53 protein-coding genes, 1 tRNA gene and 1 pseudogene (1 of these 55 running past the window's edge) are annotated in these 57,671 nt (G+C 49.0%); 31 read left to right on the top strand and 24 right to left on the bottom strand.

Annotated features, from left to right (window positions below; translation table 11 throughout):
• Together HEN21_RS04100 and HEN21_RS04095 are read right to left on the bottom strand one after the other, a co-directional pair.
• Positions 1 to 92, bottom strand: the 5' end (the start) of a protein-coding gene (locus HEN21_RS04100; RefSeq protein WP_016231472.1) for a SanA/YdcF family protein. It extends 601 nt beyond the left edge of the window; the window shows 92 of its 693 coding nt (coding positions 1–92); the start codon lies at positions 90 to 92; its stop codon lies beyond the left edge, outside the window.
• A gap of 76 nt (positions 93 to 168) precedes the next feature.
• Positions 169 to 672: a M48 metallopeptidase family protein gene (locus tag HEN21_RS04095; protein WP_105492360.1), complete on the bottom strand. Its 504-nt coding sequence runs from the start codon at positions 670 to 672 to the stop codon at positions 169 to 171.
• 84 nt (positions 673 to 756) lie between these two features.
• On the opposite strand from HEN21_RS04095, the gene rlmG reads away from it, so the two are divergent.
• From rlmG to higA, 3 genes are all read left to right on the top strand, one after another.
• Positions 757 to 1,893, top strand: a complete 1,137-nt coding sequence (gene rlmG, locus HEN21_RS04090; protein ID WP_000018652.1) for a 23S rRNA (guanine(1835)-N(2))-methyltransferase RlmG — start codon at positions 757 to 759, stop codon at positions 1,891 to 1,893.
• Between the two features lie 217 nt (positions 1,894 to 2,110).
• Positions 2,111 to 2,425, top strand: coding sequence for a type II toxin-antitoxin system toxin HigB (gene higB, locus HEN21_RS04085; RefSeq protein ID WP_176251842.1), 315 nt, complete (start codon positions 2,111 to 2,113; stop codon positions 2,423 to 2,425).
• Positions 2,422 to 2,838 carry a type II toxin-antitoxin system antitoxin HigA gene (higA, locus tag HEN21_RS04080; RefSeq protein ID WP_000560254.1) on the top strand — a complete coding sequence of 139 codons (417 nt, stop codon included), beginning with the start codon at positions 2,422 to 2,424 and terminating at the stop codon, positions 2,836 to 2,838. The genes higB and higA overlap by 4 nt, the downstream gene beginning before the upstream one ends.
• 52 nt (positions 2,839 to 2,890) lie before the next feature.
• Here higA and fadH read toward each other — a convergent pair whose 3' ends face one another.
• The 7 genes from fadH to ebgR form a co-directional block, all read right to left on the bottom strand.
• Complete coding sequence (gene fadH, locus HEN21_RS04075) at positions 2,891 to 4,909, bottom strand: NADPH-dependent 2,4-dienoyl-CoA reductase (RefSeq protein ID WP_176251843.1); 2,019 nt, start codon at positions 4,907 to 4,909, stop codon at positions 2,891 to 2,893.
• Between the two features lie 225 nt (positions 4,910 to 5,134).
• The gene (gene ygjK / locus HEN21_RS04070) at positions 5,135 to 7,486 is read right to left on the bottom strand and encodes an alpha-glucosidase (protein WP_176251844.1); all 2,352 of its coding nucleotides are present in this window, start codon (positions 7,484 to 7,486) and stop codon (positions 5,135 to 5,137) included.
• A 16-nt stretch (positions 7,487 to 7,502) separates the two neighbouring features.
• Positions 7,503 to 8,573 carry a protein YgjJ gene (ygjJ, locus tag HEN21_RS04065; RefSeq protein ID WP_176251845.1) on the bottom strand — a complete coding sequence of 357 codons (1,071 nt, stop codon included), beginning with the start codon at positions 8,571 to 8,573 and terminating at the stop codon, positions 7,503 to 7,505.
• A gap of 133 nt (positions 8,574 to 8,706) precedes the next feature.
• A complete protein-coding gene (locus tag HEN21_RS04060) occupies positions 8,707 to 10,140 on the bottom strand; it encodes an amino acid permease (protein WP_001285444.1) in 1,434 nt (477 codons plus the stop codon).
• A 62-nt stretch (positions 10,141 to 10,202) separates the two neighbouring features.
• Positions 10,203 to 10,652 (bottom strand): beta-galactosidase subunit beta, encoded by a 450-nt coding sequence (locus HEN21_RS04055; protein WP_001219943.1) that lies wholly within the window; start codon positions 10,650 to 10,652, stop codon positions 10,203 to 10,205.
• Positions 10,649 to 13,741, bottom strand: a complete 3,093-nt coding sequence (gene ebgA, locus HEN21_RS04050; RefSeq protein WP_176251846.1) for a beta-galactosidase subunit alpha — start codon at positions 13,739 to 13,741, stop codon at positions 10,649 to 10,651. Before ebgA ends, HEN21_RS04055 begins: the two co-directional genes overlap by 4 nt.
• A gap of 183 nt (positions 13,742 to 13,924) precedes the next feature.
• Positions 13,925 to 14,908 (bottom strand): transcriptional regulator EbgR, encoded by a 984-nt coding sequence (ebgR, locus tag HEN21_RS04045; protein WP_000212439.1) that lies wholly within the window; start codon positions 14,906 to 14,908, stop codon positions 13,925 to 13,927.
• A 217-nt stretch (positions 14,909 to 15,125) separates the two neighbouring features.
• On the opposite strand from ebgR, the gene HEN21_RS04040 reads away from it, so the two are divergent.
• Positions 15,126 to 15,458, top strand: coding sequence for a tRNA-binding protein (locus HEN21_RS04040; protein WP_000450586.1), 333 nt, complete (start codon positions 15,126 to 15,128; stop codon positions 15,456 to 15,458).
• A 41-nt stretch (positions 15,459 to 15,499) separates the two neighbouring features.
• Here the strand turns inward: HEN21_RS04040 and ygjG are convergent, their stop codons facing one another.
• Positions 15,500 to 16,879 (bottom strand): putrescine aminotransferase, encoded by a 1,380-nt coding sequence (ygjG, locus tag HEN21_RS04035; RefSeq protein ID WP_001309772.1) that lies wholly within the window; start codon positions 16,877 to 16,879, stop codon positions 15,500 to 15,502.
• 418 nt (positions 16,880 to 17,297) lie between these two features.
• Here ygjG and aer point away from each other — a divergent pair, with 418 nt between their 5' ends.
• On the top strand, positions 17,298 to 18,818 hold the full coding sequence (aer, locus tag HEN21_RS04030) for an aerotaxis sensor receptor Aer (protein ID WP_016159749.1): 1,521 nt from the start codon (positions 17,298 to 17,300) through the stop codon (positions 18,816 to 18,818).
• Between the two features lie 208 nt (positions 18,819 to 19,026).
• Here aer and nfeR read toward each other — a convergent pair whose 3' ends face one another.
• Entirely contained in the window at positions 19,027 to 19,650 is a 624-nt protein-coding gene (nfeR, locus tag HEN21_RS04025) for a DNA-binding transcriptional regulator NfeR (RefSeq protein WP_000018005.1), read from the bottom strand.
• Positions 19,651 to 19,926: 276 nt separating this feature from the next.
• On the opposite strand from nfeR, the gene nfeF reads away from it, so the two are divergent.
• On the top strand, positions 19,927 to 20,691 hold the full coding sequence (gene nfeF / locus HEN21_RS04020; protein ID WP_105285400.1) for an NADPH-dependent ferric chelate reductase NfeF: 765 nt from the start codon (positions 19,927 to 19,929) through the stop codon (positions 20,689 to 20,691).
• A gap of 49 nt (positions 20,692 to 20,740) precedes the next feature.
• Here the strand turns inward: nfeF and HEN21_RS04015 are convergent.
• Positions 20,741 to 20,816 (bottom strand) — tRNA-Ile (locus HEN21_RS04015).
• A 125-nt stretch (positions 20,817 to 20,941) separates the two neighbouring features.
• Here HEN21_RS04015 and mug point away from each other — a divergent pair.
• Positions 20,942 to 21,448: a G/U mismatch-specific DNA glycosylase gene (gene mug, locus HEN21_RS04010; RefSeq protein WP_016159751.1), complete on the top strand. Its 507-nt coding sequence runs from the start codon at positions 20,942 to 20,944 to the stop codon at positions 21,446 to 21,448.
• Positions 21,449 to 21,524: 76 nt separating this feature from the next.
• On the opposite strand, the gene rpoD is transcribed toward mug, so the two are convergent.
• From rpoD to rpsU, 3 genes are all read right to left on the bottom strand, one after another.
• Positions 21,525 to 23,366, bottom strand: coding sequence for an RNA polymerase sigma factor RpoD (rpoD, locus tag HEN21_RS04005; protein ID WP_000437367.1), 1,842 nt, complete (start codon positions 23,364 to 23,366; stop codon positions 21,525 to 21,527).
• A gap of 194 nt (positions 23,367 to 23,560) precedes the next feature.
• The gene (gene dnaG, locus HEN21_RS04000; protein WP_000918842.1) at positions 23,561 to 25,306 is read right to left on the bottom strand and encodes a DNA primase; all 1,746 of its coding nucleotides are present in this window, start codon (positions 25,304 to 25,306) and stop codon (positions 23,561 to 23,563) included.
• Between the two features lie 110 nt (positions 25,307 to 25,416).
• On the bottom strand, positions 25,417 to 25,632 hold the full coding sequence (gene rpsU, locus HEN21_RS03995) for a 30S ribosomal protein S21 (RefSeq protein ID WP_001144069.1): 216 nt from the start codon (positions 25,630 to 25,632) through the stop codon (positions 25,417 to 25,419).
• Between the two features lie 237 nt (positions 25,633 to 25,869).
• Here rpsU and tsaD point away from each other — a divergent pair, with 237 nt between their 5' ends.
• Entirely contained in the window at positions 25,870 to 26,883 is a 1,014-nt protein-coding gene (tsaD, locus tag HEN21_RS03990; RefSeq protein WP_001264365.1) for a tRNA (adenosine(37)-N6)-threonylcarbamoyltransferase complex transferase subunit TsaD, read from the top strand.
• 42 nt (positions 26,884 to 26,925) lie between these two features.
• On the opposite strand, the gene ttdT is transcribed toward tsaD, so the two are convergent.
• From ttdT to ttdA, 3 genes are read right to left on the bottom strand one after another with little or no spacing between them, the layout of a single operon-like run.
• The gene (gene ttdT / locus HEN21_RS03985; RefSeq protein WP_000804985.1) at positions 26,926 to 28,389 is read right to left on the bottom strand and encodes an L-tartrate/succinate antiporter; all 1,464 of its coding nucleotides are present in this window, start codon (positions 28,387 to 28,389) and stop codon (positions 26,926 to 26,928) included.
• Positions 28,390 to 28,437: 48 nt separating this feature from the next.
• Complete coding sequence (gene ttdB / locus HEN21_RS03980; protein WP_000722957.1) at positions 28,438 to 29,043, bottom strand: L(+)-tartrate dehydratase subunit beta; 606 nt, start codon at positions 29,041 to 29,043, stop codon at positions 28,438 to 28,440.
• Positions 29,040 to 29,951 carry a L(+)-tartrate dehydratase subunit alpha gene (gene ttdA / locus HEN21_RS03975; RefSeq protein WP_105286387.1) on the bottom strand — a complete coding sequence of 304 codons (912 nt, stop codon included), beginning with the start codon at positions 29,949 to 29,951 and terminating at the stop codon, positions 29,040 to 29,042. The genes ttdB and ttdA overlap by 4 nt, the downstream gene beginning before the upstream one ends.
• Before the next feature lie 205 nt (positions 29,952 to 30,156).
• Here ttdA and ttdR point away from each other — a divergent pair, with 205 nt between their 5' ends.
• Positions 30,157 to 31,089 carry an L-tartrate utilization transcriptional activator TtdR gene (ttdR, locus tag HEN21_RS03970; RefSeq protein WP_000935208.1) on the top strand — a complete coding sequence of 311 codons (933 nt, stop codon included), beginning with the start codon at positions 30,157 to 30,159 and terminating at the stop codon, positions 31,087 to 31,089.
• Positions 31,090 to 31,101: 12 nt separating this feature from the next.
• Here the strand turns inward: ttdR and plsY are convergent, their stop codons facing one another.
• On the bottom strand, positions 31,102 to 31,719 hold the full coding sequence (gene plsY / locus HEN21_RS03965; RefSeq protein ID WP_174561420.1) for a glycerol-3-phosphate 1-O-acyltransferase PlsY: 618 nt from the start codon (positions 31,717 to 31,719) through the stop codon (positions 31,102 to 31,104).
• 104 nt (positions 31,720 to 31,823) lie between these two features.
• Here plsY and folB point away from each other — a divergent pair, with 104 nt between their 5' ends.
• Together folB and bacA are read left to right on the top strand one after the other, a co-directional pair.
• Positions 31,824 to 32,192: a bifunctional dihydroneopterin aldolase/7,8-dihydroneopterin epimerase gene (gene folB, locus HEN21_RS03960; RefSeq protein WP_001295541.1), complete on the top strand. Its 369-nt coding sequence runs from the start codon at positions 31,824 to 31,826 to the stop codon at positions 32,190 to 32,192.
• 90 nt (positions 32,193 to 32,282) lie between these two features.
• Complete coding sequence (bacA, locus tag HEN21_RS03955; protein WP_001305111.1) at positions 32,283 to 33,104, top strand: undecaprenyl-diphosphate phosphatase; 822 nt, start codon at positions 32,283 to 32,285, stop codon at positions 33,102 to 33,104.
• A 157-nt stretch (positions 33,105 to 33,261) separates the two neighbouring features.
• Here the strand turns inward: bacA and cca are convergent, their stop codons facing one another.
• Together cca and HEN21_RS03945 are read right to left on the bottom strand one after the other, a co-directional pair.
• Positions 33,262 to 34,500, bottom strand: a complete 1,239-nt coding sequence (gene cca / locus HEN21_RS03950; protein ID WP_105285403.1) for a fused tRNA nucleotidyltransferase/2',3'-cyclic phosphodiesterase/2' nucleotidase/phosphatase Cca — start codon at positions 34,498 to 34,500, stop codon at positions 33,262 to 33,264.
• Between the two features lie 63 nt (positions 34,501 to 34,563).
• Positions 34,564 to 35,184: a TIGR04211 family SH3 domain-containing protein gene (locus tag HEN21_RS03945; RefSeq protein WP_001125317.1), complete on the bottom strand. Its 621-nt coding sequence runs from the start codon at positions 35,182 to 35,184 to the stop codon at positions 34,564 to 34,566.
• A gap of 241 nt (positions 35,185 to 35,425) precedes the next feature.
• Between HEN21_RS03945 and ygiF the strand changes: the two genes are divergently transcribed.
• The 3 genes from ygiF to hldE are packed head-to-tail and all read left to right on the top strand — an operon-like array spanning position 35,426 to position 41,071.
• On the top strand, positions 35,426 to 36,727 hold the full coding sequence (ygiF, locus tag HEN21_RS03940; RefSeq protein WP_176251847.1) for an inorganic triphosphatase: 1,302 nt from the start codon (positions 35,426 to 35,428) through the stop codon (positions 36,725 to 36,727).
• Between the two features lie 22 nt (positions 36,728 to 36,749).
• Positions 36,750 to 39,590, top strand: coding sequence for a bifunctional [glutamate--ammonia ligase]-adenylyl-L-tyrosine phosphorylase/[glutamate--ammonia-ligase] adenylyltransferase (glnE, locus tag HEN21_RS03935; RefSeq protein WP_176251848.1), 2,841 nt, complete (start codon positions 36,750 to 36,752; stop codon positions 39,588 to 39,590).
• Between the two features lie 47 nt (positions 39,591 to 39,637).
• A complete protein-coding gene (hldE, locus tag HEN21_RS03930; protein ID WP_176251849.1) occupies positions 39,638 to 41,071 on the top strand; it encodes a bifunctional D-glycero-beta-D-manno-heptose-7-phosphate kinase/D-glycero-beta-D-manno-heptose 1-phosphate adenylyltransferase HldE in 1,434 nt (477 codons plus the stop codon).
• A 119-nt stretch (positions 41,072 to 41,190) separates the two neighbouring features.
• On the opposite strand, the gene ibsE is transcribed toward hldE, so the two are convergent.
• The gene (ibsE, locus tag HEN21_RS03925; protein ID WP_001387082.1) at positions 41,191 to 41,250 is read right to left on the bottom strand and encodes a type I toxin-antitoxin system Ibs family toxin; all 60 of its coding nucleotides are present in this window, start codon (positions 41,248 to 41,250) and stop codon (positions 41,191 to 41,193) included.
• A 263-nt stretch (positions 41,251 to 41,513) separates the two neighbouring features.
• Here ibsE and tnpA point away from each other — a divergent pair.
• A pseudogene (gene tnpA, locus HEN21_RS03920) lies at positions 41,514 to 42,136 on the top strand (IS66-like element accessory protein TnpA).
• A gap of 4 nt (positions 42,137 to 42,140) precedes the next feature.
• Here the strand turns inward: tnpA and HEN21_RS03915 are convergent.
• A complete protein-coding gene (locus HEN21_RS03915) occupies positions 42,141 to 42,434 on the bottom strand; it encodes a glycosyltransferase (protein WP_176251850.1) in 294 nt (97 codons plus the stop codon).
• A 118-nt stretch (positions 42,435 to 42,552) separates the two neighbouring features.
• Here HEN21_RS03915 and HEN21_RS03910 point away from each other — a divergent pair, with 118 nt between their 5' ends.
• From HEN21_RS03910 to HEN21_RS03900, 3 genes are all read left to right on the top strand, one after another.
• Complete coding sequence (locus tag HEN21_RS03910; protein WP_176251851.1) at positions 42,553 to 42,783, top strand: hypothetical protein; 231 nt, start codon at positions 42,553 to 42,555, stop codon at positions 42,781 to 42,783.
• Positions 42,783 to 43,028, top strand: a complete 246-nt coding sequence (locus tag HEN21_RS03905) for a hypothetical protein (protein WP_176251852.1) — start codon at positions 42,783 to 42,785, stop codon at positions 43,026 to 43,028. Before HEN21_RS03910 ends, HEN21_RS03905 begins: the two co-directional genes overlap by 1 nt.
• A gap of 94 nt (positions 43,029 to 43,122) precedes the next feature.
• Positions 43,123 to 44,163: an IS481 family transposase gene (locus tag HEN21_RS03900; protein ID WP_176251853.1), complete on the top strand. Its 1,041-nt coding sequence runs from the start codon at positions 43,123 to 43,125 to the stop codon at positions 44,161 to 44,163.
• Positions 44,164 to 44,383: 220 nt separating this feature from the next.
• Here the strand turns inward: HEN21_RS03900 and HEN21_RS03895 are convergent, their stop codons facing one another.
• A complete protein-coding gene (locus tag HEN21_RS03895; RefSeq protein ID WP_175119167.1) occupies positions 44,384 to 44,680 on the bottom strand; it encodes an IS4/Tn5 family transposase DNA-binding protein in 297 nt (98 codons plus the stop codon).
• Between the two features lie 580 nt (positions 44,681 to 45,260).
• Here HEN21_RS03895 and tssB point away from each other — a divergent pair.
• The 13 genes from tssB to HEN21_RS03830 form a co-directional block, all read left to right on the top strand.
• Positions 45,261 to 45,737 (top strand): type VI secretion system contractile sheath small subunit, encoded by a 477-nt coding sequence (tssB, locus tag HEN21_RS03890; protein WP_176251854.1) that lies wholly within the window; start codon positions 45,261 to 45,263, stop codon positions 45,735 to 45,737.
• Positions 45,738 to 45,739: 2 nt separating this feature from the next.
• Complete coding sequence (gene tssC / locus HEN21_RS03885) at positions 45,740 to 47,218, top strand: type VI secretion system contractile sheath large subunit (protein ID WP_105290044.1); 1,479 nt, start codon at positions 45,740 to 45,742, stop codon at positions 47,216 to 47,218.
• A gap of 9 nt (positions 47,219 to 47,227) precedes the next feature.
• Positions 47,228 to 47,746, top strand: coding sequence for a type VI secretion protein (locus HEN21_RS03880; protein ID WP_286181323.1), 519 nt, complete (start codon positions 47,228 to 47,230; stop codon positions 47,744 to 47,746).
• Positions 47,747 to 47,755: 9 nt separating this feature from the next.
• Positions 47,756 to 48,178, top strand: a complete 423-nt coding sequence (locus HEN21_RS03875; RefSeq protein ID WP_176251855.1) for a lysozyme family protein — start codon at positions 47,756 to 47,758, stop codon at positions 48,176 to 48,178.
• Entirely contained in the window at positions 48,171 to 49,973 is a 1,803-nt protein-coding gene (gene tssF / locus HEN21_RS03870; RefSeq protein WP_176251856.1) for a type VI secretion system baseplate subunit TssF, read from the top strand. Before HEN21_RS03875 ends, tssF begins: the two co-directional genes overlap by 8 nt.
• A complete protein-coding gene (gene tssG / locus HEN21_RS03865; protein WP_183082902.1) occupies positions 49,964 to 50,896 on the top strand; it encodes a type VI secretion system baseplate subunit TssG in 933 nt (310 codons plus the stop codon). Before tssF ends, tssG begins: the two co-directional genes overlap by 10 nt.
• Positions 50,897 to 50,908: 12 nt before the next feature.
• Positions 50,909 to 52,891: a type VI secretion system Vgr family protein gene (locus HEN21_RS03860; protein WP_176252134.1), complete on the top strand. Its 1,983-nt coding sequence runs from the start codon at positions 50,909 to 50,911 to the stop codon at positions 52,889 to 52,891.
• A 10-nt stretch (positions 52,892 to 52,901) separates the two neighbouring features.
• Positions 52,902 to 53,369 carry a DUF6931 family protein gene (locus HEN21_RS03855; RefSeq protein ID WP_176252135.1) on the top strand — a complete coding sequence of 156 codons (468 nt, stop codon included), beginning with the start codon at positions 52,902 to 52,904 and terminating at the stop codon, positions 53,367 to 53,369.
• A 9-nt stretch (positions 53,370 to 53,378) separates the two neighbouring features.
• A complete protein-coding gene (locus tag HEN21_RS03850) occupies positions 53,379 to 53,678 on the top strand; it encodes a PAAR domain-containing protein (RefSeq protein WP_175119173.1) in 300 nt (99 codons plus the stop codon).
• A gap of 3 nt (positions 53,679 to 53,681) precedes the next feature.
• Positions 53,682 to 54,758, top strand: coding sequence for a type VI secretion system protein TssA (gene tssA / locus HEN21_RS03845; protein WP_176252136.1), 1,077 nt, complete (start codon positions 53,682 to 53,684; stop codon positions 54,756 to 54,758).
• 7 nt (positions 54,759 to 54,765) lie between these two features.
• Positions 54,766 to 55,308, top strand: a complete 543-nt coding sequence (locus HEN21_RS03840) for a type VI secretion lipoprotein TssJ (RefSeq protein WP_176252137.1) — start codon at positions 54,766 to 54,768, stop codon at positions 55,306 to 55,308.
• An 18-nt stretch (positions 55,309 to 55,326) separates the two neighbouring features.
• Entirely contained in the window at positions 55,327 to 56,691 is a 1,365-nt protein-coding gene (tssK, locus tag HEN21_RS03835) for a type VI secretion system baseplate subunit TssK (protein ID WP_176252138.1), read from the top strand.
• A gap of 371 nt (positions 56,692 to 57,062) precedes the next feature.
• Positions 57,063 to 57,671 (top strand): DotU family type IV/VI secretion system protein (locus HEN21_RS03830; RefSeq protein ID WP_183082901.1); only part of this gene is annotated, 609 nt, incomplete at its 3' end.

Here is a 57,671-nt window from a genome sequence, read left to right as displayed (position 1 = left end):
GCTCCTGCCACAAGCAACAATAAACAGGCAATTTTAAGAGTCCGGCGAGAAAAACAAACGCGGCGAAGAAGGCGAGCAAATGCGCGCAGCATGGTCGTTATCCTTAACGAAAAGAGGGGCGTCGATTTTAGGCGTTAATGATTGAAAATATAACGCCTGACATCATTTTCAGATTTTGTCTTGCCCAAGCGACAACTGCGTTAGCCACAGCCGGGTGTCGAACTCAAGCTGGTGGTACTGTGGCTCCATATGGCAGCACAACTGGTAGAACGCTTTGTTATGCTCTTTCTCCTTCAGGTGCGCCAGTTCGTGCACCACTATCATGCGCAAAAACGGTTCCGGCGCATTGCGAAACACGGTAGCGACGCGGATCTCTGCCTTTGCTTTCAGCTTGCCGCCCTGCACACGCGAAACAGCGGTATGTAACCCGAGCGCGTTTTTCAGCACGTGGATCTTGTTGTCATACATCACTTTATTGATCGGCGGGGCGTTACGCAGAAACTGATTTTTCAGATCCTGGGTATATTGCCAGAGGGCTTTATCGGTGGTGTAGTCGTGCGTTCCCGGATAGCGTTTTGCCAGCACATCGCCCAGACGTTGTTCATTAATCAGCGTGCGCACCTGGGAAAGTAGCTGCTCGGGATAACCCTGAAGATAAGTAAGATTGCTCATAACCGCCCACGAAAAAGAGAAAAAGGGTATACTCACGCACCCTTTTCAGGGGCAACGTCGAAATTTTATCATTCAGGAGGGCCGATGAGCCACTTAGACAACGGTTTCCGTTCACTGACACTACAACGTTTCCCGGCGACGGATGACGTTAACCCGCTGCAGGCGTGGGAAGCGGCGGATGAGTATCTGCTGCAACAGTTGGACGATACAGAAATCTGCGGCCCGGTGTTGATCCTGAATGATGCCTTCGGCGCGTTAAGCTGTGCGTTGGCAGAACATAAGCCGTACAGCATTGGCGACTCATATATCAGCGAACTGGCTACGCGCGAGAATTTACGTCTCAACGGAATTGATGAGTCGAGCGTGAAGTTTCTCGACAGCACCGCTGACTATCCGCAACAGCCGGGCGTGGTGCTGATCAAAGTACCGAAAACGCTGGCATTGCTGGAACAACAACTGCGTGCGTTGCGCAAAGTGGTCACGCCGGATACACGTATTATTGCCGGTGCCAAAGCCCGTGACATCCATACATCCACGCTGGAACTGTTTGAAAAAGTGCTCGGCCCGACCACCACCACGCTGGCATGGAAAAAAGCGCGACTGATTAACTGTACATTCAACGAGCCGCCGCTGGCCGATGCGCCGCAGACTGTTAGCTGGAAGCTGGAAGGCACTGACTGGACTATCCACAATCACGCGAATGTCTTCTCCCGCACCGGGCTGGATATTGGCGCGCGCTTCTTTATGCAGCATCTGCCGGAGAATCTCGAAGGTGAGATTGTCGATCTCGGCTGTGGTAACGGCGTTATTGGCCTGACATTGCTCGATAAAAACCCGCAGGCGAAAGTGGTGTTTGTCGATGAATCGCCAATGGCGGTTGCTTCCAGCCGTTTGAACGTTGAAACCAACATGCCTGAGGCGCTGGATCGCTGCGAGTTTATGATCAACAACGCGCTCTCCGGCGTGGAGCCTTTTCGCTTTAATGCTGTGCTCTGCAACCCGCCGTTTCACCAGCAACATGCGCTGACCGATAACGTCGCCTGGGAGATGTTCCACCACGCCCGCCGCTGCCTGAAAATCAACGGTGAGCTGTATATCGTTGCCAACCGTCACCTGGATTACTTCCATAAACTGAAGAAAATTTTCGGCAACTGCACCACTATTGCCACGAATAATAAATTTGTGGTGCTGAAAGCGGTGAAATTGGGGCGTCGTCGTTAAGATTGGGAGCTACCTGCCGGATGCGGCGCATCCGGCAATGCTGTTCATTTCTGGAATCTCGCTTCCATAAAACAAAAAATCCCTGTCACCGCCCCCTGCATTCTCTTGTTTGGCATTTCTCAACGTTTATTCTTCCGTCATACAGATAAATTCATTCGTTGCCAATCTGTCAACGAATGTTATCATATTGCCAATTTGTCAACGGACATGATGAAGAATGCACCTGATCACTCAAAAAGCACTGAAAGATGCTGCGGAAAAATACCCGCAACACAAAACGGAGCTGGTGGCTTTGGGGAACACGATTGCTAAGGGATATTTCAAAAAACCTGAGTCATTAAAAGCAGTGTTCCCATCTCTGGATAACTTCAAATATCTGGATAAGCATTATGTTTTCAATGTCGGGGGCAATGAATTACGTGTTGTCGCAAAGGTCTTTTTTGAATTGCAAAAGTGCTACATACGCGAAGTTATGACTCACAAAGAATACGATTTCTTTACCGCCATTCATCGTACTAAGGGGAAAAAATGATTGCGATTGCCGACATCTTGCAGGCGGGAGAAAAGCTAACTGCTGTGGCACCTTTTCTGGCGGGTATCCAGAACGAAGAACAATACGCCCAGGCGCTGGAACTGGTCGATCATCTGCTGCTTAACGATCCTGAAAATCCCTTGCTGGATCTGGTGTGTGCCAAAATAACCGCGTGGGAAGAATCAGCGCCCGAATTTGCTGAATTTAATGCCATGGCTCAAGCCATGCCAGGTGGTGTTGCTGTGATTCGTACCCTGATGGATCAATACGGCTTAACCCTTTCCGATCTGCCGGAAATTGGTAGCAAATCGATGGTGTCACGCGTTTTGAACGGGAAGAGGAAATTAACGCTGGAACACGCTAAAAAACTGGCAGCGCGATTCGGTATTTCTCCCGCCTTGTTTATTGATTAATGCAACTGCCGGATGCGGCATGAACGCAGCATCCGGCACGTCAAATAACGGTTTAAATCTCCAGCGCAAGCCGTGTTCCCTGGGCAATCGCTCGGCGTGCGTCCAGCTCCATAGCCACGTCGCAGCCGCCAATCAAATGCACGGTTTTTCCTGTATCGATTAAGGGGTGTGCCAGCGCGCGGTTTGGCTCTTGCCCTGCGCAGATCACCACATGATCCACTGCTAATACCTGTGTTTCACCGTTGATCACCACATGCAGTCCGTCATCGTCGATCTTCTGATAACTTACGCCAGGGATCATTTTCACGCCTCGCGAGAGCAGGGTGGTGCGATGGATCCAGCCTGTGGTTTTACCCAGCCCCTGACCTGGTTTACTGGCTTTGCGTTGGAGCATCACAATCTGTCGTGGGCTACGGGGGATCTGCATACCTTGCGAACTTAAGCCACCAGCTTGTTGCAGGCTACTGTCGATGCCCCATTCTGTGCAGAACTCGGCAATATTCTGGCTGGTGGATTCACCAGGCTGACTGAGATACATCGCCGTATCAAAACCAATCCCGCCACAACCGATGATGGCGACTTTGTTGCCCACCGGCGCTTTGTCGCGCAGTACATCCAGATAACTCAACACCTTCGGATGATCGATCCCGTCGATGGGCGGAATGCGCGGCACGATCCCACTGGCGAGGATCGTTTCGTCGAACGCCTGTAACTGATCCGCCGTCACGGTGTGATTGAGTTTCAGCGTCACGCCCGTCACTTCGATCATCCGCCGGTAGTAGCGCAGCGTTTCGTAAAACTCCTCTTTGCCAGGGATCTGTTTGGCGATATTAAACTGACCGCCGATCTCACTGTGAGCGTCAAACAACGTTACCTGATGACCACGCGCCGCCGCGTTAATGGCAAACGCCAGCCCTGCCGGACCTGCGCCGACCACCGCCAGATTTTTTTTCTGCACGGCGGGAAGGATTGGCATTTTGGTTTCATGGCAGGCGCGAGGATTGACCAGGCACGAGGTGACTTTGCCAACGAAGATCTGATCCAGACAGGCCTGATTGCAGCCAATGCAGGTGTTGATCTCATCGGCTCGCCCTGATTGCGCTTTTGACAGCAGCTCGGCATCAGCAAGAAATGGTCGCGCCATCGATACCATATCGGCATCGCCGCGCGAGAGAATATCGTCGGCAACCTGCGGATCGTTAATCCGGTTGGTGGTCACCAGCGGCAGCGAGACGTGACCTTTCAGTTTGCGCGTGACCCAGCTAAATGCGCCGCGCGGCACGGGCGTGGCGATGGTCGGAATACGCGCTTCATGCCAGCCAATGCCAGTATTAATAAGGGTCGCGCCAGCCGCTTCGATGGCCTGCGCCAGCTCTACCGTTTCGGCAAAAGTACCGCCGCCTTCGACCAGGTCGAGCATCGACAGCCGGTAGATAATAATGAAGTCGTTGCCAACGCGTTCGCGCACCGCATGCACTACTTCTATGGCAAACCGCATCCGATTAGGGTAATCGCCGCCCCACTGGTCGCTACGTTGATTGGTGCGCAGGGTCAGAAATTCGTTGATCAAATATCCTTCGGAACCCATCACCTCTACGCCATCGTATCCGGCCTCCCGCGCCAGTTGCGCGCAGCGGGCGAAATTGTCGATCAGTTGCAGGATCTCTTCATGGCTTAACTCATGGGGAACGAAGCGGTTGATGGGAGCCTGCAATGCGGACGGAGCCACCAGATGCGGTTGGTAGCTGTAGCGCCCGGTATGCAAAATTTGCAGGGCGATTTTGCCGCCTTCCTGATGTACGGCTTCGGTAATGGTGCGATGGTGTGGGATCTGGTTGGCGTCATTGAGCATTGCACCGCCTTCCATGCCAACGCCTGTTAAATCTGGTGCGATACCGCCGCTGACAATCAACGCCACGCCGTGACGGGCGCGTTCGGCATAAAACGCAGCCAGCCGTTCAGCGCCGTCCGGGTATTCCTCCAGCCCGGTGTGCATTGAGCCCATCAACACGCGGTTTTTTAACGTGGTAAAACCTAAATCCAGCGGGGCGAACAGCGACGGGTAGCTCATAAAATTGTCCAGTATGTAAAATAATTGTTATGTGGTCGGATGAGTTCTAATTTAGCCGTCGCCGGGGAAAAGGGAAAAGGGGAATGCGGGGTTTGTGATGGGATTCAAAAAGAATACGCCCGGTGGTAACGCCGGATGCGACGCTTGACGCGCCTTATCCGACCTGAGGGAGCGTACAACCAGGGCGGATAAGGCGTTTACGCCGTATCCGCCAGCCGTTGCAAATTACTGCTTACGGAAAAAATCGTTATACAACATATACAAATGCGCGGCACTCCAGGAGAAATTTGGTGCCCCTTGCTGCGCGCCGGTCAGCGGATTGTAATTCTCCTGAATCGGACCATCGGCGGTTAATCCTTTGGCGTGCTGGAAGAACGTATCCGCCAGTTTCAGGGCATCATCGCGATAACCGTAACGCTCCATCCCTTTCAGTCCAAACCAGAACTGATCCACCCATACGCGCCCGCGCCAGTAAATATCCGCGCCAAAAGCCGGATTGGTTAACGCCGCCGTTCCCAGCGGGACAAAGGTGTTGAACTCTTTGGTGTCCAGCATCACCTTCACCACCGCGTCGGCATTGGCCTGCGTTGCCGCACCGTTAAACAGCGGCGACCAGCCTTCCGGCCCTTTACCGCGCTCGACAATCGGTTTGCCTGCGCAGCCGTTTGCCAGCGGTTTATCTTCAATGCGCACGTCATAGTAGAACTGCGTAGTCGGGTCGAACATACAGGTGTTGATGTAGTCCGCGAGCTGCTGCGCCAACTGGCGATAGCGTTTGGCCTCTTCTGGCTTACCGAGGATGGTTGCCATCTCCGCCAGATAATGGTTATCGCTGTACATATAGCTGGCCTGATCCACCGACTCCTGCAACAACGAGTAGCCCAGCAATGTTCCGTCCTGACTGCGGTTTTCGGCGAATTTCACCGTCCAGTCGCTACGTTTGCCGCCGTTAGCGACATATTTATCCAATTGTTCTTTGTCGATAAAACCAAAGACGGCGGCGTCATCACGCCCCGATTCCCACGACGCAGCAACCTGTGCCGGAATTTCCAGACTGTCGTACTGGCCTTTCTCCAGCACGCGGGCGTAGTTGTTCAGCCCAGACTGCGTCTCTTCTTTGTCACCTTTTTTAACCGTAAACAGCATCTCGCCGTTCTCAGTGTTGTGGGCTTTGTCGCGGGTCGCACCATATTCCGGCACGCCGTTGCCGTTGTGATCGCGGTTACGTAACCACCAGTCGTGATAGGCCACCAGTTTCGGGTACATCTCTGCCAGCCAGGCTTTATCCTGGGTGACGTTGTACACTTCCATCACCGACCAGGCGGCAAGGCTGGGTTTGGTGTTACGTTCGTTCCAGTTGCCGCCGTCACCGCCGCGCTCGGGGCTAAGGTTCCACGCAATCAGGTCGGGGACAAATCCCACATCCTGCGGACGCACGGCGTCGCCGGGCTGGATCTGCCAGGAGAAGACCGCGCGGATATTCTCTTTGGCGATGTCTGGATTGAAATGCGCCATCGCAAACGCCTGCTTCCAGGTATCCCACGGCCAGGTCTGATTGCCGGAGAACCAGCGCCCGGTTACCGACGGCGTAACGGTGTTGTATTTCACCGCACCGCCAGGCGAGCGCCAGTTACCGTTAAGCGTTTCGATTGCTTTCACCGCGACGCGCGTCTGTTCCGGCGTCGCATCCGGATTGGTTAACCCTTTCTTCAGATACTCTTCCCAGCGTTGCTGCGAGGCGGTGAAATAAAACGCCGGACGCGCCAGAATATCGCGGATCTGCATCTGCTCTTTGCTAACTTCCTGGGCGGTCAGCAGATGGGAATAGGTGGTATAGAGCGTCGTCGGACCGTTGATATGAGCCTTACTGGTAAAGCGATTGCCGCTGATTTCAGTCTGCACAGGCAGGGATTTATGCACCTGATATTCCGACTCGCCGGAGGTCAGCAGATCCCAGGTGGCGCGCACTTTGCCAAAGGTGACTTTCAGGCCATCACGGGTGGCGCTGATTTTGCGTTGATAATCAGGGTACTCGCCAGCAATGGTTTTATCGGAAAGCGGTTTCCCTTCCTTTGCTTCCAGTTTTTCCAGCAGCTCGCCATCCCACACCAGATCCAGCGGTTTATCGCTGGTGATTTTGGTTTCCAGTAGTGAGGTGCGCGGCGTGGCGAAGCGCAGGGTCATTTCAACCTGCACATCTTTTGCTGTCAGTTTTTGCACCAGCGCGCCGGGAATACTGTATGCCTCCAGCGTGAAGTCGACTTTCTTGCCGTCCTGCCAGACGGTCAGGCGGTCGAAATTGGTCGCCATAAAGTTGATGTACTCTTCTGTCAGCAGCGCAACGCCCGGAAAACCGCCCATGGTGTTCGGGCCGTCTGGCAACAAGTGACCATGCCAGGCGCCGAGATCGAAAAACGGATTAAAACGCTGGTGATCGTCGTAATCGTAATCCTTCATGTACTGCGGCGCGCCAGTACGGTTAATCACGTTTTTATAATTGTCGGCGTTAGCGGCATGGGCGGAAAAACTTATCAGCAGAGCGCAGGTTACTGGCGTTAAAATAGTTTTGATTTTCATGAAATTACAGTCCTTATTACCAGTAGAAATATTGCATCAGGAAGATTTGGTCGCTGGGATCGTTAGAGGCATTTTTCATGTAGAAGCGGCTATCAAAAGCCGTTGCGAAACGTCCGCCGCCGTATTCGTACCAGATACCAAACTGCATGAAAGAGGTGGTTTCATCGTCAGCGTGGTCAGGGCGATGTTTGGCGTAGGTGTAAGCGGTGGAGAGATAAACGCCTTTTAACGCTTCATACATGGCGCTCACCATCATCCCACTTTCACTTCCCGGTACGTCCAGCCCGTCGGCGCGTCCGGTCTGGTGCCAGGCGCGGGCAGCGAAGTTAGGGGTAAGCAGGCCAGTGAGATAGAGTTGTCCTGTGCCGTCGGTGATTTCCAGACCGTTCATCCAGGTGACGCCTTCGGCAAGGTCATACTGGATGTAACCGTTCATCATTGCCGGATAGGTGTATTTGTCGTCGTAGCGATCGTATTTGCCAAAATGCAGCCAGGCCTTGCTTTCGTCATGATGTCCGGCAGGCGTGGCGGTGACGCTATAACGAAAGTTGCCGCTTAAGTTCTGTACCTTCAGCGCGGTCATAATGTCGCGGGTATTGGGAATGACGTAGCCCAGATCGGGCGTGAAATCGCCCCACCATTGCAGGTCATCCAGCGAGGAATCCTGGCGCAGGCTGAGCATGATTTCGGTGCCATCGTTGGTGCGATAACCGCCATAAAAACGGTTAATCCCACCTTCAAAACCGCCCCAGCTATGGTCAGGCACCCAGGCATTGCCGTCGTGGTCGGCCTGCACGGTCCAGCCTTCGCCGTAAATCAGGCCGAACCAGGATCCATATTTCATCTCCAGACCGCCTTCGATATAAGTTCCGTCGCTGTATTTATGTTTATTCTCACCCTCTAAATCCATATACCCACCAACCCCTAATTCACCATAAAAACGAAATGAAGGAGAAGATGTTGAGGTAATGGCGGGTGTTTTTGTGTCGTCATGTTCTGCCGGACGCACTTCTTCAGCGGCCGCAGAAAACGCGTAGCAAAACGGCAGAGCAAGTAATGCTCTGCATGGTGCAGTGATTAATTTCATTGTGTTAATCCATGAGCTAAAGAAAAAATGCAGCCTTTTATCGTTGTAATTATAAAAATATTAAGGCAGAAACTATTTTCCCTCTCCCCATCCAGGAAGAGAGAAAATGCCTGCTCATTTTTTATTAGTCTGCTTAATCAACATTGTTGGCTGGCGTCGCTTCAATATGGCGCTCTTCAGCCGTGAGTCCCTTTATATATTTACTGTATTTCCACCACGCAAAGCCGAGGAAGATAACAATACCGCCGACGTTATAAAAAATGATGGTCAGAATATTCGCACCAGTCGGGAATGTCGAAGCGACAAATCCTACGGCAAATATCGCAATCAGCATTGAAACAACGATAATACCGGTGCGGCGGGAACCCATACGGAAATCGCGTGGCAGGTGATCTAATTTGGCGCGTAAATTCAGATACGCCAGCATGATGAATAACGGCGGAAGCATGGACGCTGCGGCAGTCATATTTATAATGGTATTCATCAGATCCTGCACGGTATTGGAGCCGAGCATCGGGATAATCATCAGTGGGATGACGATCAGGAACTGGATCCACGCTGCGCGCGCCGGAACGCCGTTTTCGTTCAGTTCGACGGTTTTCTTACCAAAGATGCCTTCCGGGATTTCGGAGAAGAAAATTTTCACCGGCGTTGCGGTCCACATCAGCAGGGAACCGAACATCGCAGTAAAGGAAACAAGGCCAACAAAGCGATTCATCAACGCTTCCGGCAGACCAAAATACGCCGCCATGCCGTGGAACACCTGTACCGATCCGCCAGTAAATTTCAACTCTTTGCTGCTGACGAAGACGTTAATCAGCACCGAGGAGACGGAATATAGTACGCCGATAAAAATCCCGGCGAGGATGATCACTTTAACGAACGATTTCGAACCGCCTTTGACGTCGTTAACGTACACCGCGACGGACTCCGCGCCGCCTGCGGCCATAAAGATCCAGGTGGTAACGCCGAGGAACGCCCAGTTGAAGTTCGGGATCATCGCGTCAACGGTGATCGGATCGGCAGGCTGTACGCCGCCAACCAGCGCCGTACCTGCCAGTAAGATGTAGGAGAGCGTTAACAGCAGCATCAGCGTTGAAGTGACGGAGGTGATTGGCCCCAGCATTTTCGCCCCGTTGGTAGAAACCCAGGTGGAGAAGGCGAACAGCACCATACTGATAATGGTGGTAGCAACCGGCGTCATAATATATTCGTAGCCGAGGAAGGCATATGAAGCGTAAGCAATAACGCGCGGCAACAGCGAGGTGAAAAAGAACAGGTTTACGAACCAGTAGGTATAGGCAGTAATAAATGCCCAACGTCCGCCCAGCGAGCTTTTTACCCACGCGTAGACACCGGCTTCCGAGTTTTTGTTTAACGAGACAAATTCTGCGATGATCAGACAGAAGGGAATAAAATAAAAAATCGTTGCGAGGAAAAACATCGGCGCCGAGGCCAGTCCAAGCTCAATATTATTATTGATAACGTTGTTAAAGCTGTAAACGGCGGCAAAAGTCAGCGAGAGCAAGCCGAATTTGCCGATTGTATTACGTTTGGTATCAGACATAACACATCTCCGAAAATGAGTAGGGTAGCGGTGGCGGCAAACTCCTTTTGCCGCCGTAGTTGTTATTTGTTATGGAAATAACCATCTTCGATGGTGACTTTGAGAACGACTTTTTTGACCGCGTTATTGCAGATAAAACGATATGCTTCATGGATATCGCAAATAACGATTTGCCCTTCGTGAACCTCGACGGTTTCTCCGCAGCCTTTTAAATATTCACGGTCAGTTTCATCACGATAATATTCCACGACCTGTAATGTCTCTTTCGGCGCATATTCAATTTTTTGCTGCCCTTGCAGGTAGTAATGCACTTCAAAATAGCGTCGATGCCCGGTAAATAGCGCATCGGTCGCGGAGTCATTTTCCACACGGTAGGTCAATGAGTCACCGATGGAGTGGGCGACGCCAGGCTGAATGTTGTCGATATTTTCAATCGCTTCAACGCAGCGTTGCCACTTCTTGCCAGAGGCGTAAATCTGGCGGAACTGTTCTAAGTTATCGATGATCCTCATTGCTTATTCTCGCTGTGCAAATTCGTGGAAAAGAACCCTGCGCCGAACTCATACGACGCCAGGCTTTGCGCGGTAGCTTCTCCGCCAGAAACCGGCAGCAACGTAAAGCCGTAGCTGAAGTCACGGAACCAGACGCGCCAGGAGTCCAGCACCTCGCTGCCCCAGGAGTTGGAGCCGAGGCCAAGCAGTTGGTGGTCAAGATTCAGGGTGATGTCATCACTGCGCCGAAGTTCGTTGCAGTGTTGCGCGGCGTGGATGTTCTCCTGGGTGTAGTGCCAGGCGCTGAAGTTAATTGGGCGCTGCGGAACCACCAGCAGTCCGTTGCCGTGGCGATTAGTTAGTGCCGTCCAGCGAACATGCTGACGGTTGCCGTTGTTCTGCGGGAAGGGATAGTTCTCGAACATGGCATCGACGTTGCTGCGCCAGATATCGATGATGTTAGCCTGCTGGCTGTCGGCGTAGTTTTCGCCCGGTCCACGTCCGTAATACGCCACCTGGTCGTATTCGCCGTTAATTCCCATGGTGAAACCGATGCATGGAATGATGTGCGGATAGTCGCCGTAACGCTCGCCGGAAAGCGCCACGTTAACCTGTCCATCGGCAGCGATGCGCCAGATGTAGGTGCAGCGCATCCCGAAGTCAAACACTGGCGGGGCAATAACTGTGCGGCTGATGATCAACACTTCGCCATCACTTTGCTCAACGGCAAAGTCGCGCAGATGTTCCTGCATGATCTGCAAATGATTCGGCTGCCACAGCCCTTCGTACTCCTGCTTGTGGTTGTCGATCATTGGTTTGAAGAAGTTGATCTTTGGCTCGCGAGTCAGCAGCGACTCGCCATTCACCTGCCAGGATGTCGGTTTGCCACTCATTTTTGAGAAGGTGATCGCGAAGTTGTAGCCGCGAACGGTGCAGCTCAAACGTTCGTCTTCCAGCGTCAGCGGACGAGCATTATTCGGCGCGAAAGGCACCGGCTGTGCGGTGTTTTCCTTCAGCGGGAACTGATAAGTGGCGATAGGGTGTCCGGCTTCGCTGTAGCGGGTACGGGAATCCTTGGTCACTGTAATGTTGAGGAACGCTTCGCGGGCGTCCAGTTGCGGCAGCGTAATGTGCAATGGCGCTTCGCTGTTTGGTGCAACGTCGCGCAGCTTAATCTGCTGCGTTGCGAGCGTTTCACCTTCGGCGCGCACCTCTGCGTGCAGGGTGTAGTCATCAAGCGTGGTAAACCACAGTTTATTTTCGACTTTCAGCTCGCCGCGAGTCAGATCCAACGCGTGGATTTTTACCGGCGCAATAACCTGTTTGTACTCTTTCAGACCTGGTCCCGGCGTTTGATCGGAATAGATCAAACCATCAAGACAGAAGTTATAGTTGTTGGGATAGTCGCCGTAGTCGCCGCCGAATTTATACCAGACGTTGCCGTTGTCATCCTGCGCCTGGATCCCGTGGTCGCACCATTCCCAGACATAATGTCCCTGAATGCAATCGTGCTTATAGAAGACGTTCTGATATTCCGTCAGCCCGCCAGGTCCATTCCCCATCGCATGAGCGTATTCGCAGATGATGCGCGGCTTCGGATGCGGGTATTCACCAAACTCATTCATCAGCGGTACGCGGGTGTACATGGTGGAAATAATATCGACCACTTCAGCATCGCGATCTTCTTCGTAATGCACCAGACGCGTGTCATCGAGCGCCTTCGCCGCGTGGTACATCGCGCGGATGTTACAGCCATAGCCGGATTCGTTGCCCAGCGACCAGATGATGATCGACGGATGGTTTTTCTGCGCGTGAATATGGCGAACGATGCGCTCGACGTAGACCTTTTCCCACTGCGGATCGTCGGTTATGCGGCTGATATCGCCGACGTTAGCAAAGCCGTGCGATTCGACGTCGGTTTCCGCCATCACAAACAGGCCGTAGATATCACACAGTTCGTAGAAACGCGGATCGTTCGGGTAGTGAGCGGTACGCACGGAGTTGATGTTGTGCTGTTTCATCAACTGAAGATCTTTCTCGACGCGATCCATCCCAACGGCGCGGCCTTTGCGATGATCGTTGTCGTGACGATTGACGCCGTGCAGCATCACATAACGGTTATTGATCCAGAACAGACCGTCGCGCACTTTGATATCACGGAAGCCGACGCGTTGTGGCACCACTTCCAGAACGTTGCCGTCGGCGTCTTTCAGCGTCATGACCAGATGGTAAAGATAAGGAGATTCTGCCGACCATTGCTGCGGCTGTTCGACAGTAAAAGCAAAGCTGGCGCTGGTTATTTTTTCAATTGCCAGATGAGGAATGGCGCTGCTGTGCACCACGCGTTCGCCATCAAACAGGGTATATTCCAGCGTCGTAACGACAGGGGCGGCGGCGAGATTTTCCAGCATCACTTCGCAGGAGAGCGTGGCATCGCAATAGGCTTCGTCAAAGTCGGTGCGCACGGTGAAATCGTTAATGTGCGTCGGTTGTTTACCGATCAGATAAACATCGCGGAAGATCCCTGCCGACCACCACATATCCTGGTCTTCCACGTAGGTGGAATCCGCCCACTGCATCACGCGCACACACAACAGGTTGTCGCCGGTTTTAACCATCGCACTGATGTCAAACTCTGCGGTCAGGCGACTGCCCTTGCTGAAACCCACATACTGACCGTTAACGTAAACTTCAAAATAGGTTTCGACGCCGTCAAATTTAATCAGTGTCTGCTTGCCCTGCCAGCCGTTGCTGAGGGTGAAAATACGTTGATAGGCACCGGTTGGGTTATCGCTGGGGACAAACGGCACATCGATGGGGAACGGAAAACCTTCGTCGGTATATTGCAGTTTGCCGTGACCTTCCATTTGCCACATGGCGGGGACGGTAATATGCCCCCAGTCAGCCATTAACTCAGAGGTGAAGGCTTCAGGCACTTGCAGCGGGTGGTCAAAAAAGTGGAAATTCCACTGGCCGCTTAAGGGCAGAAACAGGCTGCTGGTTTCGCGGGCAAAGGTACGCGCCTGCGTAACAGAATCATATGAAAAAAAGTACGCACGCGGCGCAAGTCGGTTTTCGTGGGTGAGCTGAATGTTTTCCCAGCGATTCATAGGGCCTCCCGGTAGAGAGAAATCGGAACCATTCGTGGTGATGGTAGTTTGTGTAATTGCTGGGGAGTTTAGTAAAATTTTTACTAAAAAGTAGCGGGTAAATGCATTTACTTTAACTGGATCACGAAAATAAACGGCAGCACTGTCCGGCAAAAACGATTGCCGGACAGTGTGTAAGGGGATTTAGCGGGTGGTGCCGCGCAGTTTTAATTTGCTGGGAACGAACACTAACAGCGGCAGCGCGCGACCATCGCGAGCCTTTTCATACAACAGGTTAACGCCCTGGCTTCCCATCATTTCGGAATGGATGCGCACGGTTGAGAGCGGCGGAAAGGTAAATCGCGCGGTGGGGATGTCGTTGACGCTGATAAGCGAAATATCCTGCGGGATGTTCAGGCCGCGTTCATGAATTGCCCGCAGTACGCCAATGGCAATGGAGTCGGAAGCAACAAACAACGCCTTCGGGTAGTCTTCCCGCGCCAGCATTTGCTTTGCCAGTTCATAGCCCGACGAACTGGAAAAACCGCCGCGCCAGATGTCCTCTTCGCGTACCACTTGCTTCAGTCGGCCATATTCCGCAAAGGCGACCTCACGAATATCCGCCTTGCCAGGCTCATCTTCGCCGCCAATAAAACCAATACGATTAACGCCCTGATCGATGTAGAAGTCGATGATTTCCTTACTGATGCGTGCCAGATCGATATCCACCGCATCGTAACCGCTGCCGGGTTCGTGAAAGTCGATAAAACAGATATTGTCGGTCAATGCGCTGGCGGCGGCGCGCAGGGCAGGCGTGGGTTTGCCGACAATCAAAATGCCGGTGACGTTTTTAATGTCCGGCAAGCCGTTGTGTTCATAACAGTTGGTCAGTTCGATCGCCAGCTTTTCGCACTGGGTTTCAATGCCGTGGCGGATCGCCAGATAGTAAGGATCGTTGATCTCCAGCTCCTGTTGGTAGCTGTAGATAGCCAGAATATGGTGTTGGTTGACTGCGCCTGTCTGTAGTTTTCGGGCGCTACTGGTCTTGTACTCCAGCTTTTCGGCGATCTCAAGAATGCGATGTTTCGTCTCTTCTTTCACATTCAACGTCGGATCGTCATTTAAGACCCTGGATACTGTCGCCAGGGATACGCCAGCTTCGATTGCGATGTCTTTTAGTGTTGCCATGTTTACCTTTTTTACTTTCCCTGATGTGCGTCTCCATTGTAGAGGAAGTGCTTATCGGGTCACCTGTTTTCAGTAAATAAAGCGCGTTTCTTTGACGCTGTAACGGTAACACAGCGGCTCACGAATGTGATCACGCCTGCATTCTCCATTTTTAGCCTACAGGATTGAGAAAAACCTTTGCTATAGTTTAGTAAAATTTTACTTGAAGGAGGGAACAATGGAAACCGTGGCTTACGCTGATTTTGCACGTCTGGAAATGCGCGTCGGGAAAATTGTGGATGTGAAACGCCATGAAAACGCCGACAAGCTGTACATCGTACAGGTTGATGTGGGGGAAAAAACGCTGCAAACCGTGACCAGCCTGGTGCCGTACTACAGCGAAGAAGAGCTGATGGGGAAAACGGTGGTGGTCTTGTGCAATCTGCAAAAAGCGAAAATGCGCGGTGAAACCTCGGAATGCATGCTGTTGTGTGCGGAAACCGATGACGGCAGTGAAAGCGTACTGTTAACGCCGGAACGGATGATGCCTGCGGGCGTGCGAATCGTATAAAGAGATCGGATGGCGACGTTGCATCGCCATCCGATTTGATATTACGCTTCTTCGACACTTACTCGCATGGCCGCCAGCGCCTTACGCGCCGCTTTGATCACCAGTTCACACTGTTCAATGGTCAGCGTCAGTGGCGGTTCAATGCGGATCGTTTTGGCGTTGTTGAGCGTGCCGGCAACCAGCACGCGCTGGCGGAACATCTCGCTGGCAAAGTTGTAGCCGATTTCGTTATCAACAAACTCAATCGCCATCAACATCCCTTTACCACGCGCTTCCTGTACCAGATCGGGATATTCCCGCGCCAGTTGACGGAAACCGTCCAGCAACATATCGCCTTTTTGTTCAGCCTGAGCCGGTAAGTTTTGTTCCAGCAACACATTGATGGTCGCCAGCGCCGCCGCACAGGCCAGCGGGTTGCCGCCAAAGGTGGTGGTATGCAGGAACGGGTTGTCGAACAGGACTGAGAACACCTCTTCGGTAGCAATAGTTGCGCCAATTGGCATCACGCCGCCGCCGAGGGCTTTCGCCAGACACAGGATGTCCGGCTGTACGTTCTCATGCTCGCAGGCGAACATCTTGCCCGTGCGCCCCATGCCCGTTTGCACTTCATCGAGGATCATTAGTGCGCCGAACTCATCGCACAGCTTACGCACGGCGGTGAGATAGCCCGGCGGCGGCAGAATGACGCCACCTTCGCCCTGAATCGGCTCAAGGATCACCGCAGCCACATCATCACCGGTTTTTTTGCACTCGCTAAGAGCCGTGCGCATGGCTTCGATATTGCCAAACGGTACATGACGGAAGCCCGGCAGCAGCGGCATAAACGGTTTGCGGAAGGTCGATTTCGCCGTGGCTGACAGCGCGCCAAGCGATTTACCGTGGAACGCGCCGCTGGTGGCGATAAAAGTAAACTTGCCGCGCGGTGACTGATAAGCCTTCGCCAGTTTCAGCGCCGCTTCAACGGACTCGGTACCGCTATTACAGAAGAAGCTGTATTTCAGTTTACCGGGCGTTAGCGCGGCAAGGGTTTTCGCCAGCATCGCCCGTAATGGGTCGAGCAATTCCTGACTATGCAAGGGCTGTTTCGCAAGTTGATTCTGTACGGCGGAAACCACAACTGGATTACGGTGCCCCACGTTGAAAATGCCAAAACCTCCCAGGCAGTCGATAAACTCCTGTCCCTGGGTGTCGACAAGCGTATTTAAACCTCCCGCTTGCCACTCTACGGCTCCGTAATCCCCGCCGGCGGTAACAGATTTGCGATACTCTAAAAACCCCGGATTGACATGCTCTTTGAAGTATTCAATCACCTCCCGGTTAAGTGCTTTCATCTCCTCATGATCCAGCGTTCGCTTCTCTATGAGATTCAGGGCGTGGGCGCTGCACGCTAAAGCCGATGCGCTCGAAGGTAACCTGTTCAAAATATGCTCCAGAGGCTCGCGTATCACATGATACCGATTTAAGTATTGCAGGGATTGCGCCACTCCGGTTGCGATCGCGAAAATCGGGATAAACACAAATTACGTTATCATTTATGCAACATTTAATTCCAATTGTTAACCATTGTTGTTATTTTGCACGATTTTTATCGGGCGCACCTCCTGTTATCAAGGAGTAAATGCACCATGCCAGGGCAATAATTGCCTGATTGTTGAGCAATATAATAAACGTGCCGGGATAGTACCCAAATGAAAGTATTTTAAATCAATGAATTAGGTTTTGTGCTTTAATCGAAAATTGCGATCTAAATCAAATTAAACCACTAAAGATAACCGCACCGGAGCCGACATAACTTCTGACAAGAAGTTAACAACAATATAACCTGCACAGGACGCGATTATGTCTTCTCATCCGTATGTCACCCAGCAAAATATCCCGCTGGCTGACGATACCACTCTGATGTCTACTACCAATCTACAAAGCTATATCACACATGCTAATGACACTTTTGTGCAGGTTAGCGGCTATACCTTGCAAGAGCTACAGGGGCAGCCGCATAACATGGTGCGCCATCCGGATATGCCAAAAGCGGCCTTTGCTGATATGTGGTACACCCTGAAACAGGGAGAACCCTGGAGTGGTATTGTGAAAAATCGGCACAAAAATGGCGATCATTACTGGGTGCGAGCGAATGTGGTGCCGATGGTGCGCGAGGGCAAAATTAGTGGGTATATGTCGATTCGCACGCGGGCGACGGATGACGAGATCGCAGCGGTAGAGCCGCTGTACAAGGCGCTGAATGCCGGACGCACAAATAAGCGTATTCATAAAGGTCTGGTGGTGCGTAAAGGCTGGCTGGGAAAACTGCCTTCATTGCCGCTTCGCTGGCGGGCGCGTGGAGTGATGGCGCTGATGTTTATCGTGCTGGCGGCCATGCTTTGGTTTGTTGCTGCCCCGGTGGTGACGTATTTCCTCTGCGCGTTAGTGATGTTGCTGGCAACTGTCTGTTTTGAATGGCAGATAGTGCGCCCGATAGAAAATGTTGCCCGTCAGGCACTGAAGGTGGCGACCGGAGAACGTAATAGTGTTGAGCATTTGAATCGCAGCGATGAGCTGGGGCTGACATTACGCGCGGTAGGGCAGCTTGGCCTGATGTGCCGCTGGTTGATTAATGATGTCTCAAGCCAGGTGTCCAGCGTCAGAAACGGCAGCGAGACGCTGGCGAAAGGCACAGATGAACTGAATGAGCATACTCAGCAGACGGTAGATAACGTTCAGCAAACGGTGGCGACCATGAACCAGATGGCAGCGTCGGTAAAACAGAACTCTGCCACGGCGTCGGCTGCCGATAAACTTTCTATTACCGCCAGTAATGCGGCGGTGCAGGGCGGGGAAGCGATGACCACGGTGATCAAGACGATGGATGATATTGCTGATAGTACCCAGCGCATTGGCACCATTACTTCGCTGATTAACGATATTGCGTTTCAGACCAATATCCTCGCTCTGAATGCAGCGGTGGAAGCGGCACGCGCCGGAGAACAAGGCAAAGGTTTCGCGGTGGTTGCGGGTGAGGTGCGTCATTTAGCCAGCCGCAGCGCCAATGCTGCCAACGATATTCGCAAGCTGATTGATGCCAGTGCTGATAAGGTGCAATCCGGTTCGCAACAGGTACACGCCGCCGGACGGACGATGGACGATATTGTGGTGCAGGTAAAAAACGTCACGCAGTTGATCGCCCAGATCAGCCATTCAACGCTGGAACAGGCCGATGGGCTTTCCTGCCTGACCCGTGCGGTAGATGAGCTTAACCTGATCACCCAGAAAAATGCCGAACTGGTGGAAGAGAGTGCGCAGGTGTCGGCAATGGTGAAACACCGCGCCAGCCGACTGGAAGACGCGGTGACGGTGCTGCATTAATCGGTGTGCCGCATTCGGCGGTTGGTACACAATGCCTGATGCGATGCTGGCGCATCTTATCAGGCCTACGGGTGGGTGTAGGCGGATAAGGTGTTTACGCTGTATCCGGCAGTTGGAGCACAATGCCTGATGCGATGCTGACGCATCTTATCAGGCCTACGGGTGGGTAGACGGATAAGGTGTTTACACCGCATCCGGCAGTTGGTGATTAATCCAGTTGCGTAATATCAAAAGCGGCGCGGTCGATCACCGCAATGATCTTTTTTATCTGCGCGTCGGTGATATCGCTCTGGTTGACGCGTAAGTCCAGCACCGCTTTAAAATTATCCAGCGCCCGCTTCATTTGCGGGTTCTGGCGCAGCGCCGCACCAACACAACGCGCTTTGATGCGTTCCTCAATCATCTCTACTTGTTCGCGGTTTTCTTCCAGCCACTGCGCGCCCTGTTCGGTCAGCGCAATCTGCTTCTTGCCGCCTTCCTCTTCGCGAATGGTAATTAGCGACTGCTCCTGGAGAAAATCCAGCGTCGGGTAGATGACGCCAGGGCTTGGGGTGTAATTCCCCTGGGTCAGATTCTCAATCGCTTTAATCAACTCATAACCATGGCTGTCATCGCGCGAGAGAATATCCAGAATTACCAGTCGCAATTCACCGTGACCAAAGAAACGCTGCCGACGACCGCCGCCGCGACCGTGGCGACCACCGCAGCATTGACCGTGTTCATGCTGGTGACCGTGCCCGCAGTGCTCGTGTTCTGACTTCTCACCTTTGCAGCAGCCTTCATGGCGTGGCTGGCCTTCATGTTTACAACACCCTTCGTGATGATGGCTCATATCAGCCTCCTTTTGCTTAATTAGATATATCTAATTTATATCTGATATGTGAGTTGCTGCAAGTACAAAAATGATTTTTAAACGCAAATGTACTCAACATGTAGGCCGGATAAGGCGTTCACGCCGCATCCGGCAGCCTTGCTACGGTGCTGAATGACTTCATATACTTCAGATATATCAGTATTACAAATTGCTTGCATTTATCATGATTAACAATCATTATCATTTGCGAATTTTATTTAGATATATCTGATTACCATCACGAAGGCGATAACAATGAATAACTCTCCCCGCTACCCACAGCGCGTTCGCAATGATCTGCGCTTCCGTGAACTGACCGTGTTACGCGTTGAGCGCATCAGCGCCGGTTTTCAGCGCATTGTCCTCGGCGGCGAGGCGCTGGACGGTTTTACATCGCGCGGTTTTGACGATCACAGCAAACTCTTCTTTCCTCAACCTGGCGCTCACTTTGTACCGCCAACGGTAACTGAAGAGGGTATCGTCTGGCCGGAAGGGCCACGTCCACCGTCGCGCGACTATACGCCACTGTATGATGAGCAGCGCCATGAACTGGCGATCGATTTCTTTATTCATGACGGTGGTGTCGCCAGCGGCTGGGCGATGCAGGCACAACCGGGCGATAAACTCACAGTAGCCGGACCGCGTGGTTCACTGGTGGTGCCGGAGGATTACGCGTATCAGGTGTATGTCTGTGATGAATCCGGAATGCCCGCACTGCGTCGACGCCTGGAAACGTTGAGCAAACTTGCCGTTAAACCACAAGTTACCGCGCTGGTCAGCGTGCGGGATAACGCCTGTCAGGATTATCTCGCGCACCTTGACGGTTTTAACATCGAGTGGCTGGCGCATGATGAGCAGGCGGTGGACGCGCGTCTGGCACAGCTGGAAATTCCTGCCGATGATTATTTCATCTGGATAACCGGCGAAGGCAAGGTGGTTAAGAATTTAAGCCGCCGCTTTGAAGCGGAACAATATGACCCACAGCGGGTACGCGCAGCGGCTTACTGGCACGCAAAGTAATTGATATATGAAAAAAGGCTGACGATTTCTCGTCAGCCTTTGCTGTATCTGGTGGCCCCTGCTGGACTTGAACCAGCGACCAAGCGATTATGAGTCGCCTGCTCTAACCACTGAGCTAAGGGGCCATGGTAGCGGATTATAAAGTAACTCCGTGCTGCAATCCAGCCATTAGCGCGCGGCTGCTGTTTTTATAAACAATGTGTTTTCAATTCGTTATACTTCCTGCGAGTTGTGTTGTTCAGGAGTTAATATGGTTGACGATATTCTTGCGCCAGGATTGCGTGTGGTGTTTTGTGGCATCAATCCGGGTCTTTCTTCCGCAGAGTCTGGCTTTCCGTTTGCCCATCCGGCAAATCGCTTCTGGAAGGTGATTTATCAGGCCGGATTTACCGACCGTCAGTTGAAGCCGCAGGAAGCGCAGCATCTGCTGGATTATCGTTGCGGCGTTACCAAACTGGTAGATCGTCCAACGGTGCAAGCCAATGAAGTTTCAAAGCAGGAGCTGCACGCAGGCGGGCGTAAGCTAATTGAAAAAATTGAAGATTACCAACCACAAGCGTTGGCGATTCTGGGGAAACAGGCGTTTGAGCAAGGATTCAGCCAGCGTGGGGCGCAGTGGGGAAAACAAACGCTCACTATTGGTTCGACGCAGATTTGGGTGTTGCCGAATCCCAGCGGTTTAAGTCGCGTTTCACTGGAGAAACTGGTTGAGGCGTATCGGGAACTGGATCAGGCGCTGGTGGTGCGTGGGCGATAAAAACGCCACCGAAAAGGTGGCGTTTGTGCAGAGGGACTAGTGCCGGGTGCGGCGTAACGCCTATCCGGCCTACCGATTAATCGTCCAGGAAGCTACGCAGCACTTCAGAACGGCTCGGGTGACGCAGTTTACGCAGCGCCTTCGCTTCGATCTGACGGATACGTTCACGGGTAACGTCGAACTGTTTACCCACTTCTTCCAGCGTGTGGTCGGTGTTCATGTCGATACCGAAACGCATACGCAGAACTTTCGCTTCACGCGCGGTCAGGCCAGCAAGCACGTCGTGCGTTGCCGCACGCAGGCTTTCAGTGGTCGCAGAATCCAGCGGCAGTTCGAGGGTGGTATCCTCGATGAAATCTCCCAGATGCGAATCTTCATCATCACCGATCGGCGTTTCCATGGAGATTGGCTCTTTGGCGATCTTCAGCACTTTGCGGATTTTGTCTTCCGGCATCAGCATACGTTCAGCCAGTTCTTCCGGCGTCGGTTCACGACCCATTTCTTGCAGCATCTGGCGAGAAATACGGTTGAGCTTGTTGATGGTCTCAATCATATGCACCGGAATACGGATGGTGCGCGCCTGATCCGCGATAGAGCGGGTGATCGCCTGACGGATCCACCAGGTTGCGTAGGTGGAGAACTTGTAACCACGACGGTACTCGAATTTATCAACTGCTTTCATCAGACCGATGTTGCCTTCCTGGATCAGATCGAGGAACTGCAAGCCACGGTTGGTGTATTTCTTAGCGATAGAAATAACCAGACGTAAGTTCGCTTCAACCATCTCTTTCTTCGCACGGCGGGCTTTCGCTTCACCGATGGACATGCGACGGTTAATGTCTTTAACCTGCTCAATGGTCAGGCCGGTTTCTTCTTCAATCTGCTGCAGTTTCTGCAGGGCGCGATGCACTTCTTCAGAGACATCGTGCAGTTTTTCCGACCACGGCTTGTTCATCGCAATTGCCGCGTTGAACCAGGTATCGCTGGTTTCGTTGCCGGTAAACAGGGTGATGAAGTTTTTCTTCGGCATTTTGCACTGCTCAACGCAGAGCTTCATGATCAGACGTTCTTGTGTACGAACGCGATCCATCATGACGCGCATACTGTTGACCAGGTAGTCAAACTGCTTCGGCACCAGGCGGAACTGTTTGAATACTTCAGACAGTTTCAGGATCTCTTCCTGAGCAGCAGCGTGGCTGCGGCCTTTCGCTTTGATGGTGTCACGCGTTACAACGTACTGAGCGCGCAGTTCAGCAAATTTTTCACGAGCCAGTTCCGGGTCGATGCTGTTGTCATCGTCGGCACTGTCGTCGTCGGCATCTTCTTCGTCTTCATCTTCGTCATCGTCCAGATCTTCTTGAGAAAGCTCTGAACCGACGTGAGTGGCGGTTGGCGCCAGATCTTCTTCTGCGTTCGGGTCAACAAAGCCAGTGATCAGATCGGACAGACGCGCTTCTTCTGCTTCAACACGATCGTACTGTTCCAGCAGATAGGTGATCGCTTCCGGATATTCAGCAACGGAGCATTGAACCTGGTTGATCCCGTCTTCGATGCGTTTAGCGATGTCAATTTCGCCTTCGCGGGTCAACAGTTCAACGGTGCCCATTTCACGCATGTACATGCGTACCGGGTCAGTCGTACGCCCGATTTCAGATTCCACGCTGGAAAGCACCTGCGCGGCGGCTTCGGCAGCATCTTCGTCTGCTGTGTTTTCAGCCAGCATCAGGTCATCGGCATCCGGCGCTTCTTCCATCACCTGAATGCCCATGTCATTGATCATTTGGATGATGTCTTCGATCTGATCGGAATCGACGATATCTTCCGGCAGATGGTCATTGACCTCGGCATAGGTCAGATAGCCTTGCTCCTTACCACGGGTGACAAGAAGTTTCAGCTGTGACTGCGGGTTTTGCTCCATAAGACGGTATCCACACTTATTTCATGAGGTTGGTGTTGGGCGATTGACCGGATATCATTCAGACGTTAATACTGAAATCCAACGGTTGTTTACCGCCAACGATAATTACGAGGGCGTACTTATATCATTGCCGCTGCCTCTCAGTGCGGCTGTCGGGGGCTTCCCGATCGCTATTCGGCACTTAAGCCGTTAAATCACTTTTTCGCCAGTTCCTGGTTTAATGTCCAGAGTTCCAGGCGTTCTTCATTGCTTAAACCATGCGTGCGCTCGCGAGCAATTAACTCTTCCTGGCGCAGTTCAAGCAACGAATCAAACATATGGTTGAGTGAGTCGGTGAAGGTTTGCTCAGCAATATTCCTATCTGCTATATCGTCCCACATCGACAGTTTTTCAAGGGTGGCAGCATTATTTGTACCACGATAGTGCTCTAAAAGTTGCCCGGTGGTCAGACCTGGCTGAGAGAGACAAGTGTTGACCAGTTCTCTGAATAAGCCAAGTCCGGGGAGCTTATTTTCATCCAGATTCTCAAGCGGCGGGACTAACGTCGCTAATTCTGGATTTTGCACCAGCAACCCTATAAGTATACGCATGGTCGTGCGTTTTAGCTGCGGAACAGGACGAGAAACGCCGTTCTCTGCTGCTTTCGGCATTAATCGTTCAAGCTGGCTGTCATCAAGGATGCCTAACTTGTTGCCTAATTCCTGACGAAGATAGATGCGCAGCGTTTCTCCTGGCACCTGAGAAATCAGCGGCAGCGCCAGCGTACTTAAACGTGCGCGCCCGTCAGGAGTACTCAGATCAACCTGCGGCATCAGGCTGTTAAACAGAAACGCGGAGAGCGGCATTGCCTGCTCCATTCGCGCTTCAAACGCCTCTTTACCCTCTTTGCGCACCAGTGTGTCTGGGTCTTCGCCATCCGGTAAAAACATAAAGCGTAACTGACGGCCGTCTGTCATATAAGGCAGCGCAGTTTCCAGCGCCCGCCAGGCGGCATCGCGACCTGCACGGTCGCCGTCATAACAGCAAATGACATTGTTGGTCGCACGGAACAACAACTGAATGTGATCGGCAGTGGTTGACGTACCCAGCGATGCAACGGCGTAATTAATACCGTATTGCGCCAGCGCCACCACGTCCATATAGCCTTCGACCACCAACAGACGCTGGGGTTCAGCGTTATCCTGCTGCGCTTCATAAAGACCGTAAAGCTGGCGGCCTTTATGGAAAATATCGGTTTCCGGTGAGTTCAGGTATTTGGGGGTATCGTTGCCCAGCACGCGCCCGCCAAAACCAATCACCCGACCGCGTTTATCGCGAATAGGGAACATCACCCGCTCGCGGAAACGATCGTAACTGCGACCCTGATCGTTGGTGACCAACATGCCCGCATCAATCAATGACTGACGATTTTCTGGATTGCCGCCAAACCGTTTCAGGACGTTGTCCCAGCCGGGGGGCGCAAAACCAATCGCAAAGCGGGCGATGACCTCGTGGCTTAATCCGCGTTTTTCCAGATACTGGCGCGCAGATGTGGCAACAGGTTGTTGTAAAGATTGTTGGTAAAACGTATTCAGACCGTCCATCAACTGATAAAGCGTTTGCCGTTGATGGCGCTCTATCTGGCTGGGGCCGCTGCCTGCTTCAAATGGCACTTCAAGATTGTGCATTGCCGCCAGCTCTTCGACCGTTTCGACGAACTCGAGCTTGTCGTAGTTCATCAGGAAGTCGATCGCGTTGCCGTGCGCGCCACATCCAAAGCAGTGATAAAACTGTTTCTCACCGTTAACGGTGAATGACGGGGTTTTCTCGTTGTGGAAGGGACAACACGCGTGAAAATTCTTGCCCTGCTTTTTCAGCTTCACACGGGCATCGATCAGATCGACGATGTCAGTGCGCGCCAGCAGATCATTAATGAATACGCGTGGGATTCGTCCAGCCATAGGCCCCGATTTTTAGCAATTCATAAACGAAAATAAGCCGCGCATTCCTTTCGGAAGCACGGCCTTACAACTACAACTCGGTCTGATCGGAGAGCAACGCTCTCAGGGAATTAGTACAGACGAGTGCGGCGTGCGTTTTCGCGAGCCAGTTTCTTCGCGTGACGTTTCACTGCAGAAGCTTTAGCGCGCTTACGTTCGGTAGTCGGTTTTTCATAGAACTCACGACGACGAACTTCCGCCAGAACACCTGCTTTTTCGCAGGAACGCTTGAAGCGACGCAGAGCTACGTCGAACGGCTCGTTTTCACGTACTTTAATTACCGGCATGTGCCTCTCACCTTTGATTAATTCGGTTTGCCGCTGGCATCAACGCCAGCTTATTTCAAAATGGTGCGGAATTTTACTGCAATTGCTGCTGCTTTGTAAAGCACCGCGACCTCTTTTGAAAGGGACTTTTATAAGGGTGAGGAGTATACACGAGGCTTTCTCCAGGGGCGAACAAAGTTTTACATCAACCCGCATTGGTCCTACACTGCGCGGTAATAAAGCGAGGTAAAACAAGTCATGCGTGTACTGGGTATTGAAACTTCCTGCGATGAAACCGGCATCGCCATTTACGACGATGAAAAAGGTTTGTTAGCCAACCAATTGTATAGTCAGGTGAAATTACACGCTGACTACGGCGGCGTGGTGCCTGAACTGGCCTCCCGCGATCACGTGCGTAAAACCGTACCGCTGATCCAGGCGGCGCTGAAAGAGTCTGGTTTGACGGCAAAAGATATTGATGCCGTGGCCTATACCGCAGGCCCTGGATTAGTCGGCGCGCTGCTGGTTGGTGCGACCGTGGGACGTTCTCTGGCATTTGCCTGGAACGTTCCGGCGATCCCGGTGCACCATATGGAAGGGCATCTGTTAGCACCGATGCTGGAAGATAACCCGCCGGAATTTCCGTTTGTCGCATTGCTGGTTTCTGGCGGTCATACGCAGTTAATCAGTGTTACCGGCATTGGTCAGTATGAGCTGCTCGGCGAGTCCATTGATGATGCCGCTGGTGAAGCGTTTGATAAAACCGCGAAGCTGCTGGGGCTGGATTATCCAGGCGGGCCGCTGTTGTCGAAAATGGCAGCGCAGGGTACAGCCGGGCGCTTTGTCTTCCCGCGCCCGATGACCGACCGTCCGGGGCTGGATTTCAGCTTCTCTGGCCTGAAAACCTTCGCCGCGAACACGATTCGTGACAACGGCACCGACGACCAGACGCGTGCCGATATTGCCCGCGCCTTTGAAGATGCGGTGGTCGATACGCTGATGATTAAATGTAAGCGTGCGCTGGATCAGACCGGATTCAAGCGGCTGGTCATGGCAGGTGGCGTGAGTGCTAACCGCACGCTGCGGGCGAAACTTGCGGAAATGATGAAAAAGCGTCGCGGCGAAGTGTTCTACGCGCGCCCGGAATTTTGTACCGATAACGGTGCGATGATCGCCTATGCCGGAATGGTGCGGTTTAAAGCAGGCGCGACGGCGGATCTCGGCGTTAGCGTGCGTCCGCGCTGGCCGCTGGCAGAGTTACCGGCTGCGTAAAACTCTCAGGTGCCGGAGAGCAATTTCCGGCACCGCCCTCACTTAAAGCAAAACCACGGGCATCCACAGTAAGCCGGTAATCACCAGCAACACGAGGAATATCAGCCCAAAAATCGCCCCCAGTCGCCAGTAATCCACCGTTGGCAGATAACCACTGCCGTAGTAAATTGGACTGGGCCCGGTGGCGTATGGCGTAAGAATGCTCCCCAGACCAATTGCCGCGCCAACCATCAGGCAGAACACCGGCAGCGGGATTTCCGGCATCGCCAGCGCGGCGGCAATCATCATCGGCGCGAGAGCGGAGGTATACGCCGTGGCGCTGGCAAAGAAGTAGCGCAGCAGATAAAACACCACAATCAACGCTACCATCACCATCGTCGGCGAATAACCACTTAAGCTGCCTGCTAACAGTTTGCCAAACCAGCTAATAAAACCGGTGTTGTTGAGTCCGGTGGCGAGGGTTATTAGCGAGGCCAGCCAGAAGAAAACGTTCCACGCCGCTTTATTACTGACAATATCGTCCCAGCTGATAATGCGCAGAAGTAGCATCAGTGCCACCACGCTGTAACCGACCATCGCAGCATCGATATAATCACCGCCGAAAATCCACAGCACCAGCGCGCCCACCATCAGCGCCAGCATCCGTTTTTCACGCGAACAGAGTGGCCCCATCTCTTGTAGTTCCGTCTCTGCCCAGCGCGGCACCTGATCGCCAGACTTCAGCACCGGTGGATACAGCACATAAGCCAGCCAGGGAACCAGCAGAACCAGTAAGATACTGAGCGGCAACATACCGAGGAACCAGTCGCCCCAACTCAGCGTGGCGTGAGATGCGCTTTTCATCAGTCCAATTAACAGCAGGTTAGGTGCCATCGCCGTCAGGAAAATGGCGCTTGTCACGCAGTCGGCAACAATCCCCATCCACATGATGTATGAGCCAATGCTGCGCGAACTGCTGTCGTTCGGCTGTGATTGATAGAGCGGCGGCAGGTTACGGATGATGGGATAGATAATCCCCGCACCGCGCGCTGAGTTGGACGGTGTTACAGGTGCCAGGATCAGCTCGGAGAACATCACCGCATAGCCGAGAAACAGTGTGCGATGCCCCATCTTTTTCACCAGAATCAGCGCGATACGGCGTCCAAGACCGGTTTTTTCATAGCCAGTGCCAAACATAAAGGCGGCGAAAATCAGCCAGATAACCGAATTAGAAAAACCGGAAACCGCCCAGGAGAGGGATTTTGCGGTGAATTTAAAGCCTGGCTGGGCGAGCTGCTCGGGGCTAAACAGCAGCCAGGGCGAGAGAATGGCGATGATGGAGATACCCACCATCGCCACCACGGCACCCGGCACGGGTTCGAGGATCAGCCCAACGATCACGCCGGTAAAAACCGCAAAGTAGAGCCAGGTATGACTCTCCAGCCCTGCGGGAACCGGAAGTAGAGCAATAATGGCGATGACCGCCAGCGGTGCGAGATATCGCCACCATTCAGTGGAAGGTTTCATCGTGTTATGCCTGCGAAGAAGGAGAGGGGGTGAGCCTCTCCGGGAGGGTTATTTGATGTAGTGGACGTGCTCGCAAATCTCTTCCACGATGGGATCGCGGCGTTCGGCGAACAGCTTTTTGTTTTCGGCTATCAGGTTGTTGCCGTGGGTATCAATAGAGACAATCAGCGGACCGAACTCTTTGACCCGGCAGACCCACAGCGACTCCGGCATTCCGAGTTCTGTCCAGTGCACCTCTTCAATCTCTTCCACCTGGGTCGCCGCCAGTACCGCGCAGCCTGCCGGAAAAATTACATGCAGCGCCTTGAATTTCTGGCAACCTTCTTCGGTCAGCGGCCCCATTCCGCCTTTGCCGACCACCAGTTTCACGCCGGTCTGTTCAATAAATTCACGTTCAAAACTTTCCATACGCATACTGGTTGTCGGGCCGACGGAGACCATCTCCCATTTGTCGCCGTTTTTGCGCACGATGGGGCCTGCGTGGAAAATCGCTTTGCCGTTGAGATCGTAAGGGATCGGACGTTTCAGTTCGATCAAGCGGCGGTGACAAACGTCGCGGCAAGTCACCAGCGTACCGGTCAGGTAGATCACATCGCCGACGCGAATATCTTGCAGATCTTCAGCTTTGATCGGGGTTGTCAGGATCTTTTTCATAACGCGCTCCGGGTGTGAGACAGATTTTCAAAGGTGAGATCGGCATGAACCAGCAGCGTGCCGCGACGATGCGCCCAGCAGCCGGTAGAGACAGCGACGCCGATGGTAGAGGGATGGCGAGCGGCAGATTCGATATGCACGCCCATCACTGAACTGTTGCCAGTCAGCCCTTGTGGACCAATCCCCAGACGGTTGAGTCCTTCCTCCAGGCGTAGCTCCAGCTCTGCCGCTTTGGGATTGGGATGGCGGCTGCCAATTGGGCGCAAAATGGCTTTACGCGAGAGTACAGCGGCGGTTTCCACCGAGGTGGCGATGCCTACACCTACCAGCACCGGTGGACAGGCGTTTACGGCGAGGGTGGAGATATTTTCGAAGACGAATTTCACCACGCCTTCGTAGCCTTCCGATGGCATTAACACTTTCGAGCGGCCAGGTAGCGTGCAGCCGCCGCCAGCCATGTAAACTTCGATTTCCGCGTCGTCACCGTCGGGGACGATATCCCAGGTAACCCACGGTACGCCGCTACCGGTATTTTTGCCGGTGTTCACTTCGTCAAAAATTTCCACCGCGTTGTGGCGCAGTGGCGCTTTGACGGTCGCCTCTTCCACGGCTTGCTGAAGAATGCTTTGCAGCTCGCCAAGCAGCGGGAAACGGGAACCGACCTTAACAAAAAACATGATTTCGCCGGTGTCCTGACAGGCCGGGCGATTCAGGTCGATCGCTTTTTGCATGTTATCGAACATCGTGTGGTAGATGATTTTCCCCATCGACGACGTTTCGGCGTCCCGAAGCTGTTTTAGTTTATCCACCACGTCATCGGGCATCCGGGTAGAAATCATGGCGGTAAAGTTAGCGACAATATCCGTCAACTTATTTACTGCCTGTTGTTTATTACATTCGCTCATCATGGCAACTCCAGTTTTCTATTTGTCTGGAAAAATTCACCGCCACAAACTACCACTAAAAATAGGGTTTTATATTTCTTACCGCCGTGAATATGTAATTAACAGTTCGTGAATCAACACGAAAATAAGAATGAATATTGCGCCAGAGCAGGGAATGGCAATGTTTTGCGAAATACACTGAGCCAGTCAAAATTGCGGATAATTAACGATGCTGAATAGCTGGCCTTTAGCCAAAGACTTGCAGGTACTGGTAGAAATCGTCCATAGCGGCAGTTTTAGTGCCGCAGCGGCGACGCTTGGGCAGACGCCCGCATTTGTCACCAAACGAATCCAAATCCTTGAAAACACGCTGGCAACGACACTGCTTAACCGCTCCGCTCGCGGCGTGGCGCTGACTGAAAGTGGCCAACGTTGTTACGAACATGCGCTGGAAATCCTCACCCAATATCAGCGACTGGTCGATGACGTCACGCAAATCAAAACGCGCCCGGAGGGGATGATTCGTATTGGCTGTAGTTTTGGTTTTGGTCGCAGCCATATTGCGCCAGCTATTACCGAACTGATGCGCAATTATCCTGAGTTACAGGTGCATTTTGAATTGTTCGATCGGCAAATTGATTTAGTGCAGGATAATATTGACCTGGATATTCGTATTAATGATGAAATCCCTGATTATTATATCGCGCATCTTTTGACGAAAAATAAAAGAATATTATGCGCAGCACCTGAGTATCTGCAAAAATATCCCCAGCCACAATCCTTACAGGAATTAAGTCGTCATGACTGCCTGGTGACTAAAGAGCGCGATATGACCCACGGAATATGGGAGCTGGGGAACGGTCAGGAGAAAAAATCGGTGAAAGTCAGCGGGCACCTTTCCTCCAACAGCGGCGAGATAGTGCTGCAATGGGCGCTGGAAGGGAAAGGAATTATGCTGCGTTCCGAGTGGGATGTGCTGCCGTTTCTGGAGAGTGGCAAACTGGTGAGAGTATTGCCGGAATATGCACAAAGCGCCAATATCTGGGCTGTCTATCGGGAGCCACTCTATCGCAGTATGAAGTTGCGCGTCTGCGTAGAGTTTCTGGCGGCATGGTGCCAGCAACGACTGGGCAAGCCCGATGAAGGCTATCAGGTTTTATAAACCTGACAGAAATCACTGCGGATCTTTTTCTCGCTTTCTTTTAAATTTCGTCCAGATTTTTGTTTCCTGGCGACGCCACAGACGCTGGATGTTGTCATGATGACGCAGCAGGATGAGGCAAGAGAGCATAGAAACCGGGAAGGTAAATTGTGGCTTAAACCACCAGACGTAAAACGGAGCAATCAGTGCGCTGACAATCGCTCCCAGCGACGAGTATCCGCTCAATAGCACGGTCAGTAACCAGGTTCCCGCCATTACTCCGGTGAGATCCCAGCCAATTGGTGCGATGGCACCAAAAGCGGTAGCAACGCCTTTTCCTCCTTTAAATCCGAAGAAAACGGGCCAGATGTGTCCAAGACAGGCGGCGATGGCAATTAAGCCTAGCCAGAAGGGGCTGACACCTAATTCATACGCGCCCCAGACGGGCAACATTCCTTTCAGAACGTCGAAAATCAGTACTGCTACGGCTGCTCCCTTGCCACCGATACGTAACACATTGGTTGCGCCTGGATTGCCGGAGCCGCTGGTTCGCGGATCGGGCAGCCCACACAAGCGGCAAACCAGAATGGCACTGGAAATGGAGCCGCAGAGGTACGCGATGAGGATCATTCCAGGCGCGATTGCACTCATAAGCTGTTCCGTTTTGAAAATTCGTGTTCAACGATGAATCTGTGGATAATACGCACATTTCGCCGGAAGTGGTATCCGGTTAGCCAAAAAGCAGGCAGGACGTGATGGATATTGTATTTATAGAGCAACTTTCGGTAATCACCACTATTGGTGTTTACGACTGGGAACAGACCATCGAACAGAAGTTAGTGTTCGATATCGAAATGGCGTGGGATAACCGTAAAGCGGCGAAAAGCGATGATGTGGCGGATTGTCTCAGCTACGCTGACATTGCAGAAACGGTGGTCAGCCACGTCGAGGGCGCGCGTTTTGCGCTGGTGGAACGCGTGGCGGAAGAGGTGGCGGAACTGCTGTTAGCACGCTTTAACTCGCCGTGGGTGCGTATCAAACTCAGCAAACCAGGCGCAGTGGCGCGTGCAGCGAATGTTGGCGTCATCATTGAGCGTGGCAATAATCTGAAAGAAAATAATTAATTTTACAGCTGTTAAACCAAACGGTTATAACCTGGTCATACTGCAGTAGTTCGGACAAGCGGTACATTTTTATAATTTAGGGGTTTATTGATGAGCGATATGCACTCGCTGCTGATAGCGGCAATATTGGGTGTGGTCGAAGGATTGACAGAATTTCTGCCGGTATCCAGCACGGGCCATATGATTATTGTCGGTCATTTGTTGGGGTTTGAGGGCGACACGGCGAAAACCTTTGAAGTCGTGATCCAGTTAGGATCAATTCTGGCGGTAGTAGTGATGTTCTGGCGGCGTCTGTTTGGCCTGATTGGCATCCACTTTGGCCGCCCGTTGCAGCACGAAGGAGAAAGCAAAGGTCGTTTAACGCTGATCCACATTTTGCTGGGGATGATCCCGGCGGTGGTGTTGGGACTTTTATTCCACGATACGATTAAGTCGTTGTTTAACCCGATAAATGTGATGTATGCGCTGGTCGTCGGCGGTCTGTTGCTGATTGCCGCCGAATGCCTGAAGCCGAAAGAGCCGCGTGCGCCGGGTCTGGATGATATGACCTATCGTCAGGCGTTTATGATTGGCTGTTTCCAGTGTCTGGCGCTGTGGCCGGGTTTCTCCCGCTCTGGGGCAACTATTTCCGGCGGGATGCTGATGGGCGTGAGCCGCTACGCCGCTTCTGAGTTCTCGTTCCTGCTGGCGGTGCCGATGATGATGGGCGCAACGGCGCTCGATCTCTACAAAAGCTGGGGCTTCCTGACAACCGGCGATATCCCGATGTTTGCCGTTGGGTTTATCACCGCCTTCGTAGTGGCGCTGATTGCGATTAAAACCTTCCTGCAATTGATTAAGCGCATTTCGTTTATCCCGTTCGCCATTTATCGCTTTATTGTGGCGGCTGCGGTGTACGTTGTGTTCTTTTGATTCGGAGCAGGCCCGGTTTTCTCCCTCGCCCTTTTAGGGAGAGGGCCGGGGTGAGGGTAATTGTTCGCTCTGGTACTGGCCTGTTCCCCTCACCCTAACCCTCTCCCAGAGGGGCGAGGGGACAGTTCGCACTAATTTTTAGTTATATATCCAACACTTACTCAGGTTTTGGGCAACGTTGTTCCTTCCAGCTGGCTACCGCCGCAATCCGGCGTCGGGTCAACTCTTCGCGAATCTCCACGCCTTTAAATCCCGCTTCAACGACCGCTTTTGTCGGTACTGACTGCGCCACTTCCCAGGCTTCGCGCAACCAGCGCCCTTGTGGGTAATCAGCCGCTTCAAAGCCGGTTCTGCCGCGCACGTCGGCCTCGCTGGTCAGCGCCAGTTGCTCGACACGCTGCGGTTTACGCCAGGCATCGATGGAATCAAACAATTTGACGATGGTTTTTGGGTTCAGCATTGGGAAGGTGTGGATGAGATCGTGAAACTCAGCCACCAGTTTGGCTAAATCGCGAATTTCATTTGGCACGCGCAGACGCTGGCATAGTTGTTCCACTAACTTAACACCCGCCGGGCCATGACCATGATGACGCGGCCAGAGTTCTGGCGGCGTCAGTCCTTTACCGAGATCGTGGCATAAAGTTGCGAAACGGACATCGACCTGCGGACTCAGCATCGCCGCCATTGAGAGCGTCATTAAGGTATGAATACCCGTGTCGATTTCCGGATGCCACTTGGCAGGGGCCGGAACGCCAAACAGTGCGTCAATTTCCGGGAATAAAACGCGAAGTGCGCCGCAATCGCGCAGTACCTGGAAGAACACCTGTGGATTGCGGGTGGTGAGGGCGCTTTCCGTCTCTTTCCATACCCGTTCAGGCGTCAGGTGTTCCAGTTCACCCGCATGGGTCATCTCGCGCATCAGCGTCAGAGTTTCATCGGCAATACGAAAACCGAGGTGGGCATAACGCGCAGCAAAACGCGCCACGCGCAGAACGCGTAACGGATCTTCGCCAAACGCGGGGGAAACATGGCGCAACAGACGATTTTGCAGATCGCTCAGGCCGTTGTACGGGTCGATAATCTTGCCGTTATCATCCTGAGCCAGTGCATTGATGGTCAGATCGCGACGCTTAAGATCATCTTCCAGTGTGACATCTGGCGCGGCATAGCAGGTAAAACCGGTATAACCGGAGCCGGATTTCCGTTCGGTACGTGCCAGCGCATACTCTTCATGGGTTTGCGGATGCAGAAAAACAGGAAAATCGCGGCCTACCTGCTGGTAGCCCGCGTCGAGCATCTCCTGTGGCGTACTGCCGACCACCACCCAATCTCTGTCTTTGACCGGTAGCCCTAACAATGCATCCCGAACCGCACCACCGACCAGATAAATCTTCACGCCATCTTCCCTTCGTCAAATACACAATTCCTAATAATAAGACAGTGCAACGAAGAAGGCGATTTAGTTCATCCAGCGATCTTTACGTTTGCGCGTTGGGATCAGGTGTGGCAATACCAGACCGAGCAGCAAGCCAAGTCCCAGCACACCGCCGCCATACATAAACCACTGCATGATGATGGTGCGCTGTTTGTCATCCAGCTGAACGCTGGCGGCATCGACTTTTTTCTGCGCGACAATCAGTTCGTTTTTCAGCTTCTGATTTTCTTCTTTTAACCCGTTGATCACACTGTCGCTCTGCGCCACTTTTTGCTGCATTTCTGCGGTGCGCTGATTCCAGGTGTTATCGATATTGGTGAGCTTATCGGTCAGGGTTCTGACCTGATTTTCCAGATCTGGCACGCGGGAGCGCAGGCTTGGCTCAGTGCTCAGTTGTTTCAACGGGATCCAGGCGGTACGGCCGGAGCTGTCTTTCACCTGGGCATAATTGGTGTTGGCGTCAGTTTGTAATAATGTCACTTCTTCACCGGCGTTCACGGTGCCCACGAGGCGATAATGATCTCCCGGACCACTGCGAACCCAGGTGTTCAGTTCGTCAGAAACATAGCGTTTTTCTTCCGCGTGAGAGACGGCAGTGGCGCTAAGCGCGAGTAAAGTTAGTGCGATCAGGCGTAATTTTGGCATCAGGCTGTCGTTATTGTCATGGAAAGTGGAACGATAGTAGTGGCATCAGTGTTGCTGCGCAAAGCATTCGGTATCAATCGGAATCCTCTGTGTCAGCTTTTGCCACTGTCTCAAACTTTTACGCCCGTCAAAATGCTCGTTGCATGGCAATTTGGCGCAAAATACTATCTACTGACAAAAAAGATCGCATTTAGTTCGCCGTTCATCGTCACTTATGTGACATAACCGATAAGTAAAGGCCATGGCTCAGGAAATCGAATTAAAGTTTATTGTTAATCACAGTGCCGTTGAGGCGTTGCGTGACCATCTCAATACGCTGGGCGGCGAGCACCATGACTCCGTGCAGTTGCTGAATATTTACTACGAAACGCCGGATAACTGGCTGCGTGGGCACGACATGGGGCTGCGTATTCGTGGCGAAAACGGTCGCTATGAGATGACCATGAAAGTTGCCGGACGGGTAACGGGCGGATTGCACCAGCGCCCGGAATATAACGTGGTGTTGAGTGAACCGACGCTCGACCTGGCGCTGTTACCGACGGAAGTCTGGCCAAACGGTGAGTTACCTGCCGATCTCGCGTCCCGCGTGCAGCCGCTGTTCAGCACCGATTTTTATCGCGAAAAATGGCTGGTGGAGGTCGATGGCAGCCAGATTGAAATCGCTCTCGATCAGGGCGAGGTGAAAGCGGGTGAATTTGCTGAACCTATCTGTGAGCTGGAACTGGAGCTGCTTAGCGGTGAAACACGCGCGGTGCTGAAACTGGCGAACCAACTGGTATCGCAAACCGGATTACGCCAGGGCAGCCTGAGTAAAGCGGCGCGTGGCTATCATCTGGCGCAGGGCAATCCCGCGCGTGAAATCAAACCCACCACCATTTTGCATGTTGCAGCAAAAGCCGATGTGGAACAGGGGCTGGAAGCGGCGCTGGAGCTGGCGTTAGCGCAATGGCAATATCATGAAGAGCTGTGGGTGCGCGGCAACGATGCGGCGAAAGAGCAGGTGCTGGCAGCCATCGGCCTTGTTCGCCATACGCTGATGCTGTTCGGTGGTATTGTGCCAAGGAAAGCGAGCACTCACTTACGTGACCTGCTGACCCAATGCGAGGCGACCATTGCTTCTGCGGTTTCTGCCGTGACGGCGGTCTACTCTACCGAAACGGCAATGGCGAAGCTGGCGTTGACCGAATGGCTGGTAAGCAAAGCCTGGCAGCCGTTTTTAGATGCCAAAGCGCAGGGCAAAATGAGCGATTCCTTTAAACGCTTTGCCGATATCCATCTTTCCCGCCATGCTGCTGAACTGAAAAGCGTTTTTTGCCAACCGTTGGGCGATCGCTACCGTGACCAGTTACCACGTCTGACGCGTGATATTGACTCAATGCTGTTGCTGGCGGGTTACTACGATCCTCTCGTTGCGCAAGCCTGGCTGGAGAACTGGCAGGGACTGCGTCACGCCATTGCGACCGGGCAACGCATTGAAATTGAACATTTCCGTAATGAGGCAAACAATCAGGAACCGTTCTGGTTGCACAGCGGAAAACGTTAATCAGGCAAGGATAAAATCGCTTATGAAGCCGCTCTCTTCACCGTTACAGCAGTACTGGCAGACCGTTGTTGAGCGGCTGCCAGCGCCTTTAGCCGAGGAATCACTTAGCACACAGGCGAAGTCAGTACTTACTTTTAGTGATTTTGTGCAGGACAGCGTAATTGCGCATCCAGAGTGGCTAACGGAACTGGAAAGCCAGCCGCCGCAGGCCGACGAATGGCAGCATTACGCTGCATGGTTGCAGAAGGCGCTCAGTGATGTAAGCGATGAAGTCAGTTTAATGCGCGAGCTGCGTCTGTTCCGGCGGCGCATTATGGTGCGCATCGCCTGGGCGCAAACTCTGGCACTGGTTACTGAAGAGAGCATTTTGCAGCAGCTCAGCCATCTGGCGGAGACGCTGATTGTCGCGGCGCGCGACTGGCTGCATGAAGCCTGCTGTCGCGAGTGGGGAACGCCGTGCAATACGCAGGGCGAAGCGCAACCGTTGCTGATTTTAGGCATGGGCAAGCTGGGTGGCGGGGAACTGAATTTCTCCTCAGATATCGATCTTATTTTTGCCTGGCCGGAACATGGCTGTACGCAGGGCGGACGCCGCGAACTGGATAACGCTCAGTTCTTTACCCGCATGGGCCAGCGGCTGATTAAAGTGCTGGATCAGCCGACGCAGGATGGCTTTGTCTATCGCGTGGATATGCGTCTGCGTCCGTTTGGCGAAAGTGGCCCGCTGGTGTTGAGCTTTGCGGCGCTGGAGGATTATTACCAGGAGCAGGGGCGCGACTGGGAGCGTTACGCGATGGTCAAGGCGCGGATTATGGGCGATAGCGATGGCGTCTATGCTAACGAATTGCGTTCAATGCTGCGCCCGTTTGTTTTCCGCCGTTACATCGATTTCAGCGTGATTCAGTCGCTGCGCAACATGAAAGGGATGATTGCCCGTGAAGTGCGTCGACGCGGTTTGACCGACAACATCAAACTTGGCGCGGGCGGTATTCGCGAAATTGAATTTATCGTCCAGGTGTTCCAGCTCATTCGCGGCGGACGTGAACCGTCGCTGCAATCGCGCTCTTTACTGCCGACACTCAGCGCCATTGCCGCGCTGCATCTGCTTTCTGAAAATGATGCCGAACAATTGCGAGTGGCATATCTGTTCCTGCGGCGTCTGGAAAACCTGCTGCAAAGCATTAACGACGAACAAACCCAGACGCTTCCCGCCGATGAGCTTAACCGTGCGCGGCTGGCGTGGGCAATGGATTTCGCTGACTGGCCGCAACTGACCGGGGCACTGACCGGACATATGACAAATGTGCGTCGGGTGTTTAATGAACTGATTGGCGACGACGAAAGCGAAACTCAGGAAGAGTCGCTGTCGGAACAGTGGCGTGAGTTGTGGCAGGATGCGTTGCAGGAAGATGACACTACGCTGGTACTGGCGCATCTTAGCGAAGATGATCGCAAACAGGTGCTGACGCTGATTGCCGATTTCCGCAAAGAGTTGGATAAACGCACCATTGGGCCTCGCGGGCGTCAGGTGCTCGACCATCTGATGCCGCATCTGCTAAGTGATGTCTGTGCGCGTGAAGACGCTGCTGTCACGCTGTCGCGCATTACCGCCTTGTTGGTGGGGATTGTTACTCGCACTACTTATCTTGAGCTGCTTAGTGAATTTCCGGCGGCACTTAAGCATTTGATTTCTCTGTGTGCTGCATCGCCGATGATTGCCAGCCAGCTGGCGCGTTATCCATTATTGCTGGATGAACTGCTCGATCCAAATACCCTCTACCAACCGACGGCGACCGATGCCTACCGTGATGAGTTGCGCCAGTATTTGCTGCGCGTGCCGGAAGATGACGAAGAACAACAGCTTGAGGCGCTGCGTCAGTTCAAACAGGCGCAACTGTTACGCATCGCGGCGGCGGATATTGCTGGCACGTTGCCAGTAATGAAAGTGAGCGATCACTTAACCTGGCTGGCGGAAGCCATGATAGATGCCGTCGTTCAGCAGGCGTGGGTTCAAATGGTCGCCCGCTACGGTAAACCGAATCACTTAAACGAACGCGAAGGCCGTGGTTTTGCGGTGGTCGGCTACGGTAAGCTGGGCGGCTGGGAGTTAGGTTACAGTTCCGATCTTGACCTTATCTTCCTCCATGATTGCCCGATGGATGTGATGACTGACGGCGAGCGGGAAATCGACGGGCGGCAATTTTATCTGCGTCTGGCGCAACGCATTATGCATCTGTTCAGTACGCGTACTTCTTCCGGCATTTTGTATGAAGTGGATGCGCGGCTGCGTCCGTCCGGGGCGGCGGGAATGTTGGTGACATCCGCAGAAGCGTTTGCCGATTATCAGAAAAACGAGGCCTGGACGTGGGAGCATCAGGCACTGGTGCGTGCGCGGGTAGTGTATGGCGATCCACAGCTCACTGCGCACTTTGACGCGGTGCGTCGGGAAATTATGATGCTGCCGCGTGAAAGTAAAACTCTGCAAACGGAAGTACGGGAAATGCGTGAGAAAATGCGCGCTCATCTCGGCAATAAACATCGCGATCGCTTTGATATCAAAGCCGATGAAGGCGGAATTACCGATATCGAATTTATTACTCAATATCTGGTGTTGCGCTACGCTCATGAAAAACCGAAGTTAACGCGCTGGTCAGACAACGTACGCATTCTGGAACTGCTGGCGCAAAACGACATTATGGAAGAGCAGGAAGCGATGGCGCTGACCCGTGCTTACACTACGCTGCGCGATGAACTTCATCATCTGGCGTTACAGGAATTACCGGGTCATGTGCCGGAGAAGTGCTTCACCGCAGAGCGTGAACTGGTGCGGGCAAGCTGGCAGAAGTGGCTGGTGGAGGAATGAAGTGTGATATTATCGCGCGCAAATTTTGAATCTCTCAGGAGACAGGAATGAAAGTAACGCTGCCAGAGTTTGAACGTGCAGGAGTGATGGTGGTTGGTGATGTGATGCTGGATCGTTACTGGTACGGTCCCACCAGCCGTATCTCGCCGGAAGCGCCGGTGCCCGTGGTTAAAGTCAATACCATTGAAGAACGTCCGGGCGGCGCAGCCAACGTGGCGATGAACATCGCTTCTCTTGGTGCTAACGCTCGCCTGGTCGGGCTGACCGGTATTGATGATGCGGCGCGTGCGCTGAGTAAATCACTGGCGGACGTCAACGTAAAATGCGACTTCGTTTCTGTGCCAACGCATCCGACCATCACCAAACTGCGGGTGCTTTCCCGCAACCAACAGCTGATCCGTCTGGATTTCGAAGAAGGTTTTGAAGGTGTTGATCCGCAGCCGCTGCATGAGCGGATTAATCAGGCGCTGAGTTCGATTGGCGCGTTGGTGCTTTCTGACTACGCGAAAGGTGCGCTGGCAAGCGTACAGCAGATGATCCAACTGGCGCGTAAGGCGGGCGTTCCGGTGCTGATTGATCCAAAAGGCACCGATTTTGAACGTTACCGTGGCGCTACGCTGTTGACGCCGAATCTGTCAGAATTTGAAGCTGTTGTCGGTAAATGTAAGACCGAAGAAGAGATTGTTGAGCGCGGCATGAAACTGATTGCCGATTACGAACTCTCGGCTCTGTTGGTGACCCGCTCCGAACAAGGCATGACCCTGCTGCAACCGGGTAAAGCGCCGCTGCATATGCCAACTCAGGCGCAGGAAGTGTATGACGTTACCGGTGCGGGCGACACGGTAATTGGCGTACTGGCGGCAACGCTGGCGGCGGGTAATTCTCTGGAAGAAGCCTGCTTCTTTGCCAATGCGGCGGCTGGCGTAGTGGTCGGCAAACTGGGAACCTCCACGGTTTCTCCCATTGAGCTGGAAAACGCGGTGCGTGGACGTGCGGACACCGGCTTTGGTGTGATGACCGAAGAGGAGCTGAAGCTGGCTGTAGCGGCGGCGCGTAAACGCGGCGAAAAAGTGGTGATGACCAACGGTGTCTTCGACATCCTACATGCCGGGCACGTATCCTATCTGGCAAACGCCCGCAAACTGGGTGACCGCTTGATTGTCGCAGTGAACAGCGATGCTTCCACCAAACGCCTGAAAGGGGATTCTCGTCCGGTTAACCCGCTCGAACAGCGTATGATTGTGCTGGGCGCACTGGAAGCTGTCGACTGGGTGGTGTCGTTTGAAGAAGACACGCCGCAGCGCCTGATCGCCGGCATCTTGCCAGATCTGCTGGTGAAAGGCGGCGACTATAAACCGGAAGAGATCGCCGGGAGTGAAGAAGTCTGGGCCAACGGCGGTGGAGTGCTGGTGCTCAACTTTGAAGACGGTTGCTCGACGACCAACATCATCAAGAAGATCCAACAGGATAAAAAAGGCTAACCGGAAAGCGGTTCACAGATCTCGTTTCGTGCCAGGTAGACCTATTGACGCTGTTGTTTTTTCAACCTAAAGTAAAGGAACAAGGGTAAGGGAGGATTTCTCCCCCCTCTGATGAGTTGTTAGTAAGTCGGGAAACTTAACAGTAACAACACAACCAGTATGATGACGAACTTCATCATAACCCTTTCCTTCTATAAGGCCCCTTCCTCGGGAGGGGCTTTCCCGTTTCAGCCCCTTACTGACCCCCCGATTGTTGATGAGCGCCAGACCCCGCGCAATGCTTTCTCTGATGCAGTTTTACCTTCCCCGAGTCGACTCGCAAAACGCTGCAACAAGCTGATCAGTTGCAATTTTTAGGTAACCGACTCATTTAAACCGTCTTTCGCTCCCTTTTCCTGTTTCTGATACTAATGTCCATTTTCGCAGTAAAAGGACATTTAAGATGAACGCACGAAAGGCGGTACTGGCAGACAATCCGGAATTGATCCTGCGTGTGCTACAGCTCAGATTTGACGAATCACTGTCGTACCCGCGCATTTCTGCGCAGACAGGTGTCAGCAAAACCGCCATTTTTCTCTGGTGAGGCGATTTCACTAGGTATTCACTGACTGTCCCCTTTCCGGTGAATATTCCTGCAGGCAACTGGCCCGGGCTCTTTTCCCGGGGAGATACCCTTCAGCCCCGACAGTGACTCCGCCTGTGAAAGCAGAGAGAACCCGCCGGAACCAATTTTCACTGGAGTTTAAATGGAGACTTGTTCAGCAAACTCTTTTACCCGGTGCCTGTGTCGCACAAATAGCTCGTGAGAACGGAATCAACGATAACCTGCTCTTCAACTGGCGGCATCTCTGATGTAACGGCGGCCTGCAGCCGCCCGGCGAACATGAAACATCGCTGCTTCCCGTGACGTTAACTCCGGAGCCGGATAATAAAATCCCGGCACCAGTGCAGGTTGAGCAGATAAACACACCGACCGACAGTCTGTGCTGCGAGCTGGTTCTGCCAGCCGGAACCCTCAGGCTGAAAGGTGAACTGACGCCGGCGTTATTACAGACACGACCATAATGATTCACTGCTGTTCTTTTTGTAGCTTCTTATACAATTCCTGCCAAACATCAATATACGACTCGCACATCTTACCTAACGTGAACTTAGGTCGATTAAGACTATTGCGGAATATCTGCGCCTTCTGGTCTTCACGCAGTTGTTCTACATCAGACAGGTAAGCAATAATTCGTTTCTGTATTGCAGCAATTGTCGGTTCACAAGCGTATTCCGTATCCATACCTAATCCCGGCGTGGCAATCAGTGCGCAGTTCGACAACAATGCTTCCAGCCCACCAATACCGTAGCTTTCCTGCATACTCGGGAAAACTACGATATCGGTTTCCGCCAGTGCCCGTATCTTCTCTAATTTCGAGGCCGGAAAGACCTATTACATCCATGCCTGTCTTGTTGAAGACGCTTATCTGCACAAGGGAGTGAATTACCGTCGTCTGCAGGAAATCAAATTTGAAATTCCGCAGGAGCAGCCCACCGTGCCGGAAGGGGTGAAGCGGACGTACCGGGCACCGGATTTTGTCTGTAAAGACGCGCAGTTATTGATGAAGATGATGTTCTGCTCGGGCGCAATGAAATCGGTTATCAGGGGCTGGAATACCGTATTTTGTTATCCGGCGGACAAAAACTCCTGGTGGCGGGCGAGCAGATAATGGCCACGGCGTATCTGTTCGCGTGGAATAAACAGACGCAGGAAATGGAAAACAGCAACCCGCCGTCAAAATTCAATCAGCTCTACACAGTGACAGAGGTTGATATAAAATTGGGGTATCTGACGGATGTTATTGCCGCAGATGATCTGGCTGGCTATGGCACGCCGCCGCAGGGCGTGGATCAGAGCACGCAGAGAGTGGAATACTATTGCCAGAATAAGCAGGAATATTCTTATGTGTATTAGTCGCGACTTGATCTGACACTGAGCCTTGAAAGGTTGAGAGTTACCGGTTTTGATATGGGTGTCGAATCCTTATACAAAACACGAAGTAACTCTCATGGTTCATACTACCAATCCCGTTATCAAATACAAAGCCGGTTTGCTCAATCTGGCTGAAGAACTCAGTAACGTATCAAAAGCCTGTAAAATCATGGGCGTTTCGCGTGATACGTTTTATCGTTACCGCGAACTGGGCGATGAAGGCGGTGTGGATGCGTTGATTAATCGTAGTTGCCGCGCTCCTAACCTTAAGAACCGTACTGATGAGGCAACTGAACAGGCTGTTGTTGACTACGCCGTCGCTTTCCCGGCACACGGTCAGCACCGGACCAGCAACGAGCTGCGTAAAGAGGGCGTTTTTATCTCCGGCAGTGGTGTCCGTTCTGTCTGGTTACGCCATAACCTTGAGAATTTCAAAAAACGTCTGAAAGCACTGGAAGAAAAAGTAGCCCGTGATGGCATTGAGCTAACTGACAGCCAGATTGCAGCACTGGAGCGTAAAGCCAGTGATGACGAGGTCTGTGGCGAAATCGAAATGGCTCATCCGGGATATCTGGATTCGCAGGACATGTTCTATGTAGGCAACCTGAAAGGTGTCGGGCGTATTTATCAGCAGACGTTCGTTGATACGTACTCGAAAGTGGCTCACTGTAAGCTTTACGTCACCAAAACACCGATTACCGTGGCTGACTTACTGAACGATCGTGTACTGCCGTTTTATGCGTCTCATGGCCTGCCGATGCTGAGAATACTGACCGACAGAGGCACAGAGTACTGTGGCAAAGTAGAGCAGCATGATTATCAGCTTTATCTGGCAATAAACGACATAGAACACACGAAAACGAAGGCGATGTCCCCGCAGACCAACGGCATCTGCGAGCGGTTCCATAAAACAATACTGAACGAATTTTATCAGCAAACGTTCCGTAAAAAACTGTACGGCGATCTTGATACATTACAGTCGGCTCTTGATGAATGGCTGGCTCACTATAATAATGAGCGAACCCATCAGGGAAAAATGTGCAATGGGCGGACGCCAATGGAAACGTTACTTGATGGAAAGCGCATCTGGGCCGAGAAAAATTTAAGCCAGATGTAATCTGACAGATATCTGTATAAATAACCGGTAACTGTCAGCTCAGGTCTGAGCTAATACAAGTAAATCATTGCAGATTTCTTGTCGGGTATTTTTACCAGTTTTTAATTCGTCTCTGAACCACTGACAGTCATCATAAAATCCAAGACAAACATCTGACTCACTGATGATGAAGAAGTAAATTTCTTTCATCTTTATGTTTTTTGGGGTCAACGCTCTGTTTTTATTTTTGGTCTGAATAATTAAGTTCAGTTGTATCCTGTAAGACTAAAACTCTTTTAAACTGTTGAGCCCTTTCAATGATGTTTTCTTTGTGAGGAGCCATGATTTTATCGGTAGAGACTTTATCATTTGAGAAACAGCGAGAAGCCGCCTTTGTTTCACTCCAGGTACGGCAGGAAACGGGAATATTTTCTTCTGGTGAACGACGGAGGATACTCAGGATATGCTTTACTCTTTTCTCAAGTCTTGAATCTCCCATATCCAGCGATTTTAGCTCCTGAATAACCCGGTTTTGCATAACACCTCTGAAATAATCTATGGTATTTTCAATACAATACTATCATTTCAACTTATGAGTAAGGGCATGGAATGCTAAACGGTGAACGATTCAGATGCTATTTTGTAGATTGACGGAGAAGATCAAAAAAACGAAATAAACTCTATTTAATTCAGTTAGATAAGTATCACTATTAAGTATTTTGGAATAAATGGGGGCGGAACCCCTTATCAAAGCATCATTCCAGCTAGGCGTTTCAATTGCCAAAAATTGTATTAATGCCAATCTGTTGTTCACTATTGCTGGATAGGATCATTTGTGTGGTCGTGTTTTGCTATTTTTTTATCTATTTGTTAGTTGAGGGTTTTGTATGCTAATTATAGCATAATGGGGAGGAAAGTCTTATCGGTGTTTTAATATTTTGAAATGCCGTGCGGTAGCTATGTCATTTACTTTTATATGGGCATAATTGTACCATGCTAATTATTGCTAGTGACAGGTTATACTGCATTTGAAATCTATTCTCATCAAAAAGCTTTTATCTGAATTGATGAATTTTTCATGATAAAGGTATTTAAAAACTGACTGTAGGATAGCAAAAGTGAGTAATACACAACATAAACTCGATAAAGCCCGACCTCCACGAGTACAGATAACGTACGATGTTGAAACCGGAGCTGCCGAAACAGCGAAAGAGTTACCCCTTGTCATTGGGGTTTTAGGTGAATATTCATCATCAGAAAAACCATTGAGAGAACGAAAATTCATCAGTATAGACAAAGATAATTTTGATGAAGTTATGACATCAATGAGTCCGAAGGCTCATTTTATGGTGGATAGTGTTATCCCAGGCAATGAAGGGAAACTGAATGTCGAACTTATGTTTAATTGCAAAGACGATTTTTCTCCTGATAATGTGATTCAACAGGTCGAATGTCTTAAAAAGTTATCGGAATTGAGGTCTCACCTTTGTGACCTGCGCAACAGGGCTGCAAGTAATGAGAAACTGAAGGAAAAACTTCAGGAATTACTGGTGAATAATAATTGCGCTCCTGAAAATGATGAAAGTAAGGAATGAACATGACAATTGCATCAACAGTAGGGCAGAATGAAACACAGTATGCTACAGATGATTGTCTTGAAGAAATTATAAATAATACCAGAGCTGTAAGACAGGATTCTGAAAAAAGCAGATTTAAATTGCAGGTTAATAATTTTCTTGCTGAAGTTGCCAGTGGTTCTTTAGTCATTAACAGTGATTTAATCGGTAGCATTGAAAAGCGAATTGCTGATATTGATAAGTTGATGTCTGAGCAGCTTAGTCTGATTATGCATGCAACTGAGTTTCAGAAAATAGAGTCAGCATGGACAGGACTTTATAAGCTGGTTCAGGCCAGTGTTAGTGAAAATGTAAAATACACGGTATTACACTGTACTAAAAAAGAGTTACTCAAAGATTTTAAATCAGCCTCAGATTTCGATCAGTCTGTATTATTTAAAAATATTTATGAAAGCGAATATGGAACGTTCGGGGGAACACCGTATTCTGCTTTTGTGGGTGACTTCTATTTCGATAATACACCACAGGATATTGATTTGCTGGAGCATATTTCTCATGTTGCTGCCAGTGCTCATGCCCCGTTTTTGAGTGCTATTGCTCCGGGTATGCTGTCTATGAATTCATTTAGCGAATTACCCTACCCGCGTGATCTGGCAAAATTGTTTGAAACAACAGATTATGCCCGTTGGCGTAGTTTCAGGCAGACAGATGACAGTCGTTATGTGGGACTGACTTTGCCACAGTCCCTGGGGCGTATCCCATATGGTATGAAGACTGTACCCGCCGAGACGTTTAATTTTGAAGAGCATATTAGTGAAGACAACTCTGGCAAAGACTATCTATGGGTAAATACAGCTTTTGAACTTGCCTGCCGGATAGTTGATGCTTTTGAGGAGTATGGCTGGTGTGCAGCAATTCGTGGTGTGGAAGGTGGTGGTTTGGTTAAATCATTGCCGGCCTATAATTATGTATCCCATACAGGTGAGCGACTTTTACAATGTCCGACTGAGGTTGCTATCTCAGACCGTAGGGAAAAAGAACTGTCAGATCTCGGATTTATTCCACTAGTTTACTGTAAAGGTACTGATTTTGCAGCGTTTTTTGCTGTTCAGTCGGTGAATAAACCGCGACTGTATAATACTGATCAGGCTAATGCGAATGCAAAATTATCCAGCCAGCTTCAGTATATATTAGCAACGTCACGATTCGCACATTATCTGAAAGTGATTGTTCGTGACAAAGTGGGAAGTTTTATGTCTAGGACAGAATGTCAGACATATCTGCAAAATTGGATCATGCAATATGTTGTGGCATCAGATAACGCCGGTCAGGAGACAAAGGCTCGTTATCCATTACGTGAAGCATCTGTCGAAGTTGTTGAAATTACTGGAAGTCCAGGGTCTTATCGTGCAATTGCATGGATTAAACCTCATTTTCAGCTTGAGGGCTTAAGCATGTCATTGCGTCTTGTTGCAGATTTACCATCAAGTGTAAGTTAAGAGGTTATTATGGGTGCTCGTATGAGTGGTGCTCCTGCTTATGGTAATATGGGGAGCAGAGAGTTTGTAAAAATCACCATTGATGGAAAAGTTATAAAGGGAAATTCAAAAGTCGGTAACTTTAGTGACTACTTTGAGGGGCATTGTCCTCAAGCATTTCATGCTTTTGCAGGCATTGACGGTACTGTTTTTGATTTAATTAATCTGAAACTTAGAGTTACTAAACAAATACAAGACGTTTTGGAGAATTTTTTTAAGAGAGGCGAGAAAGAAATTATAATAGAAATTTTACGTAGGGAATCTACGAAATCAAGTGGTGTATATTCATCATTTAATGTTATTTATCAGGGCTGCCGTTTGCATGATGTTTTGTTGGCTCATGATCATGACGCAAGTCTGTTTTTAGAGCTGTCATTTACTCCAGAAGAGAGTGTCTCAATTGAGATGAATATTCCATCACCTGATGGAAAAAGTACGGAAAAGTTGGGGCCAATAAAGTATAGCCTATATAAAGAGGCACTTGTATAAAAATACTGAATGCATTCGTTTCTTCATTTTTTACGTGATGATAATCCGGGCTCATCGGAAGATAATATGAATTTTGTTCCTTCAGATGATCTGAAGTATGAGCTTGGAATGTTATTATCATCACGACCTTCATACCTTGAAACAGATGAACTGACTTTTGTTAATAGTTCTGTTCTGAACTATGGTATAAAGTCATCAGTATATAGTGTTTCTGCAGGTGAGCATAGTGATACTGTTAATGGCGAAATTTCTTCAAGAATATTACTGATGCTCCAGCGTTATGAGCCCCGGCTGGAAGAGCCTGTTGTTGAGCATCTTTCCAGTGATGATAATTATTCTTTTTTTTCAGTTACTGCTCTGTTTTTTATGGACAGGGTAAAACTCTGTATTAAATGGAATAAAAACTCAGGAGAGTTTTCACTGGATGAATAAACTATTATCCTACTATCAGAAAGAGCTAGTTTTTCTTAAAAAACAAGGTGTTGAGTTTGCGAAAAAATATCCAAAGATAGCCAGGCGTCTTGGATACAATCAGGGGGTGTCTGAAGATCCACATATCCAGAGATTAACGGAGTCTTTTGCTTTTTTAAGCTCAAGAATTCATCAGAGATTAGATGAAGATTTACCTGAGTTGATGGAAGCATTGCTTCGTAATCTTGCCCCCCAATTTTTGTATCACTACCCATCATCATGTATCGTTTCATTTGAGCCAGATAGGAAATCCAGTGGAATAACATCCATTTATAAAGTTCCTTCTGGCACTTCGATATATACTAAACATAAATCTAAAACCATCTGCCAGTTTAGGACTGTATATCCTCTGACTATCGTCCCGGCAACGGTTAATGAAGCAAGAATTTACTATGATAATTTATCTTCCTTATGGAAAATCGAGTTAAATTTAGACGTTTTTGATGGGGCTAATTTCTCTCTTGATTTTGTAAGGTTTTATTTAAATGGTCCGTCAACGGTTACTGGTATAATATATACATTATTGTGCAATGAGATTGATAATATCGTTTTGCAGAAAAACAATGATGTATTATATGGTATCAGAACTAATATATCCGGTGCCGGATTTTATGAGGGTGAAGTAACACTACCACGAACAGGGAATGTTTCTTACATACATAACCTCACGCTGGACTATTTTTCGTTTCCAGAACGATTTAACTTTATTGATATAAAATTTGACTCCGGAATTGAGTTATGCTCAGGGAGTTCTCTCAGACTCGTAATAACATTAAAAAGCAGTGCCGGAAAGTATGAACTGGATAAAATAGAAAAGAATATTTCTGAAGGGCTCTTTAGAGTAAATTGTTCCCCTGTTGTTAATCTCTTCGAGAAAAAAACAGAACCCTTACGATTATCGGATGGTCAGGATGAGTATCAGGTAAATTCGGATTTATATTCCCGTAATGAAATATTAATCTGGGATATAAATAAAGTAACATTACACAGATATGAAAATAGTTTAATCAGGCAGTACCCATTAAAAAATTTATTTGGACTTGAACATTCTGTCATGCAACAATCATGCAACATATTCTGGCATAGTTCATGTTATCGCATGTCTTCTGAAAGAAGAAACTTTGAGGAAAATTTATATATTCGTCTGAGCGATGATGGTGGAGTACAGTCGCGTATTATGACAGGGGATGTCCTTTCAATTGATGTAATATGTACAAATGGTGATATTCCATCATCAATTAATAATGGTGATCCTGATGGTGATTTTGATTGTGATATAGATATTGCTCACCTGCGAATAACAGCTTTGAACCGCCCATCAAGAATGTTGCCGGCTATGACATTAAAAGGAATGAACTGGAGAATTATTTCACAGTTATCTCTTAATTTTGTTTTGCTTGGCGGTACTGATGGAGCAATGAAACTGAGAGAAATGCTGTCCATATATAACTACAACAATAATCACTCAATATCAATTTTTATTGAATGGATTAAAGAGTTACAGATTACACCAGTTTCGTCCCGTTTACCCGGCATATATCCGCCTGTAACAGCTCGTGGAATTGATATTACAGTTATTCTTTCAAAGGATGCAGATATGCACCCTGAATGTTTCATGTTTTGTTCTTTCCTTGATCACTTTCTTGGACTTCATGCCCCTGTAAATAGCTTTACTCGCATGATTACGGTCATTGATCATGAGGACCACACTCGTCGTGTATGGCCGATAAGAGCAGGAAAGTTATCATGGCTGTGATTAATAACAGAAGTAAATTCAGTTTTTTCAATAAAGTTCGTGTGTTATTGAAAAAAATTCTAAAGCCAGATGAAAGTATTGATGACGTTGTTGATGAATATTTCAGATTTACATCAAGTCTGTCTTTAGATGCACCTGATGGTCAGATAGAGAATCTGTATCAGGATGAGAAGGACGGAAAGTATCATCTCACATTATTCGACAATGGATTAACCGGAGCTGCAGGGGTTCTTCCTGTCGCATATACAGAATGGTTGATTGAAAGAAAATTACGTTATAATGATGATGCTCCTAAAGCATTCATTGATATGTTTAACCATAGAATGTATTGCCTGTCCTATCTCGCATGGCAAAAAATGCATCTGTCAGGAGATGAAAACAGAAGAGATAATAATGTTCTTAACAATGTTCTTTTGTCTTTAGGCGGAATCAGTTCTCAGACAATTAGTGTGACAGGTCTGGCATACACAGCATTCTATGCACAATCAGTCAGATCCTTAGCCGGGCTTGAACAGTTACTCTCGTCAATATATCAAATCAGGGTGTCCATTAATCCTTTTCGTGGCACTTTTGAAAATACAGAACCCAATGAACAGGGCGTTCTTGGTTATTGTCAGTATACTCTGGGGGAAGGTCCTGTTATCGGTAATGTTCGCTGGGTGGTGGATTCACATTTTGATGTTGTATTGGGACCTGTAGACTATAAAAAAGCACTGGAATTTATGCCGGGAAAGGATTTTCATTATTTTATCAGACAACAAATAAAATCATATATAGGTGATGCTCTTAAATTTAAAATATATGTGAAGATTTATCCCAGTAACAATGATAATCAACTGAATGTAAATAATAAGCTTGGTTTTAATCTTTCACTCGGCTCCGGAATAGAAAATCATAAAGAACGATGCTTTTGTGTATTTTGACGACTATATATTATGGCTAAATCTATACTTATATCTGGCGAACATTATAAATTCCAGGATAAACATTTTATTCGGTTGCATGGTTGTAGTTTATCATTATTCCCACTTGAAATTAAAGGTAGGGAATCAATATCTGATGTATATACTTATGAAATAAAATGTTTTAGTAGGACTGATCATAACTCCTTGGATCAGTTACACGGTACGCGTCTGAGTTGTGAGATTGGAGAACAATACAATTCGTTACCTTCACGATTCATTCATGGTGTAGTCACAAAAGTAATATTTAATTATGATAACAGCATGCAGTATACCTGCATTATTGTGTTACAGCCAGAAATAGCTGAGTTGGTATCTGGAAAAAGAACAAGAGTATGGTCAAATATAAAACCATCAGATATTGTAAACACAATTTTAAAAGACAGTTTATTTACTCCTCCACAAGTAATTTTATATAAAAAACAGGATTTGCTGGAATATAAGATTCAGTACCAGGAGTCTGATCTAAATTTTATTAATAGAGTTTTGTCTGATGCGGGAATTTACTACTTCTTTGTTCATGATAAAGATAAGCATATTATGACTTTAGCAGATGATCCTGCGTCTCATCCTAAAGCATCTTATGATAAACTAGAACATTTACCTGGTGAAAATCTGAAGGAATCGCATCACGGATACATCAGTGAATGGTCTGTCACAGAAAATCTTAAATGCCCTGCTGTGACACTTTCAGGTTATAATGAGAGTAATGTCAATGAAATTACGATAAAATCAGAAAGTAAGATGACTGATGTTAAATCCAGCAAGGGAATTTATGAAGACATTATTCCTGAGGGAAAACGTGAGTTAATAAAAAAACGTTCTGAAGCTCTGATAGCATCATGTGATAGTGAACTCAAAATCTGGTCTGGAAAAACAAATTCATGGTGGTTGTCATGCGGGGAGCGTTTCAGCCTGGACAAACAGGATTACAGAATTACTTCGTTATATCTCAATGCTGTCAACAATGATATTGAGCATGCTGGATCTTGTTATTGTGATTTGTGTGCTTCAGATAATAAAAGTTCGCTTAATTTCAAAAGTGAGTTTAATTCCCCCGTTATTCCCGGTGTTTTACTAGCCAGAGTGGTTGGTCCTGATTCCGAAGAATATCATACAGATGAAAATGGGCGTGTAAAAATCAGCTTTCTCTGGGGTGAACAGTCAACGTCAGGTACAGATAAAACCTCCTGCTGGGTCCGTGTATCTCAGATATGGTCCGGAGAGGGGTTCGGTAGTCAGTTTATTCCTCGTATTGGCAGTGAGGTTCTGGTTAGTTTTATACAGGGTAATCCTGACTATCCAGTGATCGTTGGAACACTGTATAATGGCCGGAATAAACCGCCTTTTTCTCTTCCTGTGAATAATTGTAAGTCTGGATTTATCACCCGTAGTGTTAAGAATGGTAAAAAGGGAGAAGGTCACCAACTGGTTTTTGATGATAAAGAAAATGAGGAAAAAGCTATATTAACTTCTTCTGGTGATTGTCTCCTTACAGTAAAGAAGGATATGATCAGCAATATTAACCACTCCATGTTATTAACTATTGCTGAAGGTCGAAACTCTGAAATAAAAAAAGGGAATGACAGACTTATTCTTAGGGAAGGTAACTTACAGAATGATGTACATGGTAATATTGATATAAATGTTTCAGATGGAAATTATAATCTCAAGGTGACCGGGGGAAGTGGTAGTTTTATCACCGATAAAAATCTTACGCTTGAGTCAACTCAATCAATAAAAATAAAAGTAGGTGTAAATGAGATAACTATATCCACATCAGGGGTAAGTATAAAAGCCGCTAAAATTACCATAGAAGGGCAGGCATCAGCAGAGGTTAAAGCTGCCACGCTTAAGCTTGAAGGTCAGGCGATTTCTGAAGTAAAAGGCACCATGTTGACGCTTCAGGGCTCTGCAATGACACAGATAAAAGGTGGAATAGTGAATATTGGATAAATGATTTCATATGACAGAAGCTAAAAATAACACTGTTCCGGAAATTAATAAAACTATTGAGCAAATGCTGGTAAAAGGAAAATGGCAGGAGGCGCTTGATTTCTGGATTAATAACACAGATTCGTTAACATTAATTAAATGGCTGGCACAATTTATATCTCAGTCATCTTCTGAAGAGGATTTAGTTCTTTTACAATCCATTTTTAAATGGAAGGAAGGCGATGATGAACAACGCTGGGAAATATTCAAAAATTCTGAGGCTGCTGGATTTTCCACTCAGACAGGTGCACTGGGGTTATCATTATTTGTATCACAGGGAAGTTTAAGTCCGGCTCCATATGATCCAGTCCATGCACCGTCATGTTCAGAAAAAAAAATTATTTATGGAGTATTAATGGATCAGTCGTGTAAATATTATGATACGCCTGATGAAGGTGTGTTTTTTCTTTTTCAGCATTGGTGTAATCGTCAACCCTAGGAGCTGTATATGCCTCAACCAGCCGCAAGAGTTACTGATATGCATGTATGTCCTATGGTGACGCCTGGTTTACCACCTGTTCCCCATGTAGGGGGGCCATTGTTACCGCCAGGTTCTCCGTCTGTACTCATTGGTGGATTACCGGCAGCTACATTGGGGACCCAGGCACTTTGTACCGGAGCAGTGGATGCCGTCATTATGGGAAGTTTTAAAGTTTTTATATGCGGCAAACCAGCTGCACGAATGGGTGATATCTGTGCTCATGGAGGGACAATTGTCAGCGGGTATCCTCAGGTATTAATGGGATAAAAAATGAATAAATTTGAGACGGATACATTACTGCTTCCTGTTATAGGAGAATCGCCGGCAGGTGATGATATTGAATATGATCCGGTGTATAGCGAAATACGGGAAGCAAGACAAAATGATCCAGACTATATGTTCCAGGGAGAATGGGCTGTCAGTGAACCCCGCAGAGCTGACTGGAGAAAAGTAAGAAAATTATGTGAGGTTACTTTACGAAATAAGAGTAAAGACCTACAGATTAGTTGCTGGTATGTGGAGTCCTTGACGCATTTGTATGCTCTGGAAGGGATGCGCTGTGGACTGGAATATCTTGCTAAATTTATTTCTCAGTACTGGACTGCATGCTGGCCATCGCAGGAAGAAGGTCTGGAAATACGTTACAGTAAATTAGTTCGTCTTGATATAGAGTTATCAGAGTATCTGAAAGCATATCCTCTTCTTGATGATAAAGAAATCACACTTTCTAAATGGTATAAGGCGCTGGCGTTTGAGCATGGTGCAAGTTTATCAGAAGATGGAAAGGAAAAATTAATAGAAAGCGAAGGTGATCACTCTGTTGAATCGTTCAAAAAATTTGTAGGTAAATATAATACACGTAAGATTAATGAACAATTTCTTCAGTTTTCTGATTTGCCGGACAAAATTGATGAGGTTGAATCTTTTTACTTTTTCCATACGCATGAAAACATACATCATATTTTCGCAAAAACCAGAAATACTATCAGTGAAATAATCGAGTTACTGAGTCGTTTTTTACCGCAAGCAGTACAGGATAACAATTCTGTTTCACAATTTTCGGTTGAACCTGAGAGCAGGGTGACAAGGAAGGCGTTTCCGGAGGAACAAAAGGAATTTTATACTGCATTAACACCCTCAATAGAGAAAGAGATGTCAAGGGAGAAAGCTATAGAACAACTGGAAAAAATAGCTATTTTTTTCAGGCAATCTGAACCCACCAGTCCTGTACCTTATCTTCTTGAGAGAGCAGTACGTTGGTCAACAATGACTATGTCAGAATGGCTTGAAGAACTACTTAAAGATAATGATTCTATGGAACAAATAAACCGTGTTTTAAAAGGATGAAAAATTAATGACTATTAAGCATCTGCTACTAATAGCTGTAGTTTTCATTACTGCTTGTTCTGATAAATATTCTGAGCAGGATAAAATGCAGGCCATTAATAATGTTGATGCTCCATTTGGCGCGGGATTGCTTACTTTTCAGATATCACCTGATACACAATTAAACTCACTTAACGAGCTATCCAATAGCTGCGCATTATTATTCTTACAGGCTTCAGGTAAAAAAACATTACAGGACTTAATGAATAATCCTGTGTTAATTAGACAGTTTTTCAGCGGGTCTGGTAAAGTTGATGGTATTCTTAAAGTTGATAAATACATAGCAATGCCGGGGCAGGAGATAACACTACATATAGACAGAAGTGAAGGGGCTAAATATATAGGCGTTATTGCTGGATACTATCCATTTCCAGGAAAGCAACATATGTTGCTTTTAGATATTCCAGTTGATGTTGTTGAGGAAGGTTGGTGGAATAAATCATTACATGCATCACTTTCACCTCTTTTTAAAAAGATATCGATGGGTAAAGAAAGTATCAGTATAAAATAATTGTACAGGTATTACTGCATGCAAGAAGAAGAGCAACTTGTTTATTGGTATTCAGGGCTTTATTTACAACCTCAGCACTTTCAGTCAATTGATTTGCATCATAGTTTTATGCTTGCCAGAACCAGGCAGTTATCACAACCCCATCATCAGGGGTACTATGAATGTCGTATAAATGATGATCTTCTGAAAGAAGATACTGTCAGAATTGAAAAAATAAAAGCAGTTTTATCTTCAGGGTATTATATCGAGTATCCGGGTAACTGTGTGGTGCAGGATAAATGCCTGACAAATCTCAGAGGTACAGATCCTGGCACCGTAAATTTGTGGCTTGCTCTTAAGCGATTTAATTCTAGTCATAAAAATGTATCCAGCGTAAATGATAAACGAGGATCTGTCAGATGGGTAAGTTCAGAAGATGAAAGCAACATGCGTAATGTTTATCATGACAGTCAGGATGCTGGTATTACAAGAATAAAATATGATATTCAGATTGTTACAGATGAGGAAAAAGAGAATAGCACTGACTTTGAATATTTACCTCTGACAAGGGTTATTTATGGAAACAATGTATTGTGTATTGATGATGAGTGTTCATTTCCTGCAATGAGGTTATCAGCGAATCACAAACTCAGAGATAAAATCATAGAAATTCATTCTGATATTAATGCCTACAAAAATAAACTTGAAGAATATAGATATACAGAACGAACAGTGTCTGATGGACATCTTTATAATTTTTTGATTCTGTGTGCTATTAACAGAACATTACCACTTCTTTCTTCATTTATTAATGAAGATGCAATTCATCCATGGTTGTATTATATGGCATTATGTCAGTTCACAGGGGAAATATCAACATTTCGAAATTTTGGTTTTTCAGATACCAGAATTATTGATTTGTCATACAATCATTATGATCAGATTTCATGTTTCAGTCATCTGCAGTATTATATTAAAGCAGTGCTGGAAAATTTATGCAGAGATAAGATTATTAGTGTTGAGTTTAAAAAAATAACAACAGATACATTTATCTGTGATTTTGATGAGTACAGTTCCAGAAATAATTCAGAGTACTATATTAAATTAACTTCAGATACTTTCAAAAAGAATAATTCAATTGCATTGTCAGAGATTAAGATTGCTCCATCCGAACATATAGATCTGATAATTCAGCATGCACTGCCAGGCATTAATTTTACAGTGATGGATGTCGTTACATCTGAGTTACAGGTAAGAGAAAATATAATCTTGTTAAAGATAGATAAACATTCAGAATTATGGAAGTTAGATAAGGCTCAAAAAAGGGTTGCATTTTATTGGTCATGTAGTCCTGATGATTTACTTGTAGAGTTAGTATTATCGCAGGAAAAAAATATGCAGTAAGCCAGCCTCAACTGGCTAATGGATCTGTCTATCCGGAGGCTGGCAGATAACGATTCATCCACTGTCAGTACCTGAAACATGCCTTTCTCCGGAAGTGGAATCCGGAGCTCAGTACAACATCTGTCAGGCGCTACAGGGTAAGCGGATAGCAGAAAAGAAAATGGCAGAATGTTCGTGGGATGAAGGAAGCTGCATCGCGTTCATGTCATAACCATATGTAAGAATGGTATTTCTAACTCTGCAGTGGTGATCGAACAATTAATGAGAACCATCAGCATGGCTCGCTGGGATGTCGTTCATCTGGCGAATATCAGCATCAATGGGCAAATTTTCAATTACAGATTATCGTTTCCGGGGACAAAACATGTTATATGAATGCTTATGTTATGGAGGTACTGGTGAATATCGTTGAATGCTATATGCCAGTATTTAGACTCATATCATCTGTTAAAGTCTTTCCTGAAGAATATAGTGATTACGGCAGTACCAGAAAGCATATAATTGATACTGTTGAAGACGTTGTTCGCAATAGTGAAAAAATATCGTTAAGTGACAGCGAACTTGATGCGGCATTTTATTCAATAGTCGTTATGCTTGATGAGGTAATATTGTGTTCTGAACTTCCTTACAGAAAAGAATGGCGTAATGAACTGTTGCAGATTAAATATTTTGGACATTCCACAGGAGGTGTCGAGTTTTTTAATGTGCTTAATAAAGTTATCGAATCTGGAAGTCAGGCAGGATGGGTTTTTCTCTTATGTCTCTTACTCGGCTTCAGAGGTAAATATACTGTAAGCAATAATAATGAAATTAATGATTATATATCAAGGCTAAAGCAACAATGCGGATTAAATATAATCGCGGAAGAAAAAAATAAGACTGCATTAAAAAAAAAGAATAAATCATCGTGGCTTAATTTTTGTTTGTCACTTGCAGGTATCATTGTTATTTATTTTATATTATTATTTATGGTGTATGTG

Origin of the sequence: Escherichia sp. 93.1518 (assembly GCF_013368915.2) — a bacterium.
Classification (GTDB): domain Bacteria; phylum Pseudomonadota; class Gammaproteobacteria; order Enterobacterales; family Enterobacteriaceae; genus Escherichia; species Escherichia ruysiae.
This window is presented reverse-complemented; position numbering and strand designations above follow the sequence as displayed.

Excerpts from the sequence above, each read along its gene's own strand:
- HEN21_RS04095 (WP_105492360.1), bottom strand. The coding sequence starts at position 672 with ATGAGCAATCTTACTTATCTTCAGGGTTATCCCGAGCAGCTACTTTCC.
- rlmG (WP_000018652.1), top strand. The coding sequence starts at position 757 with ATGAGCCACTTAGACAACGGTTTCCGTTCACTGACACTACAACGTTTC.
- higB (WP_176251842.1), top strand. The coding sequence starts at position 2,111 with ATGCACCTGATCACTCAAAAAGCACTGAAAGATGCTGCGGAAAAATAC.
- higA (WP_000560254.1), top strand. The coding sequence starts at position 2,422 with ATGATTGCGATTGCCGACATCTTGCAGGCGGGAGAAAAGCTAACTGCT.
- fadH (WP_176251843.1), bottom strand. The coding sequence starts at position 4,909 with ATGAGCTACCCGTCGCTGTTCGCCCCGCTGGATTTAGGTTTTACCACG.
- ygjK (WP_176251844.1), bottom strand. The coding sequence starts at position 7,486 with ATGAAAATCAAAACTATTTTAACGCCAGTAACCTGCGCTCTGCTGATA.
- ygjJ (WP_176251845.1), bottom strand. The coding sequence starts at position 8,573 with ATGAAATTAATCACTGCACCATGCAGAGCATTACTTGCTCTGCCGTTT.
- HEN21_RS04060 (WP_001285444.1), bottom strand. The coding sequence starts at position 10,140 with ATGTCTGATACCAAACGTAATACAATCGGCAAATTCGGCTTGCTCTCG.
- HEN21_RS04055 (WP_001219943.1), bottom strand. The coding sequence starts at position 10,652 with ATGAGGATCATCGATAACTTAGAACAGTTCCGCCAGATTTACGCCTCT.
- ebgA (WP_176251846.1), bottom strand. The coding sequence starts at position 13,741 with ATGAATCGCTGGGAAAACATTCAGCTCACCCACGAAAACCGACTTGCG.
- ebgR (WP_000212439.1), bottom strand. The coding sequence starts at position 14,908 with ATGGCAACACTAAAAGACATCGCAATCGAAGCTGGCGTATCCCTGGCG.
- HEN21_RS04040 (WP_000450586.1), top strand. The coding sequence starts at position 15,126 with ATGGAAACCGTGGCTTACGCTGATTTTGCACGTCTGGAAATGCGCGTC.
- aer (WP_016159749.1), top strand. The coding sequence starts at position 17,298 with ATGTCTTCTCATCCGTATGTCACCCAGCAAAATATCCCGCTGGCTGAC.
- nfeR (WP_000018005.1), bottom strand. The coding sequence starts at position 19,650 with ATGAGCCATCATCACGAAGGGTGTTGTAAACATGAAGGCCAGCCACGC.
- nfeF (WP_105285400.1), top strand. The coding sequence starts at position 19,927 with ATGAATAACTCTCCCCGCTACCCACAGCGCGTTCGCAATGATCTGCGC.
- mug (WP_016159751.1), top strand. The coding sequence starts at position 20,942 with ATGGTTGACGATATTCTTGCGCCAGGATTGCGTGTGGTGTTTTGTGGC.
- rpoD (WP_000437367.1), bottom strand. The coding sequence starts at position 23,366 with ATGGAGCAAAACCCGCAGTCACAGCTGAAACTTCTTGTCACCCGTGGT.
- dnaG (WP_000918842.1), bottom strand. The coding sequence starts at position 25,306 with ATGGCTGGACGAATCCCACGCGTATTCATTAATGATCTGCTGGCGCGC.
- rpsU (WP_001144069.1), bottom strand. The coding sequence starts at position 25,632 with ATGCCGGTAATTAAAGTACGTGAAAACGAGCCGTTCGACGTAGCTCTG.
- tsaD (WP_001264365.1), top strand. The coding sequence starts at position 25,870 with ATGCGTGTACTGGGTATTGAAACTTCCTGCGATGAAACCGGCATCGCC.
- ttdT (WP_000804985.1), bottom strand. The coding sequence starts at position 28,389 with ATGAAACCTTCCACTGAATGGTGGCGATATCTCGCACCGCTGGCGGTC.
- ttdB (WP_000722957.1), bottom strand. The coding sequence starts at position 29,043 with ATGAAAAAGATCCTGACAACCCCGATCAAAGCTGAAGATCTGCAAGAT.
- ttdA (WP_105286387.1), bottom strand. The coding sequence starts at position 29,951 with ATGATGAGCGAATGTAATAAACAACAGGCAGTAAATAAGTTGACGGAT.
- ttdR (WP_000935208.1), top strand. The coding sequence starts at position 30,157 with ATGCTGAATAGCTGGCCTTTAGCCAAAGACTTGCAGGTACTGGTAGAA.
- plsY (WP_174561420.1), bottom strand. The coding sequence starts at position 31,719 with ATGAGTGCAATCGCGCCTGGAATGATCCTCATCGCGTACCTCTGCGGC.
- folB (WP_001295541.1), top strand. The coding sequence starts at position 31,824 with ATGGATATTGTATTTATAGAGCAACTTTCGGTAATCACCACTATTGGT.
- bacA (WP_001305111.1), top strand. The coding sequence starts at position 32,283 with ATGAGCGATATGCACTCGCTGCTGATAGCGGCAATATTGGGTGTGGTC.
- HEN21_RS03945 (WP_001125317.1), bottom strand. The coding sequence starts at position 35,184 with ATGCCAAAATTACGCCTGATCGCACTAACTTTACTCGCGCTTAGCGCC.
- ygiF (WP_176251847.1), top strand. The coding sequence starts at position 35,426 with ATGGCTCAGGAAATCGAATTAAAGTTTATTGTTAATCACAGTGCCGTT.
- glnE (WP_176251848.1), top strand. The coding sequence starts at position 36,750 with ATGAAGCCGCTCTCTTCACCGTTACAGCAGTACTGGCAGACCGTTGTT.
- hldE (WP_176251849.1), top strand. The coding sequence starts at position 39,638 with ATGAAAGTAACGCTGCCAGAGTTTGAACGTGCAGGAGTGATGGTGGTT.
- HEN21_RS03915 (WP_176251850.1), bottom strand. The coding sequence starts at position 42,434 with ATGCAGGAAAGCTACGGTATTGGTGGGCTGGAAGCATTGTTGTCGAAC.
- HEN21_RS03905 (WP_176251852.1), top strand. The coding sequence starts at position 42,783 with ATGGCCACGGCGTATCTGTTCGCGTGGAATAAACAGACGCAGGAAATG.
- HEN21_RS03900 (WP_176251853.1), top strand. The coding sequence starts at position 43,123 with ATGGTTCATACTACCAATCCCGTTATCAAATACAAAGCCGGTTTGCTC.
- HEN21_RS03895 (WP_175119167.1), bottom strand. The coding sequence starts at position 44,680 with ATGCAAAACCGGGTTATTCAGGAGCTAAAATCGCTGGATATGGGAGAT.
- tssC (WP_105290044.1), top strand. The coding sequence starts at position 45,740 with ATGACAATTGCATCAACAGTAGGGCAGAATGAAACACAGTATGCTACA.
- HEN21_RS03880 (WP_286181323.1), top strand. The coding sequence starts at position 47,228 with ATGGGTGCTCGTATGAGTGGTGCTCCTGCTTATGGTAATATGGGGAGC.
- HEN21_RS03875 (WP_176251855.1), top strand. The coding sequence starts at position 47,756 with ATGCATTCGTTTCTTCATTTTTTACGTGATGATAATCCGGGCTCATCG.
- tssF (WP_176251856.1), top strand. The coding sequence starts at position 48,171 with ATGAATAAACTATTATCCTACTATCAGAAAGAGCTAGTTTTTCTTAAA.
- tssG (WP_183082902.1), top strand. The coding sequence starts at position 49,964 with ATGGCTGTGATTAATAACAGAAGTAAATTCAGTTTTTTCAATAAAGTT.
- HEN21_RS03860 (WP_176252134.1), top strand. The coding sequence starts at position 50,909 with ATGGCTAAATCTATACTTATATCTGGCGAACATTATAAATTCCAGGAT.
- HEN21_RS03855 (WP_176252135.1), top strand. The coding sequence starts at position 52,902 with ATGACAGAAGCTAAAAATAACACTGTTCCGGAAATTAATAAAACTATT.
- HEN21_RS03850 (WP_175119173.1), top strand. The coding sequence starts at position 53,379 with ATGCCTCAACCAGCCGCAAGAGTTACTGATATGCATGTATGTCCTATG.
- tssA (WP_176252136.1), top strand. The coding sequence starts at position 53,682 with ATGAATAAATTTGAGACGGATACATTACTGCTTCCTGTTATAGGAGAA.
- HEN21_RS03840 (WP_176252137.1), top strand. The coding sequence starts at position 54,766 with ATGACTATTAAGCATCTGCTACTAATAGCTGTAGTTTTCATTACTGCT.
- tssK (WP_176252138.1), top strand. The coding sequence starts at position 55,327 with ATGCAAGAAGAAGAGCAACTTGTTTATTGGTATTCAGGGCTTTATTTA.